Source organism: Streptomyces sp. NPDC026589 (genome assembly GCF_040638385.1).
In the GTDB taxonomy this organism is placed as follows: domain Bacteria; phylum Actinomycetota; class Actinomycetes; order Streptomycetales; family Streptomycetaceae; genus Streptomyces.
Genome location: NZ_JBEZYG010000023.1, coordinates 57,672 through 113,559, shown reverse-complemented (window position 1 = coordinate 113,559; position 55,888 = coordinate 57,672). Strand labels below are relative to the sequence as shown.

The window sequence follows — 55,888 nt, the reverse complement described above, 5'->3', positions numbered from 1 at the left end:
GGGGTGACCGCGCCCCGGGCCAGCTGGACGAGGAGTTCGTCCGAAGTGGACGGGTGGGCGGCGAGGGGCCCACGGACCGGTTCGGGAAGCCCGTAATGAGCGGGGGCGCCACGGGTCAGCCGCAGGAGAAGCGCCATCGCCGGCTCCTTGAGGAACCGCGGCAGGCCGGCCAGCGGGCTCCCCGCCAAGTGGTCGGCCGGCCGGCCGAGCAGCATCTTGGGGAACACGTGCGCCGGGTCGCGCGCGGAGAGGAAAGTCCGCGCCGCCGTACGGGAGACCTCCGCCGCGATCTCGCACGCGGAGTTGCCCATGCCGATCACGAGGACCCGCCGGCCCGCGTACGGCTCGGGGGAGCGGTAGTCGTGCGAGTGGAGAGCGGGGCCCTCGAACTCCTCGGCTCCCGGTACGGCGGGGTCCGGGAACCGCGGGTCCCAGTGGTGCCCGTTGGCCACCACCACCTCGGTGTAGCGCTGTGTCCACGTCTCCGTCCCGCCACGGCGCCGGCGGACGACCTCCCAGCCGCCGTCCTCCAGGGGCCGTACGGAGGTGACCTCCGTGCCGAACGCGATGTGCCGGTGCAGACCGAACGTGGCGGCGTACTGCTCCAGGTAGGCGAGGACCTTGCTGTGGTGCGGGAAGACCGGGTAGGTCTCCGGCATCGCCAGCGAGGAGAACGACATGCTCTCCTTCGAGATGTTCGCGTGCAGCGACGCGTACACCCCCGACATACCGTTGTCGTTGCCGTAACGCCAGAGTCCGCCGATGCCCGAACCCGCCTCGAAGCAGTCGAACGGAAGGCCGCGCGAGGCAAGGACCTTGCTCGCCGCCAGGCCGGACGGGCCCGCTCCGATCACGCACGTTCTCCGCATGGCCGACCGGCCTTCCTCTTGGGTACGTGACGACGGCTCCAGGCCCCCGACGCGAGCGTTCCGAGCCCGGTCACGCTATGGGGCCGCCGCCGCGCCGGGAGCGGTTTCCGCGGTGGTCCCGTCGCACGCGTGACGGGTCGTGCACCGGGTTGACGCCGGGCGAACGGGCGCGTCTCCGGCGCCGTTTCCGCCGCGTGGCCGGCTCGTTGGGCACGAGCGGATCGGTTCCGCGAGTGCGGGAAAGACCTGGTACGACGGAGCGAGACGATGGACGTCCAAGATGTGCACCACTCCTACCGGCAGTACGCCGTTCTCCGGGGAGTCGACCTTCGGCTACGGCCCGGCACCCTCGCCGGGATCGTCGGGGAGAACGGCGCGGGCAAGACGACGCTGCTGAAGATCCTCTCCGGGGAACTGGGGCCGGACCGCGGCTCGGTGCGGCACCACGGCAGGTTCGGCTACTGCCCGCAGTCCGTGGTGCTGGACGACTCCTTCACCGTCCGCCAGCATCTCGACCTCTTCAAGGCCGCGTTCGGCCTCGCCGACCTGCGGCGGGCCGAGGAGGTGATGGAGGCCCTGGCCTTCACCGAGTACCTCGACCGGCGTGCCGGCCTGCTCAGCGGCGGCTCGCGGCAGAAGCTGAACCTGACCCTGGCGCTCATGCACGACCCGGACGTGCTCCTGCTGGACGAGCCCTACCAGGGCTTCGACTGGGAGACGTACCTGCGCTTCTGGGAGCTGGCGACGAGGTTGCGCGACGCAGGGCGTTCGGTGCTGGTCGTCTCGCACCTGGCGTACGACATCGACCGGCTGGATGTGCTCTGGCGCCTGGAGAACGGGCGCCTCCACCGCCAGGAGCGGCCTGCGGGGGCGGCGGCATGAGGCGGCACTGGTTCCTGTTCGCCACGGCGTCCAGGTACGCGTTGACCGGGCACGCCCGCAACCGGTTCGCGATGCTGCTGGTGGTCGTGTACATCCCCGTGTGGATCGCCCTCGCCTACGTGACCATTCCCGACCAGCCGGCCCCGTTCCGGCTCCGGGCCACCGGCGAGATCCTGTCCCCGCCCGGCAACCACCTCACCCAGATCACCGGTGCGCTGAACGCGGTCACCCTGATCGCCGGGTTCATGATGTTCGCGGCCACCTTCACGGGAGGCGCTTTCGACCGCCGCCTGGCGATGGCGGGCTACCCCCGCTACCACCTCGTCCTCGCGAAGCTGTCCGCGCTCACGCTGGTCTGTGTCGCCGTCGCCGCGTACGCCACGGTCGTCGTCGGATTCGCCTGGCCGCCGCGACAGCCCCTCCTCGTCGCCGCCGCCCTGTTCTGCGCGGCCCTGACCTACGGCGCGCTGGGCGTGGTCTTCGGATCGGTGCTCCGCCGGGAGGTCGAGGGCATGTTCGCCATCCTGATGATCAGCATCCTCGACGTCGCCCTGCAGAATCCCCTCTCCAGCTCCGGGTCCGACAGCGCCGTCGTGCGCTTCCTCCCGACGTACGGAGCCGTGCAGGCGAGCATGGCCGCGGCCTTCTCCGACGCGTCGGCCGTCCGGGGGCTCGTGATCCAGTGCCTCTGGCTCGTCGGCGCCGCGACGGCCGGCTTCCTGGTCTTCCGCCGGCGGACCCGGAACGCGCTCCCACCGGGACGTGGGAGACGGGTTCCGTCCCCTCGCGGCCGCGGCCGCGGGACGGCCGACGGCCCCCTCGTCGCACGGACGGCCGACGACCCTGTGTGCCACCGTCCGCCCCAGCGAAAGGCCCGTGACCTGCGCGAGCGGTGATCGTTCTGTAGCCGTCGGGCGCCGACGCGGCGCCCGGACCGTCACTCTCTCGTACGAGGAGCACTGCCCCCATGCGTCTTTCGCGTACCGCCCAGCGCACCGTCCTCACCGCGGCACTCCTGTCCGTCTCCGCGCTGGCCGCCCCCTCCACCGCCCTCGCCGCGGCCCCGCTGCCTCCCGCGTGTCAGGAGGCGCTGCTCGAAACCCTCGACAAGTTCCCCGTCGTGGACTTCACGGTTCCCGACAAGGCCAAGGACGCGATGCTGGGCGAGGTGCTGGGACTGAGCGAGGCCGACCAGGCCGTGTTCACCGAAGCGGCGTGCGCGGCCTGGAACACCTGGGCGACCCAGAACGGCCAGGCCGTCGCGACGGACCTGGACACCCGCTACCGGAACGCCGCCGGACCCGTGTGCAACAAGTTCGCCAGGTCCTCGCTGGCGACGATCAAGAAGCACGCGCCGAACGTGCCCGCGGCCACCCGTGACATGGAGAAGGTGGCCAAGAAGGTCTGGAGCAGCTCCATGGAGAAGCTGGCCGCGGATGCCACCAACGCCGATTGCCGGACGGCCTACAACGCGGTCAAGGCCGGCTGGTAGCAAGCAGGACAGCGGCCGGGCGCGCCGACGGGCTCGCCCGGCCGCCGTGGTCGGGGCCGCGCCGCGCGGGCGGCGCGGCCCCGACCGCGCCGCTAGACCAGGTCGAAGCGGTCGAGGTCCATGACCTTGCTCCAGGCGGCGACGAAGTCCGTCACGAACTTCTGCCGCGCGTCGTCGCTCGCGTACACCTCGGCGAGGGCACGGAGCTCGGAGTTGGAGCCGAAGACCAGGTCCGCGCGGGTACCGGTCCACTTGACCCGGCCGGTCGCGTCACGGGCCTCGAACTCGTCCTGCGCCGCCGACGTCGATTTCCAGGTGATGCCCAGGTCGAGCAGGTTCACGAAGAAGTCGTTCGTCAGCGTGCCCGGGCGGTCGGTGAGGACACCGTGCTTCGAGCCGCCGGAATTGGCGCCCAGCACCCGCAGACCGCCGACCAGGACCGTGGTCTCCGGGGCGCTCAGCGTCAGCAGGTTGGCCCGGTCCAGGAGCAGGTACTCGGCGGGCAGGCGGCTGCTCTTGCCCGCGTAGTTGCGGAAGCCGTCGTACACGGGCTCCAGGGCGGCGAAGGACTCGACGTCCGTCTGGTCCTGCGTGGCGTCGACCCGGCCCGCCGTGAACGGCACCTCCACCTCGACGCCGGCGTCCTTGGCCGCCTGCTCGACGGCCGCGTTGCCCGCGAGGACGATCAGGTCGGCCAGCGAGACCCGCTTGCCGCCCTTGGCGTCGAAGGACTCCTGGATACCTTCCAGAGCCCGCAGGACCTGGGCCAGCTCGTCCGGGTCGTTCGCCTCCCAACCGCGCTGCGGCTCCAGACGGACCCGGGCGCCGTTGGCGCCGCCGCGCTTGTCGCTGCCGCGGAAGGACGCGGCCGACGCCCAGGCGGCCGAGACGAGCTGCGCCACCGTCAGGTCCGTGGCGAGCACCTGCTCCTTGAGCGCGGCGATGTCCTCGGCGTCCAGCGGCTCAGCGGTACGCGCGGGCAGCGGGTCCTGCCACAGCAGCACCTCGGAAGGCACCTCGGCGCCCAAGTAGCACTGGATCGGGCCCATGTCACGGTGCGTCAACTTGTACCAGGCGCGCGCGAAGGCGTCCGCGAACACGTCCGGGTTCTCGTAAAAGCGGCGCGAGATCTGCTCGTAGGCAGGGTCGAAGCGCAGCGACAGGTCGGTGGTGAGCATCTGCGGCTTGTGCTTCCTCGACGCGTCGTGGGCGTCCGGGATGGTCGCCTCCGCGCCCTTGGCGACCCACTGCTTCGCACCGGCCGGGGACTCGGTCAGCTCGTACTCGTAGGCGAAGAGGTTATGGAAGAACTCGTTGCCCCACGTGGTCGGGGTGCTGGTCCAGGTCACCTCAAGACCACTGGTGATGGCGTCCCCGCCCTTGCCCGTCCCGTACGAGCTGCGCCAGCCCAGCCCCTGCTCCTCCATCGAGGCGCCCTCGGGGTCCGCGCCGACGCTCTCGGCCGGGCCCGCTCCATGCGTCTTGCCGAATGTGTGGCCACCGGCGATGAGGGCGACGGTCTCCTCGTCGTTCATCGCCATCCGGCGGAAGGTCTCACGGATGTCGCGGGCGGCGGCGACCGGGTCCGGATTGCCGTTGGGGCCCTCGGGGTTGACGTAGATCAGACCCATCTGGACCGCGCCGAGCGGGCTCTCCAGCTCACGGTCGCCGGTGTACCGCTCGTCGTCGAGCCAGGTGGTCTCCGGGCCCCAGTAGACGTCCTCCTCCGACTCCCAGACGTCCTCGCGGCCGCCGGCGAAGCCGAAGGTCTTCAGGCCCATGGTCTCCAGGGCGACGTTGCCGGTGAGGATCAGCAGGTCCGCCCAGGACAGCGCCTGGCCGTACTTCTTCTTGACCGGCCACAGCAGACGGCGGGCCTTGTCCAGGTTGCCGTTGTCCGGCCAGCTGTTCAGAGGGGCGAAGCGCTGCTGACCGGCGCCCGCGCCACCGCGGCCGTCGCTGATGCGATACGTGCCGGCGCTGTGCCAGGCCATCCGGATCATCAGCGGCCCGTAGTTGCCGAAATCGGCCGGCCACCAGTCCTGCGAGGTGGTGAGCACCTCGGCGATGTCCCGCTTCACCGTGGGCAGGTCGAGCGCCTGGAACGCGGACGCGTAGTCGAAGTCCGCGCCGAGCGGGTTCGCCACGGCGGGGTTCTTGGCAAGGATCTTCAGATTGAGGCGGTCCGGCCACCACTGGCGGTTCCCGCCGCCCTGCGTGGGGTGCGGCGCGCGACCGTGGGCCACGGGGCAGCCGCCGGCCTGCGCCTCGGGCACCTCGGGGACGGCCGTCTCGGGCGAATCCGGGGTGACGGGATCAAAGACATGCGACTCGTGGTTCTCGGTCATGGCAATCCTTCCGGACCCGGTGGGTCGTGGGGCGCTGAACGGGGGGAGGAGGATTCGGTCCGCGCAGAAAGGGCACGAGGTATGCCGGGCCTCGCCGCGCCCGCCCGAACGTCCCACGGACGGGACCGGGCGGTCCCGGCGGTGCGACGAGGACGGCGCTCGGTCGGCGCCGCGCGGTCGACCGACGGTGTCCCACCGCGTTTCTCTGCTGCCGTACCGGAGTCTTCCTGTCTCTTGGATGTCGCCGGGATCGATCCTACGATGGACTTCGTCCAAGTCAAGAAGTGCGCTAAAACGATAGTGGCCGGGACGCGACGTCCTCGGATCCGTCCGGGGCCGCGCGTCCCCCGCGAAGCGGAGCAGGTGACGAGATGAGCGACCTCCTTCGACGGCTACGGGGCCGTGGCTGGCGGTTGACCTCGCAGCGGCGTGTCGTCGCGGAGGTCCTCGACGGTGACCATGTGCACCTGACGGCCGACGAGGTGCACCAGCGGGCCGCCGCGAGGCTGCCCGAGATCTCCCGCGCGACCGTCTACAACACGCTGGGGGAGCTCGTCACGCTCGGCGAGGTGCTGGAGGTCTCCACCGTGGGCCGGGCCAAGCGCTACGACCCGAACGCGCGCCGCTCCCATCAGCACCTGGTGTGCTCCGGCTGCGGCACGGTCCGCGACGTCCACCCGGTCGGGGACGCCCTCGGCGACCTGCCCGAGGCCGAGCGGTTCGGGTTCGCCGTCGGCTCGGTGGAGATCACCTACCGAGGCCTGTGCCCGGCCTGCTCCTGACCGCCCGTCGCGTCAGTCGGCCGGCTGCGGGGAGCGGAGCACGAGCAGGGTGATCTCGCTGGGGGCGAAGACGCGGAAGGGCGGGCCCCAGAAGCCGGTGCCGCGGCTGGTGTAGAGGAGGGTGCGAGCGCCGTGGCGGCTGAGGCCGGCGACGGCCGGCTGGTCGAGGCGGACCAGATAGTGGAAGGGCCAGATCTGGCCTCCGTGGGTGTGGCCGGAGAGCTGGAGGTCGATGCCGTGGGCCGCCGCGCGGTCGATGAACTGGGGCTGGTGGGCAAGGAGGAGCACGGGCAGGTCGGGGTCGGCGCCTTGGAGGGCTCCGGCGAGGTGGGCGCGGTGGCCCGCCAGTCCGGAGGACTCGGCGGTGACGTCGTCGACGCCGGCGACCACGAGCGTGTCACCGCCGCGTTCGAGCAGCAGATGGCGATTGCGCAGCGGCTCCCAGCCCAGCTCGTCCATCAGGTCGACCCAGCCCTGGGCCTCGCTGTAGTACTCGTGGTTGCCGGTGACATAGACACGGGCCCGGGTCGCCCGCACGGTGCCCAGCGGTGCGGCCTGGGCGCGACGGCGTTCGGCGGTGCCGTCCGCGATGTCGCCGGTGTGGCAGACCAGGTCGGCCTCCAGGGTGTTCACCGTCTCGCAGACCCGCGCCGACCAGCGGGCCCGGTCGAGCGGACCGTAGTGGGTGTCGGTGATCAGGGCGACCCGGGTCCCGTCCAACCCGGCTCCCAGGCGCGGCAGTCGAACGTCCAGGCGGCGCACCCGCGGCACGCGCCGGGCCTCGGCGTACCCCCAGACGAGCAGCACGGCGGCGACGCCGAGGACGGCCCAGGTGACGATGCGCGCCCGGTCCTGCCCGTCACCCGCACCGGCCACGGTCAGGGCGAGCCGGAGCAGGACTCCGAGCAGTACGGACCAGGTGAACAGGACCCAGATGCCGCCCAGCAGCGTGTCACCGATGATCGCCGCCCGGTCCCGCTGGCGCCGGCCGTGGCCGCGCACCATCGCGAGCGGCATAACGGCCAGGCCGAGGACGAACAGCGCGGTGCCGGTCAGGGTGACGGGCAGCGGCCAGCGCTGGCCGGTGTGCAGAAGGACCCAGCACGGCACGGCCCACAGGAGGACGGGGGCGATCAGAGGGACGTAGCGCATCAGACGCCGCAGTCGGCTCCGCTGGGCCTCCGGCACTTCACTGGCGGCGGATCGGGTGTCGCTCGTCTCGGTCACGCTTCCCCTCCTGAGGTTCTGTCCGGCGGATCGCGCCGTGTCGCGGCCGGGCGGCGGCCACCGCACAACGGGGTCGTCGTACGGGCCGTCGGCCCGCGGCCCGGCATGATCCGCCGCCCGTGCCCCGCTTCCGCTCCGGCCTCGGCTGCCGGAGCCTCCGGGACAGCTCATTGTGCGCTGTCGCCGCAGCACCGGAGCCCCGAGGGGGCCGCGGGCGGTCTCCGTCGGGAATCGTCGGCCCCGTCGGGAACAGCCGGCCGGGTCGGCGCGGTTGCACCGTTCGAGGGACCGGCGCCGTGCGGCGGGGGACACGGAGGCCGCTGGGTCGTCCGCCCCGTCGGGATCCGGGCCCTGGGATCGCGGTAGCACGCTCGCCGCCGGCCCGAACCACGACGTATCTCGACGTATCTTGACGTATCTCTGCGGGAGGACCCCTTCATGACCGACCGGCCCTTGACTCTCATGGCCGTGCACGCCCACCCCGACGACGAGGCGACCGGAACCGGAGGAGTCCTGGCGCGGTACGCGGCGGAAGGCATCCGCACGGTTCTCGTGACGTGTACCGACGGCGGCTGCGGTGACGGGCCGGGGGGTGTCAAGCCGGGCGACCCCGGACACGACCCGGCGGCCGTCGCCTCGATGCGCCGTCGGGAGCTGGAGGCGAGCTGCGAGGTCCTCGGGGTCAGCGATCTGGAGACGCTGGACTACGCCGACTCCGGAATGATCGGCTGGCCGAGCAACGAGGCCCCCGGATCCTTCTGGCAGACCCCGGTGGAGAAGGGCGCCGCCCGACTCGCGGAACTCATGCGGCACTACCGCCCCGACGTCGTCGTCACCTACGACGAGAACGGCTTCTACGGCCACCCCGACCACATCCAGGCCCACCGCATCACGATGGCGGCGCTGGAGATGACCGAGCTGACGCCGAAGGTGTACTGGACGACGATGCCCCACTCGATGCTGCGGCGGTTCGGGGAGGCCATGCGCGAGTTCCACGAGGACATGCCGCAGCCGGACGCGGAGCCGGAGCGGCAGCCGGATCCGGCCGAGGCCGACGCGATGACCGGGATCGGCCTCCCCGACGACGAGGTCACCACGTGGGTGGACACCACCGCGTTCAGCGGCCAGAAGTTCGACGCGCTGGCCGCGCACGCCAGCCAGGGCGACAACATCTTCTTCGTCAAGATGGGCAAGGAGAGGTTCGGCGACCTGATGGGCACGGAGACCTTCGTACGCGTCCAGGACTCCACCGGCGCGGCCCTGCCCGAGAAGGACCTCTTCGCCGGACTCCGCTGATCCGTCACCCCTATGGGGTGGACGTGCCGGCGCGCATGTCCGCGCCGTACGTCGTGCGGTAGTCCGGGACGACGATGCGGCTCGTCGGGGACTCCCGCTGGACCTGGGCGGCGAACCCGCTCAGGTCCATCACCGGGTCGCGGCGCGGAGGTTGGCTCAGCGGCTCCTCGAAGTTGTCCCAGTGGACGGGAACGACGACGCCCGGCCGGTCCAGGGCGTGCAGCAGCCGGGACGTATAGCGGAACGTGGCGGCGCTCGACGGTACGGCGATCATCGCGAGGTCGGGGCTCAGTCCCCGTACGGCTTGTTCGGAGAAGTCGCTGGCGCCCATCAGGAACGCCGACGGGCCGCCGCTCCCCACCGTCACCTGGAAGGCCAGGGTGTCGCCCTCCGGCAGATCGGAGATGGTCCTCGGCGCCGCCGCCGGGGGAGCGTTCAGCGTGCCCGGGGCGAAGTAGGAATGCCGCTTGTTGCGGCTGTGCAGGCTCGGCACGACCTGGACGGTGATGCCGTCGAAGTCCAGGACCTCGCCGCCCTTGACCACCGAGATCTGACCGGGGTCGACGCCGAACGCGACCAGCAGATGGAACGTCGTCTCGGTGCCGACGACCCGCGCGCCGGTGGACTTGGCGATGTGCGGCACGTCGGCGATGTGATCCCAGTGCGCGTGGCTGACCAGGACGACCTCGGGGCTGCCGACGTGCTCCCGCACCAGCGCGGGATCGGACCTCAACCTCGTGTCCGGCTTGAGCCCTCCGTCGAACAGGCCGGTTTTGAAGCGGGTGATGTACGGGTCGAAGAGCACCGTCCGGCTGCCGACGTCGATGCGCCAGCCGGAGGTGCCCAGCCACCGGAAGGATGCCGAACCGGCCGCCGGGGCCCCGTGACCCGCCGCGGCGGCGGTGGTCGTGGCGGAGAGCAGCGGGGCCGCCGCGCCGATCGCGGCGCCGCGCAGCACCGCGCGTCGGCCGAATGCCTGGGTGCGCCGCTGCGGACGCTGTACGTCTGTGTCCTCGTTCATGGCGTCAGGAGATCAGGACAGGGCCCTCTTCGTCCAAGATCAAAATTCGGGTGGCGTCATACGTGAAAGCATATGATTCCACGTCAGAACCCTTTGCACCGCAGGGAATCGACGGCGAGCCGGGCCGTGGCGCCGATCGCGGCGTCCACCGCCGTGCGTGAGGCGGCCAGCTCGCGCGTACGGGCGAAAACGGCGACCGCGTAGCGGCCGCCGTCGGGATACCGGACGACCCCCGCCTCCAGGTGCAGGCCGGGCAGGGTCCCGGTCTTGGCCGCGATCGTCACCTCGTCGGGGAATCCCGAAACCAGCCGGTGCCGGAACGCCTGACGAGCCATCAGTTCTCGTACCCGGGCGCACGCTTCCGGCGGACCTGCCTCGTCCCGCCAGACGAGGCGCAGCAGCCTGGTGACGTCCCTGGGCGTGCTCGCGTTGGTCCGCAGCGGATCCAGCACGCCCAGGCGCCTTTTGCGGTCGTCCGGCAGCGCGGGGTACCGGAGGGCGAACTCGGCCTCGTCGCGCGCGCCGACCTCGGCGAGCATCGACTCCAGTACGTCACGGGGGCCACCCACGACGCGTGTCCTGTCGAGCCCGAGCTCCTCGGCGAGGAGCCGAAGCGTGTCCAGGCCGACGCGTGCCAGCAGCAGATCGGCCGCCGAGTTGTCGCTCACCGAGAGGGCGAAGAACGCCAGATCGCGCAGCGACAGCTCGACGTCGTCCGCACAGCCCGCCGTGCCCCAGCCGCCGAGCCGGTCGGCCGCCGTCACCCGCACCCGCTCACGCGGGTCGAGCTGGCCGGCGGCCACCTGTCGGGCGAACTCCAGGACCAGCAGCACCTTGAAGACCGAGGCGACCACGACGGGCTCGTCGGCGCCGACGGTCACCTCCCCGTCGCCCGGTCCCGCCTCGACGGGGACCGCGTGCAGCAACCCCTCGGCACCCGCCCCCGCGAACATCTCGCGGATCCGTTTCTCGACCATCGGTTCGCTCCTCGCATAAGGTCACTGACTGTGGATCTCCTACGCCACCTGCGTATCTTCGTCGCCGTCGCCGACGAGCTGCACTTCAGCCGGGCCGCCGACCGGCTCGGCATGGCCCAACCGCCCCTCAGCCAGGCGGTGCGCAGGCTGGAGAAGGACCTCGGAGCCGCCCTGTTCGACCGGTCGCAGCGTCAGGTCCGGCTCACCGCCGCCGGCCTGGTGCTGCTGGACGAGGCCCGCGAACTCCTGGCCCGCGAGGAGCGGTTACGGACCCTGGCCCGCCGCGCCGGCGACGGCGGCCTGGGCACGCTGCGCGCGGGCGTCCCACCCGACACCACGGTCTCCACGCTCTCCGCACTGCTCTCGGCCTGCGCGGGGCACTCCCCGGGGCTGTCCGTCGATCTGCAGGAGATCACCACGGAGGAACAGCTGCGGCTGCTCGCTTCCGGCGGGCTCGACGTCGGCCTCGTCCATCAGCCCGTGGACGCCACCGAGCTCCGCCTCGGCCCGGAGGTGCGCGCGGAGTTCGGCGTCGTGCTTCCCCGCACGTCGCCGCTGGCCCGGCTCCCCGAGGTGGCGCTCGCCGACCTGTCCGGCCACGATCTCGTACTCTTTCCCCGTGCCCAGGCTCCCGGTTGGTACGACCGGATCCTCGACTCCTGCCGTGCTGAGGGCTTCGTGCCCGGCCGGGTCCGGCACGCGTCCAACCCCGAGTTCCTGCTGGCCCTCGTCCACGCGGGCCACGGCGTCGCCTTCGACCAGGGCCCGGTGGCCCGCAAGGAGCCCCGCGTCCTCTGGCGCCCCCTGGCGGGCCGCCCGCTCACCCGGCGGACCACCGGCGCCTGGCCCGCCGACCGTTCCGCCCACCCGGCCGCACCGCACTTCGCGGAGCTCGCGGCCGGTGTACTGGCACGCGACCGGTCGGCGACGCCGCACCACGCCGCCGGCCCACGCCCGCCGGACGGGCCGCCCCGCCCCTGGTCGGTGGTGTACGACGAGCCGAGCTGACGCGGAGCCGGCCCGCGGCCCCGACGCGGTGCGACCGGCCGCTCAACCGATGTCCTGTTCGCGTTCACGCCCGCGGCCTGCCCCAGCGCGCGGTAGCGGTCGAGGGCCCGCGGATCCCCGACCTGTTCGGCCGCCGCGAGTGCGGCGCGGAGAAGGGGCACTGGCCTCACCGGGCACGCTGTCCGACACGCAGGACGCTCAGATAGCGGCGTGACGCTCGGTTGCCCATGCGCGTGCGAATGCGCTCGGCGATGGCGTCGAGCAGCGGCTCACGGGTATCCCGGTCGAGGCTCCGATACAGCGACAACGAGCGAAGGTGATCGCTGAAACCATCCCCGTCGAACCACTGGACGGTTGGATACCAGCGGACGATCGTCGGGCCGAACAGTCCTCCGGGATCGTCGACCGAGCCCCATCCCTCCTCGGTGGTGCGCACCTCGTCCTCCAGTGGTGGATGACCCCAGCCGGGATTCCCGGGGCAGAACCGCTCGTGCAGATCGGCGGTCTCGGCGTACACCTCCGGCTCCCCGGGCAGGCGGACGACGACGTGGCCGAGCAACGCCGTCCAACCTCCGGGGGAAACCACGTCGTGCGCTCGCCGCCAGCCGATCGACGGGTCGATCCAGTGCCACGACGACGCGGCGACGAGGACATCGAAGCGCCGACCGCGATCGTCCCACTGCTCGAATGCCGACCTCTCGATGTCGACGTTGCGGAAGGAGGCGAGCCGCCGGCGGGCGAGCGCGGCCATGCCCGCGCCCGGCTCAAGGGCGGTCACCGAGCATCCGAGCGCTGCCAGCGAACGCGTCGCCTGACCGGTACCGCAGCCCACCTCCAGCACCGACGACCCTTCGTTCAAGCCGGTGACGGTGACAAGGTCCGCGAACAAGTCGTCGGGGTATCCCGGCCGAACCCGGTCGTAGAGCTCCGGCACCTCGTTGAACACGCGGCCCAGCGCATGGGGATTCGGGGGATTCAGGGGCATCTTCGGATCACCGGTCACGAGGGCACAAGCTAGGGGGCTTTTCCACGAAGACGCCACTTTTCCATCCGCAGCCGCTGACACATTCAAGGCCGCCGACGCGGCAGGCACGTACTCGAACGCGTACACGGCCGACGTCTACCGCCGGGGCTTGTCCGCGAAGACCCACCGGTTGCCCGCCAGCGCGTCGTTCGGCTCGGGCAGCGGGCCGCGTCCGTGCAGGCGGGTGAAGTCGAAGGGGGTGTGGACCGAGGCGGACCAGCCCCTGTCCGTCAGCGCCCCCGCGGAGTCGGGCCGGGGGTTCCTGTCGAACAGGTCCAGCAGGTTGATACCGATCTGCTGCGACGTGGCTGTGTAGAGCGGGCTGTCGCGGTACTCCAGCAGATCCCTGTCGAGCTTGACCTCGAAGGCCAGCGCGCTTCCCTCCGCACTCAGCCGGTCCACCGTGTCGATGAGGTACGTCTCGGCGGCGGGCGGCAGATAGAACAGCAGGCCCTCGGCCAGCCAGACGCTCGGCGCGGCGGGGTCGAAGCCGACGCCGGGCAGGGCGCCGGCCCAGTCGGCGCGCAGATCCATCGGGACCGGTACGCGTGCCGCCTTCGGGGTGGCCGAAAGACCGTCGAGCACCCGGTGCTTGAACGCCAGGACCTCCGCCCGGTCGATCTCGAAGACCACGCAGCCGGGAGGCCACTCCAGCCGGTACGCACGCGAGTCCAGCCCCGCCCCGAGAAGGACCACCTGGCGGGCGTTCCCCGCGTGCACCGACCGGAGGAGGAAGTCGTCGAGGACCCGCGTCCGCAGTCCGAAGTACCGTGCGAACCGGCCCCACAACGGGTTCTCGTCCCCGTCCGGGACCTCCCGCGGGTGGACCGGCCAGCCCTGGGACACCGGAGCCCCGAGCACGAAGTGCTCCGCGAAGGCGTCCTGCGCCAGGCTGTCGGGGCGGTGTGTCTCGATGGCCCGTGCCGCGGCGACCAGGAGAGCCGTCGCACCGATCCCTCCTTCCACGCCCTTCACACCGTCGTACCGGTGCGCCGTGTCGACCATGTGCACTCCCTTGGTGGTGATGGAGACGACTAATGGATGGAGACGACTGAGGTTGGAGACGACCGGCAGCAGCCGTGCGAAGAAGTGCCCGCTGAGCAGCGCGGCGCGGCCCTACGGAATGAGGACCGGCTTCACCACACGGCCCGCGTCGCAGTCGCGTTCGGCCTCGTTGATATCGGCCAGCGGGTACGTGCGGATCAGCTGGTCGAAGGGGAACCGCCCGGCCTGCCACAGCCCGGTCAGCCGGGGGATCAGCAGCGCCGGGACCGCGTCCCCCTCGCAGATGTGGGAGATCTTCCGGCCCCGGTCCAGGGCCCCCGGTTCGAGCGGCAGATGGGTGTGCAGCCGTGCCACCAGGCCCAGGTGGCCGGTCGGACGCAGCGACCGGAGCGCGTCGTTGATCAGCCGGGCGGAACCCGTGGTGTCCAGGGCGTACTGAGCGCCGCCGTCGGTCAGCCGCTGGACGCGGCCGGGAAGGCCGGCCGACGCGGCGTCCAGCGGAACCGCACGGAACCGCTCGGCCTGGGCCAGTCGCTCCGGGTGCCGGTCGACCGCCACGACGAGAGCCCCGGCGGCGGTGGCGGCCATGACCGCGGCCAGACCCACGGCCCCGGCGCCGAAGACCGCGACGGTGTCACCGGGGCCGACGCCGAAGGAGTTGATCACCGCCCCGGCGCCGGTGAGGAAGCCGCAGCCGAGCGGGCCGAGCAGTTCGAGGGGGAGAGAGGCGTCGACAGGCACGGCGTTGCGGGCCGGGACCATCGCGTACTCGGCGAACGCGGACTGGCCGAACCACCGGGGCGCCAGCACTTCCCCTGCCCCGTCGGTGAGCCGGGCCGCGCTCTCGGCGCGCCCACCGAAGAGGTTGAGCGCGGCGAACCGGTCGCAGTAGGCGGGGGCCCCGCCCAGGCAGCTCCGGCACCGCCCGCAGGAGTCGAAGCTCAGCACCACATGGTCACCGGCGGTCAGGCCGGTGTCCGGGCCGCCCGTCTCCACGACCACCCCGGCCCCCTCGTGGCCGAGCACCGCGGGCAGCGGCGAGCGGCCCGCCGAGCGGCGGACGGCGAGATCGGTCCGGCACAGCCCGCAGCCCGCGATCCGGACCAGGATCTCGCCGTCGGCCGGCCCCGCGTCCAGGATCACCTCCTCGACCGCGAACGGGGCCTCGTAACCGCGCAGTACCGCCGCGCCGAACCTCATCGTCAGGCCTCCCGGGGACGGTGCACGACGAACGGTCTCAGGTTCCCGTACAGTCCCCACGGCCCGCCCGCGACGCCGACGCCGCTCTCCTTGGCGCCGGCGAAGGGCTGGGCGAGGGACAACTCGGCGTGGTGGTTGATCCACGCCGTCCCGCACTCCAACCGGTCGGCGACCGCCTCGGCCCGGTCCAGATCGGTCCCCCAGACCGAGCCGCCCAGTCCGAAACGGGTGGCGTTGGCCGCCTCCACGGCTTCGTCGAGGCTTCCGTACGGCAGTACCGGCAGGACCGGACCGAACTGTTCCTCCGTCACCACCGGGCTGTCGGAGCGGACATCGGCCAGGACCGTCGGGGCGTAGAAGTAGCCCGGCCGGTCCAGCCGGTGGCCACCGGCCACGGCCCGGGCCCCGTCCGCCAGGGCCCTGGCCGTGTAGCGCTCCACCCGGGCCAGTTGGGCGGCGTTGTTGAGCGGCCCCAGCTCCGTGGCCCGGTCGAGACCGGCTCCGACGACCACGCTCTTCGCCCGTTCCGCGAGGGCCTCGACCACTCGCGCGTGGAGCCGGGCCGGGGCGTAGACGCGCTTGACCGCCACGCAGACCTGCCCGCAGTTGCGGAACGCCGCCCAGAACAGCCGGTCCGCGATCCGCTCCACGTCCACATCGTCCAGCAGGATGGCGGCGTCGTTGCCGCCCAGTTCCAGGGTGACCTGGGCGAGGCCGGCCGCCGCCCCCGCCGCGACGGACCGCCCGGCGGCGACCGAACCGGTGAAGGTCACATGGCGGATCCCCGGGTGCGACGCGAGGCAGGCGCCGAGCGGTTCCCGCCCGGTGACGACCGTCAGCACGCCCTCGGGGAGGGTGGCGGACAGGACGGATCCCAGGAGCCGGGTGGCCAGCGGCGTGAACGGGGACGGCTTGAGCACCACCGTGTTGCCCGCCGCGAGCGCGGGCGCGAACTTCGCGGAGGCGAGCTGGAGCGGGAAGTTCCACGGGACGATGGCGGCGACGGGCCCCAGCGACCGCCAGCGGACCTCGCTGCGCACCGCCCGGCCGTCGGCGATCGTACGGGGCTCGGGGACGCACTCGGCGAACCAGCGCAGGCGAGCCGCCGTGCGGGCGACCTCCGCGTACGACTCGGCCAGTGGTTTGCCCTGCTCACGGGTGAGCAGGGGAGCGAGGTCCGCCCCGGCCCCCTCCACGGCGTCGGCCGACGCGAGCAGGGCGGCGGTGCGGCCGGCCGGGTCGGACCGCCAGCCCGGCCAGGCCTCCTGGGCGCGGCCGACCACCGTGTCCAGCTCCTTCGCCTGCTGGTCGGGAACCTCGCCGAAAGGCTCGCCCGTCGCCGGATCGAGGACGGTGAAACGCTCACCGAGGGGTGCGGGACCTGGCCGGTGCGGCTGCGGCTGCTGCTCCACGGCGGCGGTCAGCTCGCGGCCGGGGTGGCCGCGAACTCCCGGGCGTGCCGGTCCATCTCCGCCCGGAAGGCGGCCACCAGCCGCGGCTGGATCCTCCCGGTGTCGCGGTCGCCGCCCTCGCAGACCGCCCCGCGCACGCCCACGATGTCCGTTCCGATACGGGTCAGCGTGGCGAGGTCCGCCGCCTTGACGCTGCCCGCGAGGGCGGCGAGCAGACCGGCCCCGTGGGCCAGCCGCACGAACTCCGCGCAGGCCTCGGGCGGCACATGGTCGAACAGCCGGGTCCCGTCCTTGACCGCGGTGTCCAGCATGGCCGCGTCGGATCCCGAGCGGCGGGCGATGTCGGGCAGCGCGAGCGGGTTGACGCAGCCGATCCGGTGGGCGTCCGCGTATCCCGAGGCGACGACGAACGCGTCGGGCCGGAAGTCCTTCACGGCCCGGACGACCCCCCGCATGACGTCGATGGCCTGGTCGGGCGTCGTGCATCCGTAGAGGCCGACCTTGATGTAGGTGGCTCCGGAGACAGCCGCGCCGAGCGCCGCCTGGGCCACCGTGCCGGGCTTGTACGGCACGTCTCCGACGGTGGCGGACACCGGCTTGTCCGCGGGGACCACTCCGCGGATCTCCCTGATGACCCACGGGAAGTTCGCGCCGAGTGACCCCTCGTCGGGCTTCTTGACATCGACGATGTCGAGGTGTTCCGCCGCCTTCGCACACGCGAGAGCTTCCTCGACGCCGTCCGGGGAGATGAGAAGCAGCAACGTGGATTCCTTCCACCGCGTGTTCACCCGCCGAACGGCGGGTGCGCGGAGCAGCGGGGATCTGGTGCGGTCGGCTCATCCTCGCGGCGCCGCACGGGCCCCGGCAGGGCGTGAGCGATGGCGAAGGGGGCACTGCACCGGCCTGCTCGCGCCCCCTGTGGCGCGCCGTTCACCTCGGCCTCCGCCGACGGAGTCTGCCGGTGAACAACGGGGCGTTCCACGCAGTGCGACTCCAGCCGCTGCCGCCACACGCCTCAGTAGGCAGTGCTGAGTTCCCAGAAGCGGAAGACGGTCGACGTGTCCAGGCAGTTCTGGAGCCCTCGGACGTTCTCGTGGGCGACCGCGTACTGCTTGCCCTGCCAGAGCGGCAGGATCGGCAGCTGTCGCGCCACGATGTCCTGCAATTTCATGTACTCCTGCCGCGTGTTCGCGCGATCCGTCATGGACGAGGTCCGCGGAATGATCCGGTCGACGATCTCCTCGTTGTCGTAGTTGTTCGACAGGACGTTGCCCTCGCCGAAGAACGGCTGGGTGAAGTTGTCAGGATCGGGGTAGTCCGGCACCCAGCCCTTGACGTAGATGCCGTACTTCCCTTCGGCGATGCCTTTCTCGTAATCGCCGAAGGGGACGGACTTCATGCGGGCGTCGAAGAGCCCGCTCCGGTTCAGCTGATCGGCGATGGCGCCCAACGCGTCGTCGGTGGCCGGCCCGTACCGGCTCGGGGTGGACCAGAGCGTGAGTCTCACCTTGTCCGCCATACCGGCTTTCCGGAGCTCCGCCTTCGCCTGTTTCGGCTTCGGGCTGTCGCCGTAGGTGTCGAAGAAGGAGGTTCCGTGGCCGGTGATGCCTCCCGGGATGATCGAGTAGAGCGGTGCCGCCGTGGACTGGTAGACCTCACTGACGAGGGAGTGGCGGTCGACGAGGTAGGCGATGGCCTTCCGGACGGCGAGCTTGCCGACGACCGGGTCGTCGACGTTGAAGACCATGTGCTGGACTTCGGCGCTGTTGCCCTGGACCACCTCGATGCCGTCCTTCTCCGCGGTGGACGCGGTATCCAGGTCAGCTATCGCCTTGGCGCTGAGGCCGCGGTAGGCGATGTCGACGTCGCCCTTCTCCAGGGCCGACCGGAGGGCCTGCTGGTCACCTCGGAAGAACTCCAGGGTCACGCCCGAGTTCTTCACCTCGGCGGTGCCCTGATAGCCCGGATAGACCGAGAAGACGGCTCTTCTCTTGTCGATGGAGTTCAGCCGGTAGGGCCCGGAACCGACCGCCTTGCCACCTTCGAGCAGGCCGTCCTCGGGATAGACCCGACGGTCCACTATGGAACCGCCCCCCGAGGCGATCTTGCTGGGGAACGTCGCGTCGGGCACCTTGAGGCGGAAGACGACGGTCCTGTCGTCCGGGGCGCTGATCGACGAGATCGTGGAGAGCAACGGTGCGGGGCCCGCCGGGTCGTTGATCCTGATCGTCCGGTCGAAGGAGTACTTGACGTCCGCCGACGTGAGGCCGTTGCCGTTGCTGAACTTCAGCCCGTCACGCAAGGTGCAGGTGTACGTTCTGCTGCCGTCGGAGAACGCGCACTTCTCGGCAGCCTCCGGCACGGGAGTGGACGCTCCGGGCGGGAAGCTCAGCAGGGACTGGAAGACGTTGTTGAACAACAGCCAGGACCCCGGGTCGTATCCCGAGGCCGGATCCGTGGCGAGGACGTCGTCGGACATCCCGACGGCCATCGTGCTCTCGGAGTCCGCGGAGCCGCAAGCCGCCAATAACATCGCTGCCAGTCCCCCGGCGATCAGGGTGCTCGGCCGCCTTGTACGAACCTTCACAGAACGTTCCTCATGCTCTCGGCCGGCCGCGTGGGGGGTGTCCCCGGACAACCGGATCAGGTCGGAAACGACAGCGAACAGCGCGACCGTCCAGCACTGTCGGCCCGACCGGGCTCGATCGCGGACCGACGGACTGTGCGGACTCGGTGTTCGTCAGGAATTCTTCACGCGATGACAGGCCACCGAATGCCAGTGGGTGAACTGCGGTTGGGAGGTCGATGTCAATCGCGTGGTGTTGTTGGCAATCTACTTGTATAACGCGATGCGCGCTGCCGCATCGGACGAAAGGAATCCTCATCCAACAGCTTGCGAACGCGCTGGACTTCCCCCGGTGACGTGGACTGTCCGGGTACCTCCGCGATTTATCCCTTCAAGCGGGACGCTTCCTACCTCTGTATAACCTGTCGGGGTATACGAACAGATTGAGGGTCCGCGGGTGAACGCCGGACGATCGGATATCGCCATCGAGTTGCCCGAAGGTTCCGGGTGGGACTGGAATGTCCTTTCCTGGGACGGTGGTCGATGTATCGGGAGCAATCCGGCGGCGCCGGGCGTTCCTCGGCCCGTACGGCGCGGGCGACGCCTACGCCTCCGGCTTCCTCTTCGGCCGGTTCATGGGCGAATCCTTCGAGCGGTGCGCGCTGTACGGCGCGATCGCCGGGGCCCACGCCTGTTCGGTGCCCGCGACCGGTGGCGCCGCGATCGACCGGGCCGCGCTGCTGGCGGAAGCGGCCGCCCTGTCAGCGGTGGAAGCCGATCGGTGAACGCCGGAGCGGACGACTTCCCCGTGGAGCGGGCGCGGCCGGGCTCCCCGATCGTCACCCGCTTTGCTCTGCCGTACCGGCCTGCGGCTAGTTTGGGTGCAGCACAGGTGAGCGGGCCCGTGATGGCAGAGAACGCACGGGGGACGGGAGGTCGGGAAGAGTGTCGCTGCGCGGAGGTGATCCGGTCGAGATCGGCGGTTATCCGCTGGAGGCGCGGCTCGGTTCGGGTGGCATGGGCACGGTCTTCCTGTCCCGTACGAGCTCGGGGCGGCCGGTCGCGATCAAGCTGATCCACCAGCAGTTCGCGGGCGACGACGAGTTCCGCATCCGGTTTCGGCAGGAGGTGGCGGCCGCGCGACGGGTGAGCGGCGCGTTCACCGCCGCCGTGGTCGACGCCGCCCCCGAGGCCGAGCAGCCGTGGATGGCGACGACCTACATCGAGGGGCCCACGCTCACGCAGCGCATCGCCGAGGGGGGACCGCTGGACGGAGCGGAGCTGAGGCGGCTCGCCATCGGGCTGGCGGAGGCGCTGCGCGACATCCACCGGGTGGGAGTCGTCCACCGCGATCTGAAACCCTCCAACGTCGTGCTCTCGCCCGAGGGCCCGCGCGTCATCGACTTCGGCATCTCGCGCGCGGTGGACCAGCAGACGCTGACGATGACCGGGAGGGTCATCGGCACGCCGCCCTTCATGTCGCCCGAGCAGTTGCAGGCGCCGCGTGGTGTGGGCCCGCGGTCCGACGTCTTCTCCCTGGGGACACTCCTGGTGTACGCGGCGACGGGGCATGGGCCCTTCGACGCGGACAGCCCCTATATGACGGCCTATCAAGTGGTGCACGAGGAACCGTCGTTGGACGCCGTTCCGGAGGCTCTGCGGGCGGTCGTCGAACCGTGCCTGGACAAGGAGCCCGAGGGGCGCCCCTCGGCGGACGAACTCCTCGTGCTGCTGCGGGACCTGCCCGCCGAACTCGGCGAAGCCAGGACCGGCGGCCCGGGTGCGGGCCGCACCCGCGACATGGACACGCAAGCTCACCTCGCGACGGGAGGGACCCCGGCGCGGACCACCCCGTCGGACCCCGGCGCCGGAAGCACCGGCGCCCCGGTCGGCGGCCGTCTGCGCCGCCGCTGGCGGCCCGTGCTCGCGGCGGCGGTCGCGGTGGCGGCGATCGGCGGCGGAGTCGCCGCGCTGACGACGGGCGGCTTCGCCGGGAGCGGAGGCGGCACGAGCCCCGGTGGCGCGGGCACGGGGCAGAGCACCGCGGTACCGGCGGGCGCGCTTCCGGACGGCTTCGAGCCATGGCGCGCCACCGTGCCGGGCGGCCGCGAGGACATCCCCGACGAACTGCGGTGCGTCGCGCGGGGCGACGCGCTGTTCTGCGGGGGCGGCGGCGTCGTCGCGACCCGTATCAGGGCCCACGACGGGTCCCGGGTGTGGACGGCGAAGAGCCCGGGCGTCCCCGTCCAGGGCATGCACATGGTGGGCGCCACCGACGACACGGTTCTCGGCTACCGCTTCGCCGCCCAGGACGACCCCGAGGGCCCCCGCAGCGAGGTGGTGGCCCTCGACGCCGACAGCGGCCGGGAGTTGTGGTCCGCACCGTCCGGCGCCCAGTCGACGGCCGTCACGGGCCGGACCATGGACGCCGTCGTGGTCGGCTCCGCCGTGGTGACGGTCGACGCCTCCAACTCCCGCTTCGAGGCCCGGGACGCCCACAGCGGTGACACCCTCTGGACGACACCGTTCCCCGTCGGCACCCAGTGCGCCCCCGTCCCGCTCCGACCGCGGCTCCTCGCGATGTGCGCGGCCGACACGGAGGTGGACGACCTCCAGGTGCGCAGTCCCACCCTGCGTACGCTCGCCCTCCCCTCCGGGACCCTGGGCAGGCCCGTCACGGTCGACGGCCCCGTCGTGCCGGTGGGCGCGGCCCGCGGCGGGCTCGTCCTCCTCTCGAAGCGCTACGAGGGAACGGCGTCGGCGGGGTACGACGGAGTGGCGCGGTTCGACCCGGCCTCGCGGAAGGTCACGTACGCACGGTTCGACAAGGTGTACGCGGGCACGGCCGGCATGGCGGACGGCACCGTCTACGTGAGCGGACAGGCCGGTCTCGTGACGGCGTTCGACTCCGCGACGGGGCGTAGGAAGTGGTCGCGTCAGACGGGCGTGGAGGGTGCGTCGGGACCCGCGGCGGGTGCCGGCGCGCTGTACTTCAGCTCGGCCACCGGCCGGGTGGTCGCGCTGTCGCCGAAGGACGGCAAACCGCTGTGGGCGACCGACCCGCGGGTCGACGGTCTGACGGGCGAGCAGGACGCGAGCCCCCGCGTGACCGTCGCGGGGCGCGCGGTGTTCGTGGCCGCGGCCACGAACACCCTCTTCGCCTTCGACGGGCAGAGGCCGCCGAGGTCGGGCTGACCCCGGCGGCCTCCCGCCCGCCCCTCCCCTGTGGGGGCGGGCGTCAGGCCCGGCGCAGGACCGTGGCCTCCGTGCCCCAGCCGAGCGCGATGGTCCGGTCGACACTCCAGCCCGACCGCTGCGCGAGGGCGGCGATCGCGGCGGAGTCGCGCAGCGGGCTGCCGGTCGCGGTGTACGCGTGCAGGGCCGCCTCGGCCGCGTGCGGACTCAGACCGTCGGGGCGGGAGGCCTCGACGAGGACCGCCGTCCCGGTCCATCCGGCCAGCCGCGTGAGGAGCTGGACGCCCTCCTCGTCGGTGCGGTGGGCGAGGGCCTTCGCGGCGACGGCGACATCGGCGGGGCCGGCCGTCCAGTCGATGCGGTCCGGTGCCGTGACGTGTCCGCGCAGCACCCCGGCCGGGGTGGCTTCCTCCGCGATCCGCAGCCGCGGCCGCCGCCCGGCGTCGTCGAGAGCGGCCACCACCGAGGCGCTGCCAGGACCGGTCAGGAGACAGGTCCCGACGTCCTCCCAGAGGGGGTCGGCCGTCAGACCGGTCAGCAGGAAGACCAGCTGCTCGCACTCCTCGACCAGTTCGCCGTAGCGGTCCGCGTCGAGGGTCACCGTGTCGTGCAGGGTGGCGCCCGAGGCGAGCCGCCAGGGTGACGTGCCGTCCCGGAGCGCGGGAGCCAGGTGCGCGAGGGCGAGCAGCAGCTCGGCCTCGTGGCCGGTGTACTCCTCGCGCTCGTGGTCGTCCAGGAGCTCCTCGCCCGCCGGACCCAGACGGAGCCCGGCCCCCCTGTCCGCGCCGACGACCACGTCGTACGCGGCGAGCAGCGGAAGCAGTACGCCGATCCCCGGCCCGGACACGCCCAGACGGGCCGCGAGCGCTTCGGCGGAGAGCCCCGGCGTGTCGGCCACCGCGTCGACGACGCCGAGCTGCAACGCGGCCCGTGCCACCAGCCACGGCAGCGGCGACGGGATCTCGGCAGGGCCCTGCGCGGCGTCGGCCGGGCCCGGTGCGTCCGGTGCGGCGGCCTCCTCGCGGTGCCAGTAACCCGTGATGTTCACGCGGTCCTTGGGGAGCTTCCGCTCCCGCTGGAGATACCGGCGTACCGGAAGCAGCGCCCGGCTCTCCGCGGCCGCCCAGGCGAATCCCTCGCCCGCCGGCGAAGGCAGTGCGCGGACGGCGGCGTCCAGCGCCGCCGCGTCGCCCGGCTCCGCGACCACCCACCTGATCGTGTCGCCGTCGCGCAGCGTCAGGTCCTGGCGTGCCGCGGCGTCCGAGACGGTGACCAGGATGTGCGCAGGGGCGTCGAGGGGACGCTCGTCGAGGAAGCGGCCGATCGCGGGCAGCGCCGTCTCGTCCCCGACGAGGAGGATCCAGTCCAGCCGTTCCGGCAGCCGGAGCGACGACTTGGGCCCGACGAACCACAGCTCGTCGCCCTCCCGAGCGGAGGCGGACCAGGCCTCCGCGGGTCCTTCGCCGTGCACCACGAAGTCGAGGTGCAGCTCTCCCGCCCGGTGGTCCACCCGCCGGGGCGTGTAGTCGCGCGTCAGCCGGTGTTCGGCCGGCGTCCACTCGATGCCGTGCGGCAACTGGGCGGGGAGCGCGTCCCGGACGTTTCCGTCCGCGGCCAGGATCAGCTTGATGTGGTCGTCGAACCCGGGTGCGGCGAAGGCCGGGTGAGCGGTCCCGTCGCGGGTGAACGCGGCGAGGTCCTCGCCGCCGAGGACCACCCGGCGCATCCTGGGGGTCACCTCGTGGACGCGGCGGACGGTGACCCGGCGCAGGACGAGGGGGTGCGTCGTGTACGCACGCTGGGCGGCCATCAGGAGAACTGCTTCTCGATGAGGTCGAGGAGGGCCATCGACTCGTCGTAGTCGCCGCGCAGCACCCAGTGCGGCAGGTCATAGGCCTGGTTCGCCTTGAAGGCGGGCAGCGCGCCGTAGACGGGGTTCTTCTTGAGGGTGGCGACGTCGGTTGTGTCGGCGTTGAAGCCCATCACGAACACGGACGGCTGGGTGATCGTCTGGCCCACCTTCTCGGTCGACAGCTCGAACATGTCGCCGCCCTGCCCGTACACCTTGAAACCGCCGTCCGCGAAGACCGGCGCCGGCTCGATGCCGACCTTCTTCAGCTCGGGGGGCAGACCCACGCTCTCCACCAGGCCATAGGCGGTGCCGTCGCCGGTGAAGGCGAGGAAGGACACGGGGCCGGCCGGCGGCTTGATCGCCTTCTTCACCTCGCCGATCCGCCGGTCGTACGCGGCCAGGTGCTCGTCGTAGACGTCGGCCTTGCCGAACACGTCACCCGCGAGGAAGGAGAACTGGCTCCGCCAGTCGCCGAGCTTCTTGCCCACGAGCACGGTGGGAGCGATGTCGGTGAGGTCGTCGTACACCTTCTCCGCCTGGAACAACGGGAAGCCGATGCCACCGCCGACGATGAGGTCGGGCTCCAGGGCGAGGATCGCCTCCAGGTCGAAGCCGTCGACGCTCCACGGCAGGAACGTCGTGCCGTCCGCCTTCGCCTCCTTCGCCCAGTTCGGGGAGAACTCGCCCTTGCCGTCGGCGTCCTCGGGGATCGTGGCCCGCACCGGCACGTCGAGGTCGTAGAGGTACCCGGCGAGGGCGTGGTTCAGCACGACCACCTTCTTGGGCTCGGCCGGCACCTCCACCTTGCCGTAGTCGGTCGTGACGGTTCGCGTCTTCGCGGCGGAGGCCTTGTCCCCGTCGCCCGACGGGTCGGCGGCCGAGCAGCCGGTGAGGGCCAGCGCGGCGACGGCCGCGACGGCGAGAAGGCGGGCAGGAGCAAACATGGGACCTCATGTGGCTGGGTAGGCTCGAATGTTCGAGCTGTTGGTAAGGTGAGGCTAACCTCGCTGGTTCCGCTGCGTCGATCCGGGTACGACATCGCCAGTGACGGACACGACGCGTCGCACAACGGGAGGCACGCTTGCCGACGACATCCCTCGGCACCGTGGTCGCCGAGAACGCCATCCGCTTTCTGGGGCACGACACGCATCGGCACGACGCGCCGCACCTCATCTACCTGGTGACCGGCCGCGCCCGCCTGTCCGCCGAGGGCGAGGAGTGGCGGCTCGGGCGGCACGAGGCCCTCTGGCTCGCTCCGCGCGTGCCGCACGCGCTGCGGATCGAGCCGGGCGGCATGGCGCTCGGCCCCCTCCTCGACCCCGCTGACCAGCCACGATGCCGGGTTCAGCCACTCGGGGCAGTACCCGCGATCGTCGAGGTCATGACCACCACACTCGGTGCGGCGCCGACCACGCCGGAGCAGGTCGAGCCGTTCCGTCAGGAGCTGGGGCGCGTACTGAGGGGCATCTCCCGGAACTACTTCCCGGTCGTGCTGCCCGTCCATCCCGCGGTGCGCGCACTCGCCCGCGAGGCCCTGCGCGCTCCCTCCACGACCCTGGAACGGCTCGCCGAACGACACCGGATGAGCCCCCGCCAGGTGCAGCGCGTCTTCCTCGACGAGACCGGACTGCCCTTCACACGGTGGCGCAACCGGGCCAGGATGAACGCCGCCGTCGAACACCTCCGCGGCGGAGGCGAGCTGACGGCGGCGGCCAGGGCGGCCGGCTACGCGACCCGGGCCGGACTGGTGCGCGCGCTGAGCCGCGAGTCCGGGGTGCCCGTGAGCGCGCTCACCACGGACGCCGTGGGGGCGCTCGGCGGCCGCTGAACCGGGAGCCGGGCAGTTCCAGCAGTTCATGTACATCGATCACGCACGGCACTTCGGCCTGTCCGGGTGGCGGGTTGCACAGGGAGAACAGATGGCACAGGCGCTCGCGCCGACGACCGCGCCACCACCGGCCACGCCGTCGAGGTCGTCGCGTCGCAGGACCCGTCGGCTCCTCGGCCTGGGCGTCGCCGTCTCCACGCTCCTCGTGGCGGTGGTGCTCAGCGTCGCGATCGGCTCGGCACTCCTTCCCCTCGACGTGGTGTGGCAGGCGCTGACCGCCCCCGACGGTTCCGCCTCGCACGCCACGATCAGCGGCGCCCGCGTGGACCGCACGCTGCTCGGCATCGTCGTCGGCGCGTCCCTGGGCGTGGCGGGGGCGCTCATCCAGGCGCTCACCCGCAATCCGCTCGCCGACCCCGGAGTCCTCGGCGTCAACGCCGGCGCGAGTTTCGCCGTCACCCTGGCCGTGGCCGTCTTCGGCGTCACGCGCATCGACCAGTACCTGCCCTTCGCCTTCGTCGGCGCCGTCGTCGGCTCGGCGGTGGTCTACCTCGCCGCGAGCGGCGGCCGGGGCGGGCCCACACCGCTGCGTCTCACCCTCGTCGGGGTCGCCTTCACGGCGGTCCTGCTCGGCATCTCCGAGACCCTCGCCCTGATCGACACGGAGACCTTCGACCGTATGCGGTTCTGGGGAGCGGGCACCATCACCGACCGCCCGACGGGCACCGCCGCCGACATCGCGCCCTTCGTCCTGGCCGGACTGCTGGCCGCCGCCTTCTGCGCGCGCCCGCTCAACGCGATCGCGCTCGGCGACGACGCGGGGCGGGCCGTCGGGCTGCGCGTCGGCGCGACCCGGTGCGGTGTGGTGATCGCGGTGGCGCTGCTGTGCGGTTCGGCGACGGCCGCGGCGGGTCCGCTGATGTTCGTCGGCCTCATGGTGCCGCACGCCGTGCGCTGGCTCACCGGCCCCGACTGGCGCTGGATCCTCGTCCACTCCGCCGTCCTCGCCCCGGCGATCGTGCTGCTCGCCGACGTCCTGGGCCGGCTGATCGTGATCCCCTCCGAACTGCAGGTCGGCGTCATGATGCCGCTCATCGGCGCGCCCGTACTGATCCTGCTCGTGCGCGGAAGCCGGGTGAGGGAGCTGTGAGCGGGGCATTCGTCCTCAGGGCGGGGCCCCTGAGCCTGCGAGCGACCCGCCGCGGGGTCGTGGTGTGCGGACTGCTGTCGGCCGCGCTGCTCGCCCTGGCCCTGTGGGCGTTCACCCTCGGCAGCTACTCGCTGAGCCTCGGCGACCTGGCCGCGGTCATGTCGGGCACCGCCGGGAACAGCGTGCGCACCGTCGTCCTGGAGTGGCGGGCGCCGCGCATCGTCGCTGCCGTACTGTTCGGGGCCGCCCTCGCGATGGGCGGCGCGGTCTTCCAGTCCCTGACCCGCAACCCGCTCGGCAGCCCCGACGTCATCGGCTTCACCACCGGCTCCTACACCGGAGTCGTCGTCACGCTGCTCGCGGGTGCGAGCAGTTACTCGGCGCTCGCGGCGGGCGCGCTGGCCGGCGGCCTCGTCACCGCGCTGGCCGTGTATCTGCTGGCGTTCCGGCGGGGTGTGCGGGGCTTCCGGCTCATCATCGTGGGGATCGCGGTCGGCGCGCTGCTGTCCTCGGTCAACACGTGGTTCTCGGTGAAGGCCGACGTGGACACCGCGCTGAGGGCCGCGGTGTGGGGCGCCGGTTCGCTCAGCGCCATCGGCTGGCCCGCCGTGCTGATGGCCTCCGTCCTGCTGGCGCTGGTCGTCCTGGCGGCCCCGGTGGCGCAGCGCCGGATGCGCTGGCTCGAACTCGGCGACGACACGGCGGCGATGCTGGGCGTACGCGTCGAGCGCACGAAACTGCTGCTGGTCGTCCTCGGTGTGGCCGCCACGGCCGCGGTGACCGCCGCGGCGGGCCCCATCGCCTTCGTGGCACTGGCCGCGCCCCAGATCGCCCGCCGTCTCACCGGCCGCGGAACCTCCGTCGACCTCACCCGTTCGGCGCTCGTCGGCGCGCTGCTGCTGCTAGGCGCCGACATTGTGGCGCAGCACGCGATCGAGGGTGTGGTGCTGCCGACCGGCGCGGTCACCGTGTGCGTGGGCGGGGCGTATCTCCTGGTGCTGCTGGTGCGGGAGTCCCGGCGGGGGTGGTAGGGCTCCCGCCTCGGACCTGCCCCGACGAGCTGCGTTGCCCTTCCGCTTGGACGTGGGCGGGGCGCCGTGGTCACGGAGGCTGCTCGCCGGGGCCGGGTGGGGCTGCCTCGGCTTTCAGCGGTGACGGGCGCGGGGCGCGGAGGCACCGCGCCTCGTCCCGATGCCGGTCAGCCCGTACCGGATCTCCAGGGCGTCCGGGCCGGAGCCGGAGGGGGCGGCCGTGGGGTCCTGCCGCCAGCCGCCCTTCCGGTAGAAGTCGCGACCCCGGGTGTTGCGTTCCAGCACCCAGAGATATCCGGCCCGTGTGCCCCGCTCCGCCCAGACAGCCAGCGTGGAGCGCATCAGACTGCGCCCGACCCCGGTGCCCCAGTACTCGGGCCGGGCGTAGAACGCGTACAGCTCCTCGACGTCGGGTCGTTGCCCGAGGTCGCCGTCGCGGGCCGGGCCGAAGGACGAGAAGCCGGCGATCCGCCGGCCGGCGTCGTGGACGAGCACGTGGGCTCCGCCCGCGGTGCCGGCCCCGATCCGGTCGCGCCAGAAGCTGCTGAGGGCGGCGGTGTCGAGAGCACGGAGCTCCGCGGCCGGCAGGATTCCGGCGTAGGCCGCGCGCCACGCGGCGACCTGGAGCCCGGCGATCTGCTCGGCGTCCTCCTCGCGTGCGTGCCGGTCACGCGGGGGGACGGACCGGTCGTGCGCATCCATGGGCGACACGTGTACTCCCTGAGGTTCGGGGGTTGCTCGATGCCCGGCGCGGCTGTCGGCCGCCGCGGTCCGTCGCGGCCGTCGGAGGACGGCGGGGCGTGAACCTACTATGCTTCCCGGGCGCGCGGAGACGCACGGAATTAAGAGGACGGGGAATGCGACGGCTCGGAGAGCTCGAAGCCGAAATCATGGACTGCCTGTGGAAGTGGGACAGGCCGGCGACGGTCCGTGAGGTGGTCGACGACATCAACCTCCGCCGCCCGGCCGCCTACACGACGGTGATGACCGTGGCCACCATCCTCTACAACAAGGGCTGGCTGACCCGGCGGAAGCAGGGGCAGGCGTGGCTCTACACGCCGGTCCGCAGTCGCGAGGCCTACTCCGCCGCCCTGATGGAGGACGCCCTGGGAACGAGCCGGGACCGCTCGGCGGCGCTCGTGCACTTCGTGGAGCGGATGACGGAGGAGGAAGTCGACGCGCTCCGCGAGGCGCTCCGTGCCACGGGCCGCGGCGGCGCGCTGTGAACGCCGCCCCCTTCTTCCTCGGTTACGCCGCGGCCGTCGGAGTCCTGGCCCCGCGCGCGCTGCTCCGCAGCGGCTGGCCCCAGCGGTCACCGCTGCTGGCGGTCGCCGCGTGGTTCGCGCTGGCCGCGTCCTTCTCCGTCTGCGTCGCCCTGGCCGCCCTGCACCTCACCACCCCGGGCGCACACCTGCACGGAATCCTCTACTCCTGCCGCTCGGCCCTGGGCCTCGGCCCGTCCGGCGGAGGCTTCCTGCCGGGCCTGGGGCTCGCCGCGGTCGCCGTCCTGGCCGCCGCCCATCTCGCGGGCTTCGCCGACCACGCAGGGCGGGCGTACGCCGCCCGCTCCCGGCACCGCGAGATCCTGGACAAGGTCGGCCGTCGGTCGGCCTGTTCGCGGGCCACCGTGGTGGAACACACCGAGCCCGCCGCCTACTGCCTGCCCGGCCGCCACGCGAGGATCGTCCTCAGCAGCGGGGCCGTCGGCCTCCTGTCCGGCGGCGAACTCGACGCCGTCGTCGCACACGAGCGGGCCCACATCCGCGGCCGCCACCACCTCGTCCTCGCGGCCGCCCACGCCTTCACCCGCGTCTTCCCCGGTGTGCCGCTCGCCTGCCATCTCCAGCAGCAGATACCCCTGCTGCTGGAGATGGCGGCCGACGACCACGCGCTGCGCCGCTGCCCGCGCGGCGCGCTGGCCGCCGCCATGTTCACCCTGGCCGCGGGCGAGGCGCCGACCGGCACCCTCGCCGCGGGTGGCCGGACGGTGCTGGTCCGCCTCCGGCGCGTACTGGCCCCGGCGCGCCGCGCACATCCCGCCCTGCGCTGCGCGGTCGGCACGGGCGCCCTGATCACGCCCGTGCTCCCCGTACTGCTGACCTGCCACGCCGGACTGGGGTGACCTCCGTCGGCCGCCGCGAACCGGCCGGCGGCCTCAGATCCGTACGCCCCACATGAACGGCATCCCGCTGCGGGCCATCGACTCGTACCGCACCTGGGCGCCGGGCTTCGGCGCGTGGAGTATCTGGCCGTTCCCGGCGTAGAAGCCCACATGGCTCAGGTCGGTGCGCATGATGACGAGGTCGCCGGGCTTGAGCGCGCCGATCGAATTGATCCGGGTGCCGGCGTTGGCCTGGGCCTGCGACGTACGGGGCAGCGAGACGTCGGCCTGCTGGAACGCCCAGGAGGTCAGGCCGGAGCAGTCGAAGGACCCAGGACCGGTGGCGCCCCACACGTACGGCATGCCCACCCGGCTCTTCGCCGCGTCGAACGCCGCGGCCGCCCGACCGGACGCACTGGTCTCGTTGCCCGGCTCGCCCTGCTGGCTCGCCAGTTCGGTCCGCTCGCTCGCCCGGTTGGCCCGCTCCTCCTTGGCGACCCGCTCGGCCCGCTCCTCGGCCGTGAGGGTGTTGAGGAGCCGCTGCGCCTCCGCCAGCTTGCCCTGGATCTCCTTCTTCTTGCTGCCCAGCTCCTTGCGGGTCTCCTGGAGGCTGCCAAGCTTCTTCGCGGCCTGAGTGCGCTGCTGTTGCAGAGCACGCTGCTGCGAGAGGAACCGCTGGAGCGTGTCCGACTGCCGGGCGCTGAGCCGGTCGAGGCCCGACGCCTGGTCCAGGTAGGCGTCGGGGTCGGCGGAGAGCAGCAGCTGGAGGGAGGGGTCGAGACCACCGCTGCGGTACTGGGCCGTGGCCGCCGAACCGAGCTGGTGCCGCAGCTCGTTGAGCGCCGCCTGCTTGCGGACGACCTCCTCGTGGAGGTTGTCGGCCTCCTTCTGCAGCTTCCCGGCCGATTCCTTCGCCCCGTTGTACTTCTCGGTGGCCTGGGTGGCCTGCTCGTACAGCCGGTCGACCTGCGCCTGGACGCCCTTCTTGTTCGGGTCCGGCAGAGGATCGGCGGAGGCCGACTGCGCCGACAGCGCGACCGTCACCGCCGCGGTCGCGGTGAGCACGGACGTGTATCCGTGACGGGGCTGCTTGGGACGACGGTGGGACGCCACTGAGGCGGGCTCCTTCTTCCTCGGCCGCTGCCCGAAGGTCCATGGACCGTCAAGTACCGCTGCGGGAAGGCGGCTTCAGCGACACCTCCACCGGTGACCCGGGCGGGCGACCGGCTGTTCGGAGGCCGAGCCACGCATACTAATCAAGTTAGTGGCCCACATCCAAGCGCGGCCCCAGGAGCGCCCCTCGCCACCCGATCATGCTGTGGCCTGCTCAGTCGCCGAGGATCCGCTCCCACAACAGCCCGTCCCGCCAGCTCCCGTCGAGAAAGATCGCCGCGTGCGCGACGCCGTACGGGGTGAACCCGTTGCGACGCAGCACCCGTTGCGACGGCAGGTTCTCCAGGTTGGTGGACGCCTCGGCGCGGTGCAGGCCGAGTTCGTCCGTCATCACCCGGAGCACGAGCCCGACGGCGCTCCCGGCGTGCCCCTGATTCTGGGCGACGGAGGCGATCCAGTAGCCGACGGAGCCGCGGCGCAGATGCGGCTGCGGCAGGATGCCGCCCACCGTGACCTGCCCGATCACCTGGTCGTCGGCGAGCACCACGCCCGGCCAGACGGTGCCGGCCCGGTATCCGGCGAGCAGGCCCTCGATCCGCTCGGCCTGGCCCTCCGGGGTGAAGTAGTCGGCCGGCTGGGCCGGTTCCCACGGCCGGAAGGCATCGGCGTCCCGCACCCGGTGCGCGGCGATCGGGGCGGCGTCGGTGGGCTCTATCAGGCGGATCCTGGTACTGCTGGGCATGGGGGCGGTCCTCGTCGCGGTGCGTCGGATGGGACGGCCAACCTATGCGAGGGCGCCCGGACCGCCACCCGGCGGCGGGGGCCGGTGGCGGTCAGGGGACCTTCACCCAGTCGAGGGTGCGTTCCACCGCCCTCTTCCAGCCGGCGTAGCCCTCCGCGCGCTGCTCCTCGGACCACTGGGGCGACCAGCGCTTCGACTCGTGCCACTGGGTGCGCAGCTCGTCGGTGTTCTGCCAGAAGCCGGTGGCGAGCCCCGCCGCGTAGGCCGCGCCGAGAGCGGTCGTCTCGGCGACGACGGGACGGCTGACCGGGACGCCGAGGACGTCGGACTGGATCTGCATGCAGAGGTCGTTGGCGGTGACCCCGCCGTCGACCTTGAGCACGTCGAGATGGACCCCGGAGTCCTGTTCCATGGCCTCGACCACATCGCGGCTCTGATAGCAGATGGCTTCCAGGGTGGCCCGTGCCAGGTGGGCGTTGTCGTTGTACCGGGCCAGGCCGACGATCGCGCCGCGGGCGTCTGACCGCCAGTACGGCGCGAACAGGCCGGAGAACGCGGGCACGAAGTACATGCCGCCGTTGTCCTCGACGCTCCGGGCCAGCTCCTCGCTCTCGGGCGCCGACTTGATGATCTTCATCTGGTCGCGCAGCCACTGCACCGCCGACCCGGTGACGGCGATGGATCCCTCCAGCGCGTAGACCACCGGACTGTCGCCGAACTGGTAGGCCACCGTGGTGAGAAGCCCGTGCTCCGAGCGGACCAGCTCGGTGCCGGTGTTGAGCAGCAGGAAGTTGCCGGTCCCATAGGTGTTCTTGGCCTCGCCCGGGGCGAAGCAGACCTGGCCGACGGTGGCCGCCTGCTGGTCGCCGAGGACGCCCCCGATGGGAATCGCGGCGCTCAGCGGCCGGGAGGTGCGGGTGGAGCCGTAGGCATCCGGATGCGACGAGGGGTTGATCTTCGGGAGCATCGCCCGGGGGATGCCGAAGAAGCCCAGGAGTTCCTCGTCCCAGTCGAGGGTCTCCAGGTCCATCAGCATGGTGCGGCTCGCGTTGGTCACATCGGTGGCGTGGATACCGCCGTTCGGGCCGCCGGTCAGGTTCCACAGGACCCAGGCGTCCGTGTTGCCGAAGATCGCGTGACCGGCCTCGGCCGCCTCCCGTACGCCGTCGACGTTCTCCAGGATCCACTGGATCTTGCCGCCGGAGAAGTACGTCGCCGGCGGCAGCCCGGCCTTGCGGCGGATGACCTCTCCCTGCCCCGAGCGTTCGAGGTTCGCCGCGATGGCGTCGGTACGGGTGTCCTGCCACACGATGGCGTTGTAGTAGGGCCGCCCGTTGCGCGGGTCCCAGACCACCGTGGTCTCGCGCTGGTTGGTGATCCCGATGGCCTTCAGGTCCGTCGGCGAGAGACCGCCGTGCCGCAGGGCGTTCTGGATCACCGAGTTGGTGCGCTCCCAGATCTCCACCGGGTCGTGCTCCACCCAGCCGGAGCGGGGCAGGATCTGCTCGTGCTCCAGCTGGTGCTTGGCGACCTCGTTGCCGCCGTGATCGAAGATCATGAACCGGGTGCTGGTGGTCCCCTGGTCCACCGCGCCGATGAAGTCCGCCATGATGTGTGTCGCCTCTCCGGCCGGTGTCGTCAGTCCTTGGAAGTCGTCAGTCCTTGGTAGGCGCCGGGACGCGTCCCGGAGGTTCGGGCGCGGCGGACGGCAGGAAGCGTCCGATGAAGGCCTTGTAGAGACCCGCGCCGAGCAGACCGCCGATCAGCGGGCCGAGGATGGGCACCCAGAAGTAGAGATTCCCGTACTGGTCCCGCCACGCGCCCCCGTAACCGGTGAGGAAGCTCGCCAGCCGAGGGCCGAAGTCACGCGCCGGGTTGATCGCGTAACCCGCGTTGGTACCCCAGGCCATGCCGATGGCGACCACGATCAGACCGATGATGAACGGGCCCAGGTTCGAGCCGGGCGGGGTGTTCAGCAGGTCCGTGACGGCCATGATCAGCAGCAGCAGCAGGGCGGTGCCGATGATCTGGTCGCGGAACGCGCCCCACTCGTGGACCGGCAGCGCAGGGTTGCCGTTGGCCGGCAGGGTGGAGAACACGGACTGCGTCTTGATGGTGTGCCCGGGGTCGGCCTTCGCCAGCGCCTCGCTGTAGTTCCACCGGACGAGGAGCGCGGCCACGAAGGCGCCGGCCGTCTGCGCCAGCGCGTACGGAGCCACCTTGCTCCACGGGAACCCCTTGAACGCGGCCAGGGAGAGCGTCACCGCGGGATTCAGATGGGCCCCGCTCAGCCGCGCCGCCACATAGACGCCGAGCGTGACGCCCAGCCCCCACGCCCAGGCGATGCTGTCGTGGTCACCGAGCCCGCCGGCCGGATCCGTGAGGGCTCCGCCCGCCGCCACCTGGGCGACCACTCCGCACCCGAAGAGGATGAGGATCATCGTGCCCGCGAACTCGGCGGACAACTCGCCGAGCAGTCCGGACTTCCTGCGTAGTTCAGCCATGGGAGCTCGCCCTCCGCCGACGGCGCCGGCTGTCGACTATCCGAGCAGTGTCAGCAGGCTAAGCCGTCCCGCGAAATAGGGCATATCGGAATGGGTGGGGCGGTGTATGGGGGTGCCCGACCCGGTGGGCTGATCGAGTGAAGAGGGAAGCGGCGCGTCGAACGGCCGCCGCCCGGGCCTCGCCGCCCGGGGCCCGGGCGGTGACCGTTCCCTACCGGGCCAGGGAGAGCCCCGCCAGCTCCAGGCAGGCCGCGATCGACGCCGTCTCCGCCTCGTCCAGGCGGCGCATCGGCGCGCTCATCACATTGGTGTCGACGACGCCCCGCAGCATCAGGGCCGTCTTGAAGGCGCCCAGCCCCGCGGCCGTAGCCGAAACCGTGCCGGGGCGGGCCGCACGCACGATGTCGAACAGGCCGACGAGCCGGTCCTGTTCGGCCCTGGCGGTGTCCCAGTCGCCCTTCACCGCCGCCTCGTGCAGCCGCACATAACCGTGCGGGTCCACATTGCCCAGGCCGGGTACGGAACCGTGGGCGCCGCTCAGCATCATCGCGTCGACCACCAACTCGTGGCCCGTGAGCACCGAGAACCCCGGAAGGTCACGGGCCCCGATGACGAGGCGCCGGAACGAACCGTCGTCCCCGCTGGAGTCCTTCACCCCGGCGAGCACCCCGTCCGCCGCGAGCGGCAGCAGGAGTTCCGGGTCCAGCTTGCTGTGCACGCAGACCGGCACGTCGTACGCCAGGAGCGGCAGGTCCACGGCCGCCGCGAGCTCCCTGAAGTGGCGGTCGATCTCGGTGACATGGGCGCGCGTGTAGAAGGGCGCGGTGGCCACGACCGCGTCGGCCCCCCAGGGTCGCCGCCGCGCGGGCCCGCTCGGTGGTGGTCTCGATGGCCCCGACGAGAACGGGGACCTGGCCGGCCGCCGGGGCCGGCTGATCGTCTCCTGCCAGGCGCCCCCGGGGACCCGATGCGCGAGACCGCCACCCTCGTCCGCCTCGCGCTCTCGGCGGCCGCCGGCGGCGGCGCCGCGATCCGCGCCAACGAACCGGAGGTCGTCGCCGCCATCGCAGCGGCGGTGGACCTGCCGGTCATCGGCCTGTGGAAGGACGGCGACACCGGGGTGTACATCACCCCGACCGTCCGGCACGCCCTGGCCGTCGCCGCGTCGGGCGCCGCCGTGGTCGCCGCCGACGCCACGGACCGGCCGCGCCCGGACGGCTCCGCCGAGCTCGTCGCCGCCGTCCACGCGGCGGGCGCCCTCGTCATGGCCGACGTCGCCACGCTCGCCGAGGGGATCGCCGCCGCCGGACAGGGAGCGGACTTCGTCTCCACCACCCTGTCCGGCTATGTGCTGGGAAGCCCGGAGGAGACCGGACCGGATCTGGATCTCGTGGCGTCCCTGTCGGCCGCGATCTCCGTACCCGTCGTCGCCGAAGGGCGCGTCAACACCCCCGAGGAGGCTGCCGAGGCGCTCGCCCGCGGCGCCCACAGCGTCGTGGTCGGCACCGCCATCACCGCACCCACCGCCCTGACCGCCCGCTTCGCCGCCGCACTGGCACCCGGACCGGGCGGCGGCGCGGGCGATACCGCCCGGGGCTGAACCGGCAGTCGGCGGCCCACCGGTCGCGCCCCCACCCCCGCCTCGGGGGCGCGACCACCGGTCTGAGACGCTGTCCGGCACCTGACCAGGTGTTCCGTCCGCCGGCCGCCCACCGCACCCGACCAGGTGCCCCACCTGCCCGGCCGCCCGCCGTACCCGCCCAGGTGCTCCACCCGCCCGGCGCCCACCGCACCTGATCCACCCGCAAGGAAGACATGCAGGGAGTCCTCACCGGCTTCACGGTGATCGCCACCGTCATCGCCGTCGGGTACGTCATAGGCCGCCGCGGCTATCTGGGACAGGACGGCCGCACCGTGCTGACCCGGCTGGCCTTCAACGTGGCGACCCCGGCCCTGCTCTTCACCATGCTCGCGGGCGCGGACCTGTCCGTCGTCCTGTCGACACGCCTGCTGGTCACGGCGACGGCCACGGCCGCCGCGGCCGGAGTCTTCGTCGTGGTGGCCGGGCTCTTCCTGCGCTGGGACGCCGGACGGGTCACCATCGGCGCCCTGTGCTCCAGTTACGTCAACGCCGGGAATCTGGGCATCCCCATCGCCGTCTACGTCCTCGGAGACGCCTCGCTCGTCGCCCCGGTGCTGCTCCTCCAGCAGATCGTGGTGACGCCGCTGGCCCTGACGGTCCTCGACCTCGGCCGCCCCGGAGAGCCTGTCCCGGCCCTCCGGCGGCTGACCACCCCGCTGCGCAACCCGATGGCGATCGGATCGCTGGCCGGTGTCGCCGTGGCCGCGTCCGGCCGGACCCTGCCCGGACCCCTGCTGGAACCGCTCGTCCTCATCGGCAACATGTCGGTCCCCGCCGTCCTCCTCGCCTTCGGGATATCCCTGTACGGCGGCGAGCGTCCTGGCCGGGGCGAGGACCGGGGCGCGCTGTACTTCTCCGCCCTGCTGAAGACGGTCGCCCAGCCGGTCGTCGCCTGGGCCGTCGGCGCGGGACTGTTCGGGCTGCGGGGCGAGGCGCTGCTGGCCGTCGTCGTGATCGCGGCTCTCCCGGCCGCCCAGAACCTCTTCACGTACGCCTCGCACTACGGGGTCGCCGAGCGGTTCGCCAGGGAGTCGATCCTGCTGTCCACCCTGCTCTCCGTCCCGGTGCTGATCACCGTCGCCACGCTGCTCGGGCGGTAGCCCCCGACCCGGTAGCGGGTGTGACGCAGACCACTCCCCAAGGAGAACCCGGGTGCCCCGCCCCGCGTCTGGCCGGTGTGAGACTACGAAAGAAGCGGCCCCCGGAGCCGGCCGAGGAACACCTCCTCCGCCTGGTAGCCGACGGCGACCGCGCCGCGTTCGACGAGCTGTACCGGCGCACCGCCCCCTGGCTGGCGGTACGGCTGCGGCGCCGGTGCGCCGACGAGCAGATCGTCGCCGAGGTCATGCAGGAGACCTACCTCGCCGTGTGGCGGGCCGCCGGCGCCTTCGTCGGCAGCGCCGTCGGCGGAAGCGCCGCCGGGTGGCTCTGGACGATCGCGGCCCGCCGCCTCGTCGACGCCTTCCGTCGCCGTGCGCACCACGCCGAACCGCCCGTCGCCGCCGCCGGACGCGCCACCGCCCCGGCCGCCGAGGACGAGGTGCTGGCCGCCGCCGTCGGCGGAGAGGTCGGGGACGCCCTGCGGACCCTCGCCCCCGAACTGCGGCAGGTGCTCCAGGCGCTGGTGCTCGACGGGCTCTCGGTCCGGGAGACCTCGGTCCTGCTCGACCTCCCCGAAGGCACCGTCAAGACCCGGGCCCGCCGGGCCCGCATCGCCATGAGAAGGGCACTGGCATGAGCGTCGAGCACCCCTCCGACTCACTGGTCGCCGACTACGCGCGAGGAGACACCGACCTGCCCGCCGACGAACTGTGGGCCGTGGAGGCCCATATGGAGCGGTGCGTCGACTGCCGCCGCCGGCTGGCCGGCGCGGCGGCCGGCGTACCCGCTGTCACCGCCCTGCTGACCGCCGTCCGCGACGGCCTGGAGCCGGCCCTGGACCGTTCGACGCCCGCCCCGCGCCGTCGCCGCCGCCCCATGACCTGGGCCACCCCGGTCATGGGCCCCTGGCTGGCCATGGTCATCGGCGTGAGCGTCGTCGCGGTGCTGCTGGACCGCACCGCGGGCTGGACGCGGGGCGCACCGCCCGTCCTGCTGCTGGCGCCGGCCCTGCCGCTCGCCGGAGTCGCCGCCGCCTGGTCGCGCGGACTGGACCCGGCGTTCGAACTGACCGCCGTCACCCCGCGCGCCGGGCTGTCCCTGCTGCTGCGGCGCACCCTGACCGTGCTCGCCGCCGTCCTCCCGGTGCACCTGGTCGCCGGGCTCCTGACGGGCGTCGCCCTCGCGCAGTGGCTCCTGCCCTCCCTCGCCCTCACCGCGACGGCGCTGGCGCTCGGCGGCGTCATCGGCGTCGGCCGCGCCACCGCCGCCCTCGGCGCGCTGTGGACCGCGGTGGTCCTCGTCCCGGCCGCGGCCCTGGGCCGGCTCTTCCTCCTCCAGCCCGAACACCTCCCGCTCTGGGCCCTGACGCTCGCCGCCGCGGCCGGCGTCACCCTGGCCCGCCGCCGCGCCTACACCACCCCCAAGAGCCCGCGATGACCCCCCGCAAGGAGCAACGGATGACCGTCCCCACCGGCGCGCTCGACACCGCGCCACGCCTCTACGCCCACGAGATCCATGCCACCGGCCTCACCGTCAAGGTCGGCCGCGACCGGCTCGCCGTCGACGGGCTCGACCTCGCCCTGGGCACCGGAACCCACGGTCTGCTCGGCCCCAACGGCGCCGGCAAGACCACCCTGATCCGGACGCTCGCCACCGTCCTGCGCCCCACCGGGGGAGGCCTCGAACTGTTCGGCCACTCCGTCCGCGACAGCGCCCGCCACCGCGAGCTGCGCCGCCGCATCGGCTATCTGCCGCAGGAGTTCGGCTACTACAAGCGGTTCACCGTCCGGGAGTTCGTCACGTACATGGCCTGGCTGAAGGAGATGCCCGCGCGGGACATCCCCGGCGCCGTGCAGCGCGCTGTGGAACGGGTCGGACTCGCGGACCGGGCCGACAGCCGGATGAAAGCGCTCTCCGGCGGAATGGTGCGCCGCGTCGGCATCGCCCAGGCCATCGTCAACGACCCTTCGGTGCTGCTGCTCGACGAACCCACCGTCGGCCTCGACCCGGCACAGCGCCTACAGTTCCGTGCCCTGCTCCAGGAACTCGGCCGGGAGAGCTGCGTGCTGGTCTCCACCCACCTCGTCGAGGACGTCGCCGCGGCCTGCACCGATGTGGTGCTCTTCGACCGGGGCCGCCTCGTCTTCCAGGGGACCCCGCAGGCGCTGGCCGCCGCCGGAACCGCCGACCAGCCGGGCGACAGCCCCCTGGAACGCGGCTACTCCGCCCTCCTGTCCGGCTCCGACAACGAAAAGGGCAGCTGGTGAACCTCCGCGTCCTGCGCACCGAACTCCAGCGCTCCGCAGCCCCCTTGGTCGGTCTCACCGTCCTGGCCGGCGGGTTCGCGTTCCTTTATGGCATCGACGGGAGCTGGTGGGGCACCTCGGTCGACTGGACCGGGCAGTGGACCTCGCTGGCGCTGTGGACCCGGGGGCTGCTCGCCTACCTGTGGCCCCTGGTCGCCGGGATCGGGGCCCTGTACGGGCTGCGGGACCAGCGTTCCCGGATGCCGGAACTGCTGGCCGCCACCCCCCGGCCAGGATGGCAGCGCGCGGCGGCCCCGGCGGCCGCGGTCGCCCTGGCGCTGGTCGCCGGGTTCGGGGCGCTGCTGGTGTGGGGCGGCGTCCAGGTGGCGCTCGGCCCGACCACGTACACCCACCTGGGCTGGCTGCCCATCTCGGCCGTCGCGCTGCTGGCCCTGGTGGCGGCCGCGGTGTTCGGCATGGGCGTGGCACGGGCTCTGCCCTCACCGCTGACGCCGCCGGCCGTGTCGGTCGTGTTCCTCGCGGTGACCGTGTTCCTGATGCAGCAGACCGACAGCGAACTGCCCACCGTCCGCGTCGGATCCCAGCTGCTCTCGCAGCTCTCCCCGGCGGTCGCCGAGCCGCGCCAGGTGCTGCTGACCCTCACCGGCGCCGTGCACCTGGGCCAGACCCTGTGGCTGCTCGGTCTCCTGGCCACCGGCTTCGCGCTGCTGAGCGCCACGCGCCGACGGGCCCGCCTGACGGCCGTGGCGCCGGTGCTCGCCGGAGCCGCCCTGGCGCTGCTGGTGCTGCCCGGCGACGCCCGCGGTGGCTACCGTATCGACCCGGCGGCGGCCGCCCCGGTGTGCGACGGCCAGGTCTGCGTCACGGAGGTGCACCGGCACCGGCTCGACGCCCTGGCGCCCTCCGCCACCCGGGCGCTGGGCGTCCTGGACACCGTGCTCGGCGACGCGGCGCCCCGGCAGGTACGGGAGGAGACCGCGCTCCGGGCCGTGGGCGAGGAGCGCCGGCTCGCCCCGGCGTCGGTGCTCGTCAACTTCGAGGACCCGCAGATCGACACGGCGCGGGGCGATCAGCTGGTGCGCCGTCTCGTCGGCGAGGGGCTCGCGCCGAGTTGCCGGGCCATCACCTCCCGGGAGTTCGGCGGCGACGAGGTACTCGTCGTGCAGAGCGTGCTGGCGAGCTGGGCGCTGGGAACGTTCCGGCCCATCGAGGCCGATGTGTACGACCGCGAGGCCTACCGCGCCTCGATGGGGAAGGCGTGGAAGCAGTTCACGGCACTCTCCCCGGACCAGCGGCGGAGCCGGGTCGCCGAGGTGCGCGAAGCCGCCCTCGACTGCGAGTTTCCCTGGGCCGACGACCTGGCCGGGGGAGCGCGGTGACGGGCGGCCTCCTGCTGTACGCGCGGTCGCGGCGGGCCCCGGCCACGGCCGGAGCGTTCCTCGCCTCGGCGGTGCTGCTCGGGGCGGGCGCGGCGGCCGACGGCGTCGCCGATCCGCGGCTGAGCGTCCTGGCCGTGGCGGTCGCCGTCGCCGCGGCGGCCCCCGGGCTCGGCGGCCAGGACGCCGCCCTCGACCGGACGGCGGCGATCCGCTGGGTCCCGCTCCGGGCAGCGCACGTCCTGCTGATCGCCGTCCTCGTCGCCCTCGTGCTCCTGGCGGCGCAGACAGCGGGGCGGGACCCGGTGACGGCGGCGTTCCTGCTCCGGGACGCCGCCGGGCTGACCGGTCTCGCCGCGCTCGGGGCCGTCGTGTTCGGTGCGGAGTACGCCTGGACGCCGGTCGTCGGCTGGCCTGCCGTCACCTTCTTCGCACCGCCCGACCCGGGCGGAGTCGGCGGCTGGCTGCTGGCCCCGCCCGATGCCGGGGCCGCCGCCTGGACCGCCGGCGCCCTGCTGGCGGCGGGCGCCACCGTCTACGCGGCGGCCGGGCCCCGGAGGTGACCGCCGGCAGGGAGGCCCCGCCGGTCGCGGCTACTTCGTGATGCCGTGCTCCGCCGCCCAGTCGTTCGCGACGTCCTCGGGGTCCTTCCGGTCCTTGTCCACCAGGCGGTTGAGCTCGGTGAGGTCCTCGGTCGTCAGTACGGCCCCGAGGCGGGCGAGCGCCTTGCGGACCGTCGAGTCGGCCTTGCGGTCGGCGATGAGCGGAACGACGTGCTGGCCGGGGATCAGGTTCTTGGGGTCGGTGAGGACGACCCAGCCCTCGGCGGCGATGTCGGTGTCGGTGGTGAAGAGGTTCGCCACGTCCACGTCGCCCTTCTTGAGGGCTCCCTTGACCAACGGGCCCGAGGAGTCGAGGGACTTGAACTCCTTGAACTCCACGCCGTACACGTCCTTGAGGCCCACCGAGCCCACGGTGCGCTTCTTGACCTCGGGAGCCGCGCCGATGACGAGCTTGCCGTTGTGCCGCGCGAGGTCGGCCAGGGACTTGAGGCCGTACTTCTCGGCGGTCTCCTTGGTGACGGCGAAGGCGTCGGCGTTCTCCGCCTCGCCGTACGGGAGTATCTGGAGGCCGCGCGGCAGGAGCATCGCCAGGGCGTTCTGCATCGTGCCCTCCTCGGTGGCCGTGGCCTCGGCGTCGAGGTAGTGCAGCAGCGCGCCCTGGTACTCGGGCAGCAGATCGATGTCGCCGCCCTTCAGCGCGGGGATGAGGATCTCGCGGGTGCCCAGGTTGGGGCGGACCTTCGTCTTCACCCCGGAGGCTTCGAGCGTCGCGGCGTAGAGGTACCCGAGGACCTGGTTCTCGGTGAAGTTGGCGGTGCCGATGGTGACGCCGCCCTCGCTGGAGCCCCCGCCCCCGCCGCCTGCCCCCTCCCCGTCGAGGGAGGTGATGCCGCCGCCGCACGAGGCGAGCGCGGGGACGGTGGCGGCGGCGAGGAGTCCACCGAGGAGATTTCTGCGGTTCATGGGGGGCTCCTAGGCCTGGGTCCGCGGGGCGGGGCGGTGGCGGAAGAGGACGCGTTGGAGGGCGGAGAGCGCGAGATCGAGGACGACGGCGACGAGCGCCACGAGCACGGCGCCGCCGAGCACCTGCACGAGGTCGCGCTGGGCGAGCCCGTCGAAGACGTACCGGCCGAGCCCGCCGAAGGAGACGTACGCGGCGATGGTCGCCGTCGCGACGACCTGGATGAGCGCGAGCCGGAGTCCGGTCATGATCAGGGGCAGCGCGAGCGGCAGTTCGACCTGGAGGAGGACCTGGTACCAGCGCATGCCCTGGCCGCGTGCCGCGTCCCGCACCTCGGGGTCGACGGCCGTCATCCCGGCGTAGGTGTTGGTGACGATGGACGGCACCGCGAGCGCCACGAGGGCGATGTAGACCGGCCACATCGACAGGCCGCTGGCGAGGAAGACGAGGACCACGAGCCCGACCGTGGGCAGCGCCCGCCCGAAGCTCGACAGGTTGATCGCGACGAAAGCGCCGCGCCCGGTGTGGCCGATGAGCAGACCGACCGGCAGGGCGATGGCGGCGGCGACGAGCGTGGCGAGCAGCGAGTACTGGAGGTGCTCGGCGAGGCGGTGCCCGATGCCGTCGGAGCCGGTCCACTGCTCGGCGCCGACCAGCCAGTCACCGAGGCCCTTGAGAAGTTCGTACATGAGGTCAGGCCCCCTGCTTCTGTCGGCGGGTCCACGGTGTCAGGACGTACTGGAGGGTGACGAGCAGGGCGTCCGCGACGAGTGCGAGGAGCAGCGTCAGGACGACGCCGACGATCACGGGGGTGGGGAAGTTGCGCTGGAACCCGTCGGTGAAGAGCTGCCCGAGCCCGCCGTCGCCGATGTACGTGGCCACGGAGACGAGGGAGATCGCCATCACCGTCGCGATCCGCACGCCCGCCATGATCACGGGGAGGGCGAGGGGCAGTTCGACGGTGAGCAGGGTGCGCAGCGGCCGGGAGCCCATCGCCTTCGCGGCTTCCTTCGTCCGGGCGGGGACGGAGTCCAGGCCCTCGACGGTGTTCCGCAGGAGCACGACGAGCGTGTAGATCGTCAGGCCGATGACGGTGGTGGTGCGGGTGAGCCCGCTGACGGGCAGGAGCAGCACGAACACGGCGATGGACGGGATCGTGAACAGGACGTTCGACAGGCCGAGGAGCAGCCCGCGGAGCCTGCGCACCCGGTGGGCCAGCACGGCCAGGGGGAGGGAGACGAGCAGACCGAGGAGTACGGCGGTCAGGGCGGCCTGGAGGTGGGAGAGCGTGAGGACGGTGAGATCGTCGGTGTGGTCGGCTATCCACGACCAGTCGACACTCACGCCGCCACCGTGCTCGCCGCGCTGTGCACCCGGCCCGCGCGGTCGTGGATGTCCTCGCGGGACGTCACGCCGGTGAGGACGCCGTCCGCGTCGACCCGGGCGACCAGGCCGCTCGGCGCGGAGATCGACTCGTTGAGCGCGGAGAGGAGCGAGTCGGCGTCCCGCAGGGGTCGGACCGGCGTCTCCGCGTCCGTCTCCTCGTCGCGCCAGGCCAGCGGCTTGCGGGCCGCGTCGAGGGCGAGCCGCCATCGGCCGCCTTCGGGGGCGGGGCCCTGGGCGACCTCTTCGAGCGTCGTCAGGGACAGCAGCTTCAGGCCGCGCTCCGCGCCGAGGAAATCCGCGACGAACGCGTCCGCGGGGCGGGCCAGGAGCTCGGCGGGGGAGGCGCACTGGACGAGATGGCCACCGGTGCGGAAGACGGCTATGCGGTCGCCGAGCCGTACGGCCTCGTCGATGTCGTGCGTGACGAAGACGATCGTCTTGTTCAACTCCCGCTGGAGTCGCAGCAGTTCGTCCTGGAGCTGGGTGCGGACCACGGGGTCGACGGCGCCGAAGGGCTCGTCCATCAGGAGGACCGGCGGGTCTGCCGCCAGCGCGCGGGCCACGCCGACGCGCTGCTGCTGGCCGCCGGAGAGCTGGTGCGGGTAGCGCTTCCCCGCGTCGGCGGCGAGGCCGACCGTCTCCAGGAGTTCCGCCGCCCGGGCCCGCGCCTTCCTGCGGCCCCAGCCGAGCAGCAGCGGTACGGTCGCGATGTTGTCCAGGACAGTGCGGTGCGGGAAGAGCCCGGACTGCTGGATGACGTAGCCGATGGAGCGGCGCAGCTCGGCGGCGTCCTGCTCCAGGACGTCCTTGCCGCCCACCCTGATCGTCCCGGAGGTCGGCTCGACCATCCGGTTGATCATGCGGAGCGTGGTCGTCTTGCCGCATCCGGAAGATCCGACGAGGACGGTCACGCCCCCTTCCGGCAGATCGAGCGTGAGGTCGTGCACCGCGGTCGTGCCGTTCGGGAAGCGCTTGTGGGCCTTGTCGAATTGGATCATGAGGAGTCCCTTGCCCGACTGCATATCATCATGCAGAGTTCTCGGTGACTGAATAGGTTGTCAATAGGTCGTCGCCGTGCGGGCGTGAATCCCTGGTCACCAGAGGTCGCAGGACAAGACGGAGCGCCCGGCAGAGGAGGAATTGCTACGGATGTCGTCTCATATCTCGGACAGGGCGGTAGGCGGCAACAGTGCGATCGTCATCCTGGACGGCCGACGCATGATGGTCGCAGATGTCGTACGAATGGCCGAATCCGCCGCCCGGCCCGTTCCGGGGGCCGAGGGCATGAAGCGCGTGGAAGCCTCCTGGAACGCCGCGCGGGAAATCGCTTCGTGGGGCCGCGTCTACGGTCGTTCCACCGGCGTGGGGGCGAACCGGAACGAGACCGTGCCCACGGAGGCGGCTTCCGGACACGGACTGCGCCTGCTGCGCAGCCACGCCGGGGCGATCGGCGAGGAGCTGCCCGCGCGTGAGGTCCGCGCCATGCTCGCCGTCCGCGCCAACCAGCTCCTCGCCGGCGGCGCGGGACTGCGCCCGACCGTCGTCACCGCGCTCTGCGAAGCCCTGGAGACGGGCGCCTACCCGAAGGTCAACGAGTTCGGCTCGGTCGGCACCGGCGACATCGCCGCGCTCGCGCAGCTGGGCCTCGCGCTGGCGGGCGAACACCCCTGGCAGGGCGCCGGGGCCGCCCCCGCACCGCAGCCCCTCGACAACAACGACGCCCTCGCCCTGATCAGCAGCAACGCGCTCACCCTCGGCCAGTCCGCCCTCGCCCTGCACGAGCTGCGCACCCTGATCGCGGCCACGCAGGTGGTGGCGGCCCTGTCGCTGATGGCGATCGACGGGAGTTACGAGGCCTACGCGCTCCCCGTGCACGAGGCGCGGCGGCACGCCGGTTCGTACGCGGTCGCGGAGCGGATGCGGCTGCTGCTCGGCGCCCCCGACCGCCCCACACCGCCGCTCGGCCGGATCCAGGACCCGTACGGCTTCCGCTGCGTGCCCCAGATCCACGGGCCCGCGCACGATGCGGCGGACGCGCTCGAAGAGGTCCTCGCGGTCGAGATCAACGCGGCGGCCGAGAACCCGCTGATCTCCGCCGACGATATGGCCGCCTACCACCACGGCGGCTTCTACCTCGCCCAGCTCGCCCTCTCCCTCGACCACTTCAGGCTCGCGGTGACCCAGGTGGCCCGGCTGTCCACCTCCCGGCTCTCGACGCTGAACGAACCGGGCTTCACCCGCCTGCGCCCGTTCCTCGCGGACGGCGAGCCGGCGTCGTCGGGCGTGATGATCCTCGAATACGCGGCCGGGGCGGCGCTCGGCGATCTGCGGGCCTTCTCCGCGCCCGCCTCGCTCGGCCACGCGGTGCTCTCGCGGGGTGTCGAGGAGCAGGCCAGTTTCGCTTCGCTGGCCGCACGGCAGACCCTGCGGGCGTGCCAGGCGTTCCGGCTCGTCGTGGGCTGTGAACTCGTCGCGGCCGTCAGGGCGTTGCGCCAGCGCGAGCTGCGCCTCGACCCGGAGCTGCCGGTCGGCCGGGCCTTCGGGCTCGCGGCCTCGGTGCTCGACGCGGAGCCGGCCGACCGGCCGCTGACGGACGATGTGGCCGCGGCGGCCGGGCTGCTCGACCGGTTCGCGGAGCTGGGGGAGGCCTCGGTCCGGTCCCGGCCGGGGGGCTCACCCGAAAGTGAAGGCATAGGCCTGTAGGCCCTCGTCCAGGCGGAGTTCGAGGCGTGCGGTGCGCGGGTCCCGGTCGTCGGTGAGCCGGTGGAGGGTCGGCTCGCCGGTCACCCGGAGGGTCCTGGTGGCCTCGCCGTTCACGAGAACGGTGACCTCGCCGGTGCCGGCGAGGACGATGTTGGCGTTCTTCGCCCGGTAGGTGAAGGCCAGCCGGGCCTCGCGCCCCGCCGTGAACTCCTCGTACCCGGCGGTCCATGTGCCGTCCAACGACAGCTTGTTGAGCGGCAGATCGCCCTTCGGGAAGCGGTAGACGGCCGGCCGGTCGTCCACCAGGGGAGTGCCGACGTAACCGCGGATGCGCAGGTTGCTCAGATAGGTCTCCGGAGTCCGGTCGGCGGCCAGATCGTCCATGGCCCGGTCCGTGGGCTCCGGAAGGACGACGGTGGGATCCGCCTGCCGGAGCAGCTCACGGATCATGTTCTCCGTCCGGTCGTACTGCCCCTCACCGAACTTGAAGTAGCGGACCGTGCCCTCGGCGTCGATCAGATACTTGGCGGGCCAGAAGCGGTTGCGGTAGTTGTCCCAGGTGGCGAGGTCGTTGTCGAGGGCGACGGGCCAGTCCACTCCGAGCTTCCCGGCGCCGGCGACGACATTGCTCCGCTTCTTCTCGAAGGCGAACTCGGGGGAGTGCACCCCGATGACGCGCAGCCCGGCGTCCCGGTAGGCACGCTCCCAGTCGCGGATGTGCGGCACCGCGCGCTGGCAGTTGATGCAGGAGTACGTCCAGAAGTCGATCAGCGTGACCTTGCCGCGCAGGCTCTTGAGGTCGACGGGGCGGTCGCCGGGGGTGTTGAACCAGGAGTCGATGCCCTCCAGCGCGGGGGCCGGCCCGCACGAGCGCAGTTCGTCGGCGCCGTCCTCGCAGCGGGAGAGCGCCTTGTTGGAGTTGTCGTACAGACCGGACAACTGCTGCCGGGTGGCGTCGCTGTCCTCGATCTTCCGCTGGACACCGGAGGTGTAGTCGGGCAGCGACCGCTGGATGGCGGCGGTGACGTCGAGGGCCAGGGCCAGCGCGAGGACGATCATCAGCGAGCCGGCGGCGATCCGCAGTCCCCGGGCACGCCTGCGGAACGCGGCGACGCGGTCGGCCACCCTCCGCCCGGCCAGCGCGAACGCGAGCAGCGGCACGGCGGTGCCGACGGCGAAGGACAGGGTCAGCACCACGATGTCGGAACTGATCTCGCCCCGGGCTCCCGCGATGGTGATCGCGGAGAGCACGGGCCCCGCGCACGGCACGTACAGCAGGCCGAGGCCCAGACCGAGGACGAAGGCGCTGCCCTCCTTGTTCACCTGGCGCTGCGGGATACGGGCGAAGGGCTTCTCCAGCAGGCGTTCGACGGGCGGGAAGATCAGGCCCAGGCCGATGAGGACGAGCAGTCCCAGGCCCACGTACCGCAGGATGTCCTGCGGCAGACCGAGGGCGGAGATGATCGTCACGCCGAGCAGGGTGAAGAACGCGAAGCTGACGACGAGGCCCGCGACGACGGCGTAGGGACGCCGGTTGCGCGGCGGACGTCCGGGAGCCTCCGGGGCAGCGGTCGCGACAGCGCCACCACCCCCTGTCGTCCCACCGCCACCACCGGCCTCGGCGTCGCCCGGGGCCCGGACCGGTTTGCCCGCGGCCTCGCCGTCCTCGCCCCGCCCGGAGCCGCCGGCCAGGAACACCACCGGCAGGACGGGCAGGATGCAGGGCGACACCGCGGTGATCAGCCCGCCCAGCAACCCGATCAGCATCAGCGTGATCATGACGTACCGCCTCTCGCGGGAGAGAGCGGCGGTGTCCGCGACCCTCACCACGTATTCGGGGCCGGGCGATCACCGGATTGGTTGCCGGGAGACGTGAAGCGGGTGCGCGGCCCCGAGCGGACGCCCCCGGGCACCACCGCGACCAGGCCCTGCCGCGCGGCGCTCCCCGTCACGCTTCCGCGCGCGCGGCGCTCCCCGTCACGCTTCCGCGCGCGGCGCTCCCCGTCAACGCTCTCGCGCGCGGGGCGCGAGCTGCCCCCTCCTCCTCCTCAGGAGCGGGTGGCGGTCCCGCAGCCCTCCTCGTCACCCTCCCGCATACGCTCCTCCATCGACGTGCTCCGGTCGTACGGGTCGACCTCGGCACCGTCGCGCGCCTCGGCGTCGGTGCGCTCGGCGAGGAACGCGGGGGTCAGATAGCCGGTGTGGGTGTCGCAACCGCCGTTGGTGGTGTCCACCTTGTAGGAGACGAGGGAGAAGGTCCCCGGCTCGGTCACGATCTTCGCCGGGTCGTCCCAGCTCATCACCACCTCGCGGCGCACGATGGTGCGCGCCACCTCGTCGCTGTCCCCCTCGGCGCGCACGACCGGGTAGACGTAGGTGATGTCGGTGGACACCCGCACCGCACCGCGCTCGCCCTCCCGGAAGGTGACCCGGCCGCGGGTCTTGACCACGTCCCCGGCCGGCCGCACGTCGGAGGGCCGGAAGCGGCTGAACAGCAGGAGCGGGTCGTTCTCGCGATCGGGTGCGCGGAGCGCCTTCTTGAGGAAGCCTTGCACATCCGCCTGGTGCGGGTTGATCAGCGCGATGGCCTCGGCCGGCCGGCCGCCGCGCAGTACGGCGGGGTCGAGGCTGGACGCGCCGAGGAAGTCCCGGGTCCTCGCGAGCGCGTCCGCGACCTCCGTCCTGCTCATCCAGCCGGTCGCCCGCGCCTCGGGCAGGTGGATGCCCGCCGTTCCGTCGCTCCATCGCGCGGCCGGCGATCCCCTGAACGGCTCGTCCAGGGTGGGCGTCCGGTCCGCGGCCTCCTGCGCGGGCGCACCGGTCGGGCGCTCCGACTCCGCGGCGAGGGGCGTGGCGTTCGCACCGTCGTCGCCGTCGAACCAGCTGCCGATCCCCCAGGGGCCGACGGCCACGACCACCACGGCGACGGCGGCCGCCAGACCGAGCGCGGCCCAGCCCCTGCCCCCGCGCCGCCGGGCCGGCGTGTACGTCCGCCACCCCTCCGGCGGGCCGGACCCCTCCTGGAGCCGCTGCGCCACCATCCGGGCCCGGGCCGACGGCTCCTCGGGCGCTCCCCGGCCCCCGGCCTCGGACTCCCTCAGGAAACGCTCCCACTCCTCGTCCGGTATGGACGCCCCGCCCTTGCTCAACTCACCGCTCCCGCCGCGTGCGTACGGCTCGGTCCCTCCCCAGGTCCGAGCGTTGACCGGGGCATCATCACACGGCCCGCCGACACTCGGGGGCGGCGGTCCCGTCAGCGGCCTGGCGCCCCGACGCGCAGTCCGTCCATGACGAGATCCAGCAGCCGGCCTGCCCTCGGCTCCCAGTCCTCGCGCGGATCGATCTGCCAGAGACCGGCGATGGCGAGGAAGAAGTCGTCCGGGGTCACCCCGGGGCGGACGACGCCGGCGTCCTCGCAGGCGCGGAGCAGGGTTCCGGCCGCCTCCATGACCGGGGTGGGGCCGGGCTTGGCGGGTCCGCCCGGCGCGCTGGTGACCAGCCGGATCGCGTCCGCGAGGCCGGCCTTGGTCATGGCGAAGCCGGCGAGGCGGTCCATCCACTCCCGCAGGGCCCGTTCGGGCGGCCGCGTCCGGAGCAGCTCGCCCGCGGCATCGGCGACCTGCTGCATCTCGTAGCGGTAGACCTCCAGGACGAGGGCCTCCCGGTGCGGGAAGTTGCGGTAGAACGTGCCCTGCCCGACGCCCGCCTTCTTGGCGATCGCGCTCAGCGGGGCGTCCGCGCGCAGCGTCAGCTCGACCATGGCCACGCGCAGGATGCGCTCGCGATTGCGCTGCGCGTCGACACGCAGGGGGGCGTCCTTCTTCGGCTGGGACACGGATCCTCCTCGCGGGCTCGTGGCCGAAACCCGTCCTTGTTAACCGGACAGCTGTCCGTTACGTTTTTTCCGTGAACGGACAACAGTCCGGTTAGGGCTACCTTAACGCCGGTCGCGTTCGCCGGTGGCCGGATCGACCGGTCCCCGCCGGCGGTCCGGTTCCTCGTCACCAGAGACCAGAGAAGGCTGATCATGGCCCCAGCGACCTCGTCGACGTCCAGTGCGATCACCCTGAACATCAACGGCGAGAAGCACCACCTGCCCATCGACCACCGCACCACCCTGCTCGACGCCCTGCGCGAACGCCTCGACCTCACCGGCACCAAGAAGGGCTGCGACCAAGGGCAGTGCGGCGCCTGCACCGTCCTGGTCGACCGGCGACGCGTCGTCTCCTGCCTCAGCCTCGCGGTCGCGTCCGAGGGACGCGAGATCACCACCATCGAAGGCGTGGCCGAGGGCGACGAACTGCACCCCGTCCAGCAGGCCTTCCTCGACCTCGACGGCTACCAGTGCGGCTACTGCACACCTGGCCAGATCTGCTCGGCCATCGCCGTCATCGAGGAACACGCGGCCGGCTGGCCGAGCGCCGTCACCGACGACCCGGGGCCCGGGGCGGGACCGCCACCGCTGACGCCCGACGAGATCCGCGAGCGCATGAGCGGCAACCTGTGCCGCTGCGGCGCCTACGTCTCGATCGTCCAGGCCGTCACCCGCGCCGCCGAGTCCCACGCCGAGTCCCACGCCGAGGACCGGACGGCAACGACGAAGGAGACCGCCGCGTGAAGGAGTTCGACTACCAGCGCGCCCACGACGTCACCGGTGCCCTCGCGCTCCTCGCCGCCGACCCGGACGCGCGGTTCCTCGGCGGCGGCACCAATCTCGTCGACCTGATGAAGTCCGGCGTGGAGCGCCCCGCCCGCCTCGTCGACATCCGCGAACTCCCCCTGGACCGCGTCGAACCCACGGCGGACGGCGGTCTGCGCATCGGAGCGACCGTCACCAACAGCGATCTCGCCGCCCACCCCGAAGTGCGCCGCCACTACCCGGCGTTGGCCCAGGCCGTGCTGGCCGGAGCCTCCGGGCAACTGCGCAACATGGCGACCGTCGGCGGCAACCTCCTCCAGCGCACCCGCTGCGGCTACTTCACCGACGTCTCGGGGCCCTGCAACAAGCGTGCCCCGGGCAGTGGTTGCCCCGCCGTCGCCGGCGAACACCACAACCACGCCGTCCTCGGCGCCTCCGGCCACTGCGTGGCCGTGCACCCCTCCGACATGGGCGTGGCGCTGACGGCGTTCGACGCGGTGGTCTCCTACGAGAGCGCCGACGGGCCCGGCGAGACGCCGTTCACCGACTTCTACCTCCCCGTCGGAGACACCCCGCACCGGGAGACCGCCCTGCCGCCCGGCGCGCTGATCACCCACGTCAGCCTCCCCGCCGCGCCCGTCGCCGCCCGCTCCCGCTACCGCAAGGTGCGTGAACGCGCCTCGTACGCCTTCGCCATCGGCTCCGTCGCGGCGGCGCTCGACATCGAGGACGGCCGTGTACGCGAAGCGCGCCTCGCCCTCGGAGCCGTCGCCTCCCGGCCCTGGCGCGCCCGTGCGGCGGAAGCCGTACTGACCGGAGCGCCGGCCGACGGCGCGACCTTCGCCGCCGCGGCGGACGCAGAACTGGCCGCCGCCCGGCCGCTGCCCGACAACGGATACAAGGTGACCCTCATGCGCAACCTCGTGGTCTCCGTGCTCACCGAACTCGCCGGAAGGGACGCCCGATGACGACCACCACGCCGGGACCCCGGGCCGTGCGCGGAGCCGTCGGCGTCGCCCACACCCGCGTCGAGGGCCGGGACAAGGTCACCGGCGCGGCCCGCTACGCGGCCGAGATCCCGCATCCGGACCTGGCCCACGGCTGGCTCGTGCTGTCCACCGTCACCCGCGGCCGGATCCTCGATGTGGAGACCGCCCCGGTCCTCGACATGCCGGGCGTGCTCACCGTGCTGCACCACGGCAACGCCCCGCGCCTGAACCTCGACTACGTCGGCATGCTCGGCACCCCGCCGGACCCGACCTGCGCCGTCTTCCAGAACGACCGGGTGCCGTTCGCCGGCTGGCCGGTCGCGCTCGTCGTCGCCGAGACCTCCGAGGAGGCCCGGGAGGCCGCCGAAGCGCTCGTGGTGACGTACGAGCGGGAGCCCCACGACACCGCGCTCGTCGCCGGCCACCCGGACGCCTACCCCGCCGCGAGCCACATGCCCGCCGAGACGGAGAAGGGCGATCTGGAGGACCGGCTGGCCGCGTCCGCCCATGTGGTGGACGCGCGGTACACCACCCCCGAAGAGCAGCACAGCATGATGGAGCCGCACGCGGCGACCGCCCACTGGGACGGCGGCCGGCTGGAGCTCGTCGACTCCAACCAGGGCGCCGTCTGGGTCCAGAGCGAGCTGGCCACGATGTTCTCGCTCGACGCCTCCTCGGTGCGGGTCCGCTCCGAGCACATCGGCGGCGGCTTCGGGAGCAAGGGCCTGCGCGCCCACCAGGTGTCCGCCGTGATGGCCGCCACCGCCCTGCGGCGCCCGGTGCGCGTGGTGCTGACCCGGCGGCAGACGTTCACCCTGGGCGGCTACCGCAGTCCCACCATCCAGCGGATCAGGCTCGGCGCGGCCCCCGACGGCCGGCTGCTGGCCCTGGAACACCTCTCGCTGAACCAGACGTCGACGGTGTACGAGTTCGTCGAGCCCAGCGCGGGCGTCGCCCGGGTGATGTACGACGCCGAGGCGCACCGCACCGGCAACCACGTCGTACGGCTCGACGTGCCGTCCCCGACCTGGATGCGCGCGCCGGGGGAGGCCCCGGGGTCGTTCGCGATCGAGGCGGCCCTCGACGAGCTCGCCGTACGCGCCGGGGTCGACCCGATCGAACTGCGCCTGCGCAACGAGCCGGAGGTGGGTCCCGTCTCGGGGCTCCCGTTCGGCAGCCGCAACCTGGCGGCCTGCTTCCGCGAGGGCGCGCGCAGGTTCGGCTGGGCGGACCGTGATCCGCGTCCCGGCATCCGCCGCGACGGGCGCTGGCTGCTGGGCACCGGCACGGCGGCGGCCTCCTACGGCGCCGGGGCCGCCCCGTCCACCGCCCTGGTCACGGCGGAGGCGGACGGTTCGTTCACCGTACGGATCACCGCCGCCGACATCGGCACCGGAGCCCGCACCGCGCTCACCCTGATCGCCGCCGACGCGCTGGAGACCGCGCCCGACCTGGTCCGGGTCCGTATCGGCGACAGCGACTTCGGCCCCGCGATGATCGCCGGCGGTTCCATGGGCACCCGCTCCTGGGCCTGGGCCGTCACGGCCGCCGCCGCCGAACTGCGGGAGCGGCTCGCGGTGACCACGAGCATCCCCCCGGAGGGGATCACGGTGCGGTCCGACACCACCGAAGCGCTCGCGAGCCTCGCGCGGAAGGAACGGCACTCCTACGGGGCACAGTTCGCCGAAGTCGCCGTCGACACCGCCACCGGTGAGGTCCGGGTGCGCCGCATGCTGGGCGTCTTCGCCGCGGGCCGCATCGTCAATCCGCTCACCGCCCGCAACCAGCTCGTCGGCGGGATGACCTGGGGCATCTCCATGGCCCTGCACGAGGAGGCGGTCCGCGACCGCGTCAGCGGCGGTCACTACGCCCCCGATCTCGCCGGCTACCACGTGGCCACGCACGCCGACGTCCCGGACATCGAGGCGCACTGGGTCGACGACCACGACCCCGACGACCCGGTCGGCATCAAGGGCATCGGGGAGATCGGCATCGTGGGCGCGGCGGCGGCCGTCGCCAACGCGGTCTGGCACGCCACCGGCGCCCGCCACCGGGACCTGCCGATCCGCCCCGACCGGATCCTCGCGGCGACGGCGCCTGACCCCGCCGGGGGAGCGACGGATGTTTGACATCGCCGGTGAACTGCACCGATGGATGGCGGAGGGCCGGGAGTTCGCCGTAGGAACCGTCGTCTCCGTCGCCGGCAGCGCGCCGCGCGGGCCCGGCGCGGCCCTCGCCGTCGACAGCGAGGGCACGGCGATCGGGTCGGTCTCCGGTGGCTGCGTGGAGGGCGCGGTCTACGAACTGTGCGCCCAGGCCCTCCAGGACGGCCGGACGGTGCGCGAGCAGTTCGGCTACAGCGACGAGGACGCCTTCGCTGCCGGGCTGACCTGCGGCGGGGTCATCGACATCATGGTCACGCCGGTCCGCGCCGACTCGCCGGAACGCGCGGTGCTGGGGGCCGCGCTGTCCGCCGCGGTCTCCGGCACGGGGGCCGCCCTCGCCCGGGTGGTGAGCGGCCCGGAAGGGTTTCTGGGGCGGGCACTGCTCGTCCGCGCCGACGGTGGTCACGAGGGCGGGCTCGGCGGCCGCCCGGAGCTGGACCGTACGGCGGCGGCCGAGGCCTCGGCCCTGCTGGACGCCGGCCGCACCGGCGCCGTCACTCTCTCCGAGGACGGGACGCACTGCCCCGGCGGGCTCACCCTGCTCGTCGAGAGCAGCGTGCCACCGCCCCGCATGATCGTCTTCGGCGCGGTGGACTTCGCGGCGGCGCTGGTACGGGCCGGCAAGTTCCTGGGCCACCATGTGACGGTGTGCGACGCCCGTCCCGTCTTCGCCACCCGGGCCCGGTTCCCCGAGGCGGACGAGGTCGTCGTCGACTGGCCCCACCGCTATCTCCGGCGCACCGCCACCGACGGGCGCACCGTGCTGTGCGTGCTGACGCACGAGGCCCGGTTCGACGTGCCGCTGCTCACGGAGGCGCTGCGGATGCCCTCCGCGTTCGTCGGCGCGATGGGATCGCGCCGCACCCACGAGGACCGCAGGCGCCGGCTGAGCGAGGCGGGACTGAGCGACCGGGAGCTGGACCGTCTGCGTTCGCCCATCGGCCTGGACCTCGGAGCCCGTACGCCCGAGGAGACGGCCCTGTCCATCGCCGCGGAGATCGTGGCGGCCCGGCGGGGCGGCACGGGCCTGCCCCTGACCGGAGGCGCGGACCCGATCCACCGTGAACCGCACCAGGCGCCCCACCGGGACCTGCGGGCCGTCAGCCGGCGCTGAGTCCGCCGCGGATCCGGGCGACGACGGCGGCGACGAGCTGGTCGAACTGCTCGTCCGCGGTGGGAAGGGACAGCGCGGCGGCCTCCCGGAGGGTGGGAACGTCGAGGTCGGCGTGAGCGGTGAGCCAGGTGTCGGGGACGAGCGTGTTCCGGTCGTCCCCGGCCCGGCCGGCGGGCCCGTCGACCACGAGCGCGAAGGACAGCACGAGCAGGGAGAGATGGCGGTGCGCCGCGAGCGCCGCCGGGAGGTCCAGGCCGACGTCCCGCAGCAGCCGGAGGAACCGGTCCAGGTTGAGCAGGCGGTTGGGGTGCACCGAGGCCGGGGGCGTGTCCTCGTCCAGGGAGACCAGCAGGGCGC

49 protein-coding genes and 3 pseudogenes (2 of these 52 only partly in view) are annotated in these 55,888 nt (G+C 72.6%); 25 read left to right on the top strand and 27 right to left on the bottom strand.

Annotation, left to right across the window (positions count from 1 at the left end; all coding sequences use genetic code 11):
* Window positions 1-854, bottom strand: the 5' portion of a protein-coding gene (locus AB0F29_RS31960) for an NAD(P)-binding domain-containing protein (RefSeq protein WP_361879443.1). It extends 508 nt beyond the left edge of the window; 854 of the gene's 1,362 nt are visible here — the first part of the coding sequence; its start codon is at window positions 852-854; its stop codon lies beyond the left edge, outside the window.
* A 282-nt stretch (window positions 855-1,136) separates the two neighbouring features.
* Between AB0F29_RS31960 and AB0F29_RS31955 the strand changes: the two genes are divergently transcribed.
* The 3 genes from AB0F29_RS31955 (at window position 1,137) to AB0F29_RS31945 (ending at window position 3,243) form a co-directional block, all read left to right on the top strand.
* On the top strand, window positions 1,137-1,751 hold the full coding sequence (locus tag AB0F29_RS31955; protein WP_361879440.1) for an ABC transporter ATP-binding protein: 615 nt from the start codon (window positions 1,137-1,139) through the stop codon (window positions 1,749-1,751).
* Window positions 1,748-2,647: an ABC transporter permease gene (locus AB0F29_RS31950; protein ID WP_361879437.1), complete on the top strand. Its 900-nt coding sequence runs from the start codon at window positions 1,748-1,750 to the stop codon at window positions 2,645-2,647. Before AB0F29_RS31955 ends, AB0F29_RS31950 begins: the two co-directional genes overlap by 4 nt.
* Window positions 2,648-2,718: 71 nt before the next feature.
* Window positions 2,719-3,243 carry a hypothetical protein gene (locus AB0F29_RS31945; protein ID WP_361879434.1) on the top strand — a complete coding sequence of 175 codons (525 nt, stop codon included), beginning with the start codon at window positions 2,719-2,721 and terminating at the stop codon, window positions 3,241-3,243.
* A 92-nt stretch (window positions 3,244-3,335) separates the two neighbouring features.
* Here AB0F29_RS31945 and katG read toward each other — a convergent pair whose 3' ends face one another.
* A complete protein-coding gene (gene katG / locus AB0F29_RS31940; RefSeq protein ID WP_361879431.1) occupies window positions 3,336-5,591 on the bottom strand; it encodes a catalase/peroxidase HPI in 2,256 nt (751 codons plus the stop codon).
* Window positions 5,592-5,962: 371 nt separating this feature from the next.
* Between katG and AB0F29_RS31935 the strand changes: the two genes are divergently transcribed.
* The gene (locus AB0F29_RS31935) at window positions 5,963-6,373 is read left to right on the top strand and encodes a transcriptional repressor (protein WP_361879428.1); all 411 of its coding nucleotides are present in this window, start codon (window positions 5,963-5,965) and stop codon (window positions 6,371-6,373) included.
* A 12-nt stretch (window positions 6,374-6,385) separates the two neighbouring features.
* Here the strand turns inward: AB0F29_RS31935 and AB0F29_RS31930 are convergent, their stop codons facing one another.
* Window positions 6,386-7,600 carry a metallophosphoesterase gene (locus tag AB0F29_RS31930; RefSeq protein WP_361879426.1) on the bottom strand — a complete coding sequence of 405 codons (1,215 nt, stop codon included), beginning with the start codon at window positions 7,598-7,600 and terminating at the stop codon, window positions 6,386-6,388.
* Between the two features lie 438 nt (window positions 7,601-8,038).
* Here AB0F29_RS31930 and AB0F29_RS31925 point away from each other — a divergent pair, with 438 nt between their 5' ends.
* Complete coding sequence (locus tag AB0F29_RS31925; protein ID WP_361879423.1) at window positions 8,039-8,896, top strand: PIG-L family deacetylase; 858 nt, start codon at window positions 8,039-8,041, stop codon at window positions 8,894-8,896.
* A 10-nt stretch (window positions 8,897-8,906) separates the two neighbouring features.
* Here the strand turns inward: AB0F29_RS31925 and AB0F29_RS31920 are convergent, their stop codons facing one another.
* Window positions 8,907-9,917 (bottom strand): MBL fold metallo-hydrolase, encoded by a 1,011-nt coding sequence (locus AB0F29_RS31920; RefSeq protein ID WP_361879420.1) that lies wholly within the window; start codon window positions 9,915-9,917, stop codon window positions 8,907-8,909.
* A gap of 83 nt (window positions 9,918-10,000) precedes the next feature.
* On the bottom strand, window positions 10,001-10,894 hold the full coding sequence (locus AB0F29_RS31915; RefSeq protein WP_361879417.1) for a serine hydrolase: 894 nt from the start codon (window positions 10,892-10,894) through the stop codon (window positions 10,001-10,003).
* Between the two features lie 30 nt (window positions 10,895-10,924).
* Between AB0F29_RS31915 and AB0F29_RS31910 the strand changes: the two genes are divergently transcribed.
* Window positions 10,925-11,902 carry a LysR substrate-binding domain-containing protein gene (locus AB0F29_RS31910; protein ID WP_361879414.1) on the top strand — a complete coding sequence of 326 codons (978 nt, stop codon included), beginning with the start codon at window positions 10,925-10,927 and terminating at the stop codon, window positions 11,900-11,902.
* A 166-nt stretch (window positions 11,903-12,068) separates the two neighbouring features.
* Here AB0F29_RS31910 and AB0F29_RS31905 read toward each other — a convergent pair whose 3' ends face one another.
* The 6 genes from AB0F29_RS31905 to AB0F29_RS31880 form a co-directional block, all read right to left on the bottom strand.
* Window positions 12,069-12,905 carry a class I SAM-dependent methyltransferase gene (locus AB0F29_RS31905; protein ID WP_361879411.1) on the bottom strand — a complete coding sequence of 279 codons (837 nt, stop codon included), beginning with the start codon at window positions 12,903-12,905 and terminating at the stop codon, window positions 12,069-12,071.
* Window positions 12,906-13,022: 117 nt separating this feature from the next.
* Window positions 13,023-13,931 carry a class I SAM-dependent methyltransferase gene (locus AB0F29_RS31900; RefSeq protein WP_361879410.1) on the bottom strand — a complete coding sequence of 303 codons (909 nt, stop codon included), beginning with the start codon at window positions 13,929-13,931 and terminating at the stop codon, window positions 13,023-13,025.
* A gap of 111 nt (window positions 13,932-14,042) precedes the next feature.
* Window positions 14,043-15,131 (bottom strand): NAD(P)-dependent alcohol dehydrogenase, encoded by a 1,089-nt coding sequence (locus AB0F29_RS31895; protein WP_361879407.1) that lies wholly within the window; start codon window positions 15,129-15,131, stop codon window positions 14,043-14,045.
* A gap of 2 nt (window positions 15,132-15,133) precedes the next feature.
* Window positions 15,134-16,543 (bottom strand): aldehyde dehydrogenase family protein, encoded by a 1,410-nt coding sequence (locus tag AB0F29_RS31890; protein WP_361879404.1) that lies wholly within the window; start codon window positions 16,541-16,543, stop codon window positions 15,134-15,136.
* Window positions 16,544-16,551: 8 nt separating this feature from the next.
* On the bottom strand, window positions 16,552-17,304 hold the full coding sequence (locus AB0F29_RS31885) for a (5-formylfuran-3-yl)methyl phosphate synthase (protein ID WP_361879401.1): 753 nt from the start codon (window positions 17,302-17,304) through the stop codon (window positions 16,552-16,554).
* Window positions 17,305-17,558: 254 nt separating this feature from the next.
* On the bottom strand, window positions 17,559-19,130 hold the full coding sequence (locus tag AB0F29_RS31880) for an ABC transporter substrate-binding protein (protein WP_361879398.1): 1,572 nt from the start codon (window positions 19,128-19,130) through the stop codon (window positions 17,559-17,561).
* A 569-nt stretch (window positions 19,131-19,699) separates the two neighbouring features.
* Between AB0F29_RS31880 and AB0F29_RS31875 the strand changes: the two are divergent.
* A pseudogene (locus AB0F29_RS31875) lies at window positions 19,700-19,894 on the top strand (adenosine kinase); the annotation flags it as partial.
* A 160-nt stretch (window positions 19,895-20,054) separates the two neighbouring features.
* Window positions 20,055-22,304: a PQQ-binding-like beta-propeller repeat protein gene (locus AB0F29_RS31870; protein WP_361879395.1), complete on the top strand. Its 2,250-nt coding sequence runs from the start codon at window positions 20,055-20,057 to the stop codon at window positions 22,302-22,304.
* Between the two features lie 43 nt (window positions 22,305-22,347).
* Here the strand turns inward: AB0F29_RS31870 and AB0F29_RS31865 are convergent, their stop codons facing one another.
* Together AB0F29_RS31865 and AB0F29_RS31860 are read right to left on the bottom strand one after the other, a co-directional pair.
* Window positions 22,348-24,114 carry a siderophore-interacting protein gene (locus tag AB0F29_RS31865; protein WP_361879393.1) on the bottom strand — a complete coding sequence of 589 codons (1,767 nt, stop codon included), beginning with the start codon at window positions 24,112-24,114 and terminating at the stop codon, window positions 22,348-22,350.
* On the bottom strand, window positions 24,114-25,100 hold the full coding sequence (locus AB0F29_RS31860; RefSeq protein WP_361879390.1) for an ABC transporter substrate-binding protein: 987 nt from the start codon (window positions 25,098-25,100) through the stop codon (window positions 24,114-24,116). The genes AB0F29_RS31865 and AB0F29_RS31860 overlap by 1 nt, the downstream gene beginning before the upstream one ends.
* Window positions 25,101-25,237: 137 nt before the next feature.
* Between AB0F29_RS31860 and AB0F29_RS31855 the strand changes: the two genes are divergently transcribed.
* The 3 genes from AB0F29_RS31855 to AB0F29_RS31845 all read left to right on the top strand — a co-directional run bounded on the left by AB0F29_RS31855 (window position 25,238) and on the right by AB0F29_RS31845 (window position 28,165).
* Complete coding sequence (locus AB0F29_RS31855; RefSeq protein ID WP_361879387.1) at window positions 25,238-25,984, top strand: helix-turn-helix domain-containing protein; 747 nt, start codon at window positions 25,238-25,240, stop codon at window positions 25,982-25,984.
* A gap of 91 nt (window positions 25,985-26,075) precedes the next feature.
* Window positions 26,076-27,134, top strand: a complete 1,059-nt coding sequence (locus AB0F29_RS31850) for an iron chelate uptake ABC transporter family permease subunit (protein WP_361879384.1) — start codon at window positions 26,076-26,078, stop codon at window positions 27,132-27,134.
* On the top strand, window positions 27,131-28,165 hold the full coding sequence (locus AB0F29_RS31845; RefSeq protein WP_361879381.1) for an iron chelate uptake ABC transporter family permease subunit: 1,035 nt from the start codon (window positions 27,131-27,133) through the stop codon (window positions 28,163-28,165). Before AB0F29_RS31850 ends, AB0F29_RS31845 begins: the two co-directional genes overlap by 4 nt.
* A gap of 114 nt (window positions 28,166-28,279) precedes the next feature.
* Here the strand turns inward: AB0F29_RS31845 and AB0F29_RS31840 are convergent, their stop codons facing one another.
* Entirely contained in the window at window positions 28,280-28,867 is a 588-nt protein-coding gene (locus AB0F29_RS31840; RefSeq protein ID WP_361879488.1) for a GNAT family N-acetyltransferase, read from the bottom strand.
* 155 nt (window positions 28,868-29,022) lie between these two features.
* Here AB0F29_RS31840 and AB0F29_RS31835 point away from each other — a divergent pair, with 155 nt between their 5' ends.
* Both AB0F29_RS31835 and AB0F29_RS31830 read left to right on the top strand, forming a co-directional pair.
* Window positions 29,023-29,391: a BlaI/MecI/CopY family transcriptional regulator gene (locus AB0F29_RS31835; protein ID WP_361879378.1), complete on the top strand. Its 369-nt coding sequence runs from the start codon at window positions 29,023-29,025 to the stop codon at window positions 29,389-29,391.
* Window positions 29,388-30,287: a M56 family metallopeptidase gene (locus AB0F29_RS31830; RefSeq protein ID WP_361879375.1), complete on the top strand. Its 900-nt coding sequence runs from the start codon at window positions 29,388-29,390 to the stop codon at window positions 30,285-30,287. Before AB0F29_RS31835 ends, AB0F29_RS31830 begins: the two co-directional genes overlap by 4 nt.
* 33 nt (window positions 30,288-30,320) lie before the next feature.
* On the opposite strand, the gene AB0F29_RS31825 is transcribed toward AB0F29_RS31830, so the two are convergent.
* The 5 genes and pseudogenes from AB0F29_RS31825 to AB0F29_RS31805 form a co-directional block, all read right to left on the bottom strand.
* Entirely contained in the window at window positions 30,321-31,379 is a 1,059-nt protein-coding gene (locus AB0F29_RS31825) for an NlpC/P60 family protein (protein WP_361879372.1), read from the bottom strand.
* A gap of 214 nt (window positions 31,380-31,593) precedes the next feature.
* A complete protein-coding gene (locus tag AB0F29_RS31820; RefSeq protein ID WP_361879369.1) occupies window positions 31,594-32,121 on the bottom strand; it encodes a GNAT family protein in 528 nt (175 codons plus the stop codon).
* Between the two features lie 91 nt (window positions 32,122-32,212).
* Window positions 32,213-33,730, bottom strand: coding sequence for a glycerol kinase GlpK (gene glpK / locus AB0F29_RS31815; RefSeq protein WP_361879366.1), 1,518 nt, complete (start codon window positions 33,728-33,730; stop codon window positions 32,213-32,215).
* Window positions 33,731-33,776: 46 nt separating this feature from the next.
* Window positions 33,777-34,625, bottom strand: coding sequence for an MIP/aquaporin family protein (locus AB0F29_RS31810; RefSeq protein WP_361879363.1), 849 nt, complete (start codon window positions 34,623-34,625; stop codon window positions 33,777-33,779).
* A gap of 211 nt (window positions 34,626-34,836) precedes the next feature.
* A pseudogene (locus AB0F29_RS31805) lies at window positions 34,837-35,554 on the bottom strand (dihydrodipicolinate synthase family protein); the annotation flags it as partial.
* Between AB0F29_RS31805 and AB0F29_RS31800 the strand changes: the two are divergent.
* From AB0F29_RS31800 to AB0F29_RS31770, 7 genes and pseudogenes are all read left to right on the top strand, one after another.
* Window positions 35,537-36,225 (top strand): annotated as a pseudogene (locus tag AB0F29_RS31800) (putative N-acetylmannosamine-6-phosphate 2-epimerase). The pseudogenes AB0F29_RS31805 and AB0F29_RS31800 overlap by 18 nt on opposite strands.
* A gap of 215 nt (window positions 36,226-36,440) precedes the next feature.
* Complete coding sequence (locus tag AB0F29_RS31795; RefSeq protein WP_361879361.1) at window positions 36,441-37,367, top strand: AEC family transporter; 927 nt, start codon at window positions 36,441-36,443, stop codon at window positions 37,365-37,367.
* 77 nt (window positions 37,368-37,444) lie between these two features.
* The gene (locus tag AB0F29_RS31790) at window positions 37,445-38,005 is read left to right on the top strand and encodes an RNA polymerase sigma factor (RefSeq protein WP_361879359.1); all 561 of its coding nucleotides are present in this window, start codon (window positions 37,445-37,447) and stop codon (window positions 38,003-38,005) included.
* Window positions 38,002-38,805 carry a zf-HC2 domain-containing protein gene (locus AB0F29_RS31785; RefSeq protein ID WP_361879357.1) on the top strand — a complete coding sequence of 268 codons (804 nt, stop codon included), beginning with the start codon at window positions 38,002-38,004 and terminating at the stop codon, window positions 38,803-38,805. The genes AB0F29_RS31790 and AB0F29_RS31785 overlap by 4 nt, the downstream gene beginning before the upstream one ends.
* Before the next feature lie 20 nt (window positions 38,806-38,825).
* Entirely contained in the window at window positions 38,826-39,635 is an 810-nt protein-coding gene (locus AB0F29_RS31780; RefSeq protein ID WP_361879354.1) for an ABC transporter ATP-binding protein, read from the top strand.
* A complete protein-coding gene (locus AB0F29_RS31775; protein ID WP_361879352.1) occupies window positions 39,632-41,014 on the top strand; it encodes a hypothetical protein in 1,383 nt (460 codons plus the stop codon). Before AB0F29_RS31780 ends, AB0F29_RS31775 begins: the two co-directional genes overlap by 4 nt.
* A complete protein-coding gene (locus tag AB0F29_RS31770) occupies window positions 41,011-41,574 on the top strand; it encodes a hypothetical protein (protein WP_361879349.1) in 564 nt (187 codons plus the stop codon). The genes AB0F29_RS31775 and AB0F29_RS31770 overlap by 4 nt, the downstream gene beginning before the upstream one ends.
* Before the next feature lie 30 nt (window positions 41,575-41,604).
* On the opposite strand, the gene AB0F29_RS31765 is transcribed toward AB0F29_RS31770, so the two are convergent.
* From AB0F29_RS31765 to AB0F29_RS31750, 4 genes are read right to left on the bottom strand one after another with little or no spacing between them, the layout of a single operon-like run.
* Entirely contained in the window at window positions 41,605-42,537 is a 933-nt protein-coding gene (locus AB0F29_RS31765) for an ABC transporter substrate-binding protein (protein WP_361879346.1), read from the bottom strand.
* Between the two features lie 9 nt (window positions 42,538-42,546).
* Window positions 42,547-43,224, bottom strand: coding sequence for an ABC transporter permease (locus tag AB0F29_RS31760; protein ID WP_361879343.1), 678 nt, complete (start codon window positions 43,222-43,224; stop codon window positions 42,547-42,549).
* 4 nt (window positions 43,225-43,228) lie between these two features.
* Window positions 43,229-43,879 carry an ABC transporter permease gene (locus AB0F29_RS31755; protein ID WP_361879340.1) on the bottom strand — a complete coding sequence of 217 codons (651 nt, stop codon included), beginning with the start codon at window positions 43,877-43,879 and terminating at the stop codon, window positions 43,229-43,231.
* Entirely contained in the window at window positions 43,876-44,919 is a 1,044-nt protein-coding gene (locus tag AB0F29_RS31750) for an ABC transporter ATP-binding protein (protein WP_361879337.1), read from the bottom strand. Before AB0F29_RS31750 ends, AB0F29_RS31755 begins: the two co-directional genes overlap by 4 nt.
* 151 nt (window positions 44,920-45,070) lie before the next feature.
* Between AB0F29_RS31750 and AB0F29_RS31745 the strand changes: the two genes are divergently transcribed.
* Window positions 45,071-46,624, top strand: coding sequence for an aromatic amino acid ammonia-lyase (locus tag AB0F29_RS31745; protein WP_361879334.1), 1,554 nt, complete (start codon window positions 45,071-45,073; stop codon window positions 46,622-46,624).
* Here AB0F29_RS31745 and AB0F29_RS31740 read toward each other — a convergent pair.
* The 3 genes from AB0F29_RS31740 to AB0F29_RS31730 all read right to left on the bottom strand — a co-directional run bounded on the left by AB0F29_RS31740 (window position 46,595) and on the right by AB0F29_RS31730 (window position 50,459).
* Window positions 46,595-48,403 carry a cytochrome c biogenesis protein CcdA gene (locus AB0F29_RS31740; protein ID WP_361879331.1) on the bottom strand — a complete coding sequence of 603 codons (1,809 nt, stop codon included), beginning with the start codon at window positions 48,401-48,403 and terminating at the stop codon, window positions 46,595-46,597. The two genes, AB0F29_RS31745 and AB0F29_RS31740, sit on opposite strands and share 30 nt — an antisense overlap.
* 269 nt (window positions 48,404-48,672) lie before the next feature.
* Window positions 48,673-49,773, bottom strand: a complete 1,101-nt coding sequence (locus tag AB0F29_RS31735; protein ID WP_361879328.1) for a hypothetical protein — start codon at window positions 49,771-49,773, stop codon at window positions 48,673-48,675.
* Between the two features lie 104 nt (window positions 49,774-49,877).
* Window positions 49,878-50,459: a TetR/AcrR family transcriptional regulator gene (locus AB0F29_RS31730; protein WP_361879325.1), complete on the bottom strand. Its 582-nt coding sequence runs from the start codon at window positions 50,457-50,459 to the stop codon at window positions 49,878-49,880.
* Between the two features lie 192 nt (window positions 50,460-50,651).
* On the opposite strand from AB0F29_RS31730, the gene AB0F29_RS31725 reads away from it, so the two are divergent.
* The 4 genes from AB0F29_RS31725 to AB0F29_RS31710 are packed head-to-tail and all read left to right on the top strand — an operon-like array spanning window position 50,652 to window position 55,531.
* Window positions 50,652-51,242, top strand: a complete 591-nt coding sequence (locus tag AB0F29_RS31725) for a 2Fe-2S iron-sulfur cluster-binding protein (RefSeq protein WP_361879322.1) — start codon at window positions 50,652-50,654, stop codon at window positions 51,240-51,242.
* Window positions 51,239-52,231, top strand: a complete 993-nt coding sequence (locus AB0F29_RS31720; protein ID WP_361879320.1) for a xanthine dehydrogenase family protein subunit M — start codon at window positions 51,239-51,241, stop codon at window positions 52,229-52,231. The genes AB0F29_RS31725 and AB0F29_RS31720 overlap by 4 nt, the downstream gene beginning before the upstream one ends.
* Window positions 52,228-54,381, top strand: a complete 2,154-nt coding sequence (locus tag AB0F29_RS31715; protein ID WP_361879317.1) for a xanthine dehydrogenase family protein molybdopterin-binding subunit — start codon at window positions 52,228-52,230, stop codon at window positions 54,379-54,381. The genes AB0F29_RS31720 and AB0F29_RS31715 overlap by 4 nt, the downstream gene beginning before the upstream one ends.
* Entirely contained in the window at window positions 54,374-55,531 is a 1,158-nt protein-coding gene (locus AB0F29_RS31710; protein ID WP_361879315.1) for an XdhC family protein, read from the top strand. Before AB0F29_RS31715 ends, AB0F29_RS31710 begins: the two co-directional genes overlap by 8 nt.
* On the opposite strand, the gene AB0F29_RS31705 is transcribed toward AB0F29_RS31710, so the two are convergent.
* On the bottom strand, window positions 55,518-55,888 hold the 3' portion of the coding sequence (locus AB0F29_RS31705; RefSeq protein WP_361879312.1) for a TetR/AcrR family transcriptional regulator. 319 nt of this gene lie beyond the right edge of the window; only the last 371 of its 690 coding nucleotides appear in the window; the start codon falls outside the window, past its right edge; the stop codon is at window positions 55,518-55,520. The two genes, AB0F29_RS31710 and AB0F29_RS31705, sit on opposite strands and share 14 nt — an antisense overlap.

What these genes read in the sequence shown, in the direction of transcription:
- AB0F29_RS31810 (WP_361879363.1), bottom strand. Translation starts at nt 34,625, where the DNA reads ATGGCTGAACTACGCAGGAAGTCCGGACTGCTCGGCGAGTTGTCCGCC.
- AB0F29_RS31820 (WP_361879369.1), bottom strand. Translation starts at nt 32,121, where the DNA reads ATGCCCAGCAGTACCAGGATCCGCCTGATAGAGCCCACCGACGCCGCC.
- glpK (WP_361879366.1), bottom strand. Translation starts at nt 33,730, where the DNA reads ATGGCGGACTTCATCGGCGCGGTGGACCAGGGGACCACCAGCACCCGG.
- AB0F29_RS31760 (WP_361879343.1), bottom strand. Translation starts at nt 43,224, where the DNA reads ATGTACGAACTTCTCAAGGGCCTCGGTGACTGGCTGGTCGGCGCCGAG.
- AB0F29_RS31785 (WP_361879357.1), top strand. Translation starts at nt 38,002, where the DNA reads ATGAGCGTCGAGCACCCCTCCGACTCACTGGTCGCCGACTACGCGCGA.
- AB0F29_RS31795 (WP_361879361.1), top strand. Translation starts at nt 36,441, where the DNA reads ATGCAGGGAGTCCTCACCGGCTTCACGGTGATCGCCACCGTCATCGCC.
- AB0F29_RS31945 (WP_361879434.1), top strand. Translation starts at nt 2,719, where the DNA reads ATGCGTCTTTCGCGTACCGCCCAGCGCACCGTCCTCACCGCGGCACTC.
- AB0F29_RS31715 (WP_361879317.1), top strand. Translation starts at nt 52,228, where the DNA reads ATGACGACCACCACGCCGGGACCCCGGGCCGTGCGCGGAGCCGTCGGC.
- AB0F29_RS31925 (WP_361879423.1), top strand. Translation starts at nt 8,039, where the DNA reads ATGACCGACCGGCCCTTGACTCTCATGGCCGTGCACGCCCACCCCGAC.
- AB0F29_RS31895 (WP_361879407.1), bottom strand. Translation starts at nt 15,131, where the DNA reads ATGAGGTTCGGCGCGGCGGTACTGCGCGGTTACGAGGCCCCGTTCGCG.
- AB0F29_RS31745 (WP_361879334.1), top strand. Translation starts at nt 45,071, where the DNA reads ATGTCGTCTCATATCTCGGACAGGGCGGTAGGCGGCAACAGTGCGATC.
- AB0F29_RS31950 (WP_361879437.1), top strand. Translation starts at nt 1,748, where the DNA reads ATGAGGCGGCACTGGTTCCTGTTCGCCACGGCGTCCAGGTACGCGTTG.
- AB0F29_RS31725 (WP_361879322.1), top strand. Translation starts at nt 50,652, where the DNA reads ATGGCCCCAGCGACCTCGTCGACGTCCAGTGCGATCACCCTGAACATC.
- AB0F29_RS31900 (WP_361879410.1), bottom strand. Translation starts at nt 13,931, where the DNA reads ATGGTCGACACGGCGCACCGGTACGACGGTGTGAAGGGCGTGGAAGGA.
- AB0F29_RS31740 (WP_361879331.1), bottom strand. Translation starts at nt 48,403, where the DNA reads ATGATCACGCTGATGCTGATCGGGTTGCTGGGCGGGCTGATCACCGCG.
- AB0F29_RS31860 (WP_361879390.1), bottom strand. Translation starts at nt 25,100, where the DNA reads ATGTTTGCTCCTGCCCGCCTTCTCGCCGTCGCGGCCGTCGCCGCGCTG.
- AB0F29_RS31920 (WP_361879420.1), bottom strand. Translation starts at nt 9,917, where the DNA reads ATGAACGAGGACACAGACGTACAGCGTCCGCAGCGGCGCACCCAGGCA.
- AB0F29_RS31835 (WP_361879378.1), top strand. Translation starts at nt 29,023, where the DNA reads ATGCGACGGCTCGGAGAGCTCGAAGCCGAAATCATGGACTGCCTGTGG.
- AB0F29_RS31865 (WP_361879393.1), bottom strand. Translation starts at nt 24,114, where the DNA reads ATGGCCGCCCAGCGTGCGTACACGACGCACCCCCTCGTCCTGCGCCGG.
- AB0F29_RS31780 (WP_361879354.1), top strand. Translation starts at nt 38,826, where the DNA reads ATGACCGTCCCCACCGGCGCGCTCGACACCGCGCCACGCCTCTACGCC.
- AB0F29_RS31935 (WP_361879428.1), top strand. Translation starts at nt 5,963, where the DNA reads ATGAGCGACCTCCTTCGACGGCTACGGGGCCGTGGCTGGCGGTTGACC.
- AB0F29_RS31850 (WP_361879384.1), top strand. Translation starts at nt 26,076, where the DNA reads ATGGCACAGGCGCTCGCGCCGACGACCGCGCCACCACCGGCCACGCCG.
- AB0F29_RS31840 (WP_361879488.1), bottom strand. Translation starts at nt 28,867, where the DNA reads ATGGATGCGCACGACCGGTCCGTCCCCCCGCGTGACCGGCACGCACGC.
- AB0F29_RS31765 (WP_361879346.1), bottom strand. Translation starts at nt 42,537, where the DNA reads ATGAACCGCAGAAATCTCCTCGGTGGACTCCTCGCCGCCGCCACCGTC.
- AB0F29_RS31750 (WP_361879337.1), bottom strand. Translation starts at nt 44,919, where the DNA reads ATGATCCAATTCGACAAGGCCCACAAGCGCTTCCCGAACGGCACGACC.
- AB0F29_RS31955 (WP_361879440.1), top strand. Translation starts at nt 1,137, where the DNA reads ATGGACGTCCAAGATGTGCACCACTCCTACCGGCAGTACGCCGTTCTC.
- AB0F29_RS31915 (WP_361879417.1), bottom strand. Translation starts at nt 10,894, where the DNA reads ATGGTCGAGAAACGGATCCGCGAGATGTTCGCGGGGGCGGGTGCCGAG.
- AB0F29_RS31710 (WP_361879315.1), top strand. Translation starts at nt 54,374, where the DNA reads ATGTTTGACATCGCCGGTGAACTGCACCGATGGATGGCGGAGGGCCGG.
- katG (WP_361879431.1), bottom strand. Translation starts at nt 5,591, where the DNA reads ATGACCGAGAACCACGAGTCGCATGTCTTTGATCCCGTCACCCCGGAT.